General features: G+C 68.0%; 53 protein-coding genes (1 of these 53 only partly in view). 28 read left to right on the top strand and 25 right to left on the bottom strand.

The features are described from left to right. The coding region (locus K309_RS43035) for a hypothetical protein (protein WP_232232448.1) at positions 1-381 on the top strand (381 nt) is incomplete at its 5' end. Positions 382-473: 92 nt separating this feature from the next. On the opposite strand, the gene K309_RS0121340 is transcribed toward K309_RS43035, so the two are convergent. From K309_RS0121340 to K309_RS0121355, 4 genes are all read right to left on the bottom strand, one after another. After that, positions 474-1,250: an enoyl-CoA hydratase gene (locus K309_RS0121340; protein WP_029048311.1), complete on the bottom strand. Its 777-nt coding sequence runs from the start codon at positions 1,248-1,250 to the stop codon at positions 474-476. Between the two features lie 107 nt (positions 1,251-1,357). Further along, positions 1,358-2,110 carry an amino acid ABC transporter ATP-binding protein gene (locus tag K309_RS0121345; RefSeq protein ID WP_029048312.1) on the bottom strand — a complete coding sequence of 251 codons (753 nt, stop codon included), beginning with the start codon at positions 2,108-2,110 and terminating at the stop codon, positions 1,358-1,360. A 37-nt stretch (positions 2,111-2,147) separates the two neighbouring features. After that, positions 2,148-2,801, bottom strand: coding sequence for an amino acid ABC transporter permease (locus K309_RS0121350; protein WP_029048313.1), 654 nt, complete (start codon positions 2,799-2,801; stop codon positions 2,148-2,150). A 119-nt stretch (positions 2,802-2,920) separates the two neighbouring features. Next, complete coding sequence (locus tag K309_RS0121355) at positions 2,921-3,715, bottom strand: amino acid ABC transporter substrate-binding protein (RefSeq protein WP_029048314.1); 795 nt, start codon at positions 3,713-3,715, stop codon at positions 2,921-2,923. Positions 3,716-4,039: 324 nt separating this feature from the next. On the opposite strand from K309_RS0121355, the gene paaG reads away from it, so the two are divergent. The 3 genes from paaG to paaK are packed head-to-tail and all read left to right on the top strand — an operon-like array spanning position 4,040 to position 6,704. Then, entirely contained in the window at positions 4,040-4,864 is an 825-nt protein-coding gene (gene paaG / locus K309_RS0121360) for a 2-(1,2-epoxy-1,2-dihydrophenyl)acetyl-CoA isomerase PaaG (protein WP_035878066.1), read from the top strand. Positions 4,865-4,912: 48 nt separating this feature from the next. Next, positions 4,913-5,356: a hydroxyphenylacetyl-CoA thioesterase PaaI gene (paaI, locus tag K309_RS0121365; RefSeq protein ID WP_029048316.1), complete on the top strand. Its 444-nt coding sequence runs from the start codon at positions 4,913-4,915 to the stop codon at positions 5,354-5,356. Positions 5,357-5,399: 43 nt separating this feature from the next. Beyond that, complete coding sequence (gene paaK, locus K309_RS0121370) at positions 5,400-6,704, top strand: phenylacetate--CoA ligase PaaK (protein ID WP_029048317.1); 1,305 nt, start codon at positions 5,400-5,402, stop codon at positions 6,702-6,704. Between the two features lie 75 nt (positions 6,705-6,779). On the opposite strand, the gene mltA is transcribed toward paaK, so the two are convergent. Then, positions 6,780-7,916 carry a murein transglycosylase A gene (gene mltA, locus K309_RS0121375; protein ID WP_029048318.1) on the bottom strand — a complete coding sequence of 379 codons (1,137 nt, stop codon included), beginning with the start codon at positions 7,914-7,916 and terminating at the stop codon, positions 6,780-6,782. Positions 7,917-8,025: 109 nt separating this feature from the next. Here mltA and K309_RS0121380 point away from each other — a divergent pair, with 109 nt between their 5' ends. After that, the gene (locus K309_RS0121380; protein ID WP_029048319.1) at positions 8,026-8,247 is read left to right on the top strand and encodes a hypothetical protein; all 222 of its coding nucleotides are present in this window, start codon (positions 8,026-8,028) and stop codon (positions 8,245-8,247) included. 47 nt (positions 8,248-8,294) lie between these two features. On the opposite strand, the gene apaG is transcribed toward K309_RS0121380, so the two are convergent. Then, on the bottom strand, positions 8,295-8,669 hold the full coding sequence (apaG, locus tag K309_RS0121385; protein WP_012353991.1) for a Co2+/Mg2+ efflux facilitator ApaG/CorD: 375 nt from the start codon (positions 8,667-8,669) through the stop codon (positions 8,295-8,297). Positions 8,670-8,914: 245 nt separating this feature from the next. Here apaG and rpe point away from each other — a divergent pair, with 245 nt between their 5' ends. From rpe to K309_RS0121425, 8 genes are all read left to right on the top strand, one after another. After that, positions 8,915-9,616, top strand: a complete 702-nt coding sequence (gene rpe / locus K309_RS0121390) for a ribulose-phosphate 3-epimerase (RefSeq protein ID WP_029048320.1) — start codon at positions 8,915-8,917, stop codon at positions 9,614-9,616. Next, complete coding sequence (gene gph, locus K309_RS0121395; protein ID WP_029048321.1) at positions 9,613-10,356, top strand: phosphoglycolate phosphatase; 744 nt, start codon at positions 9,613-9,615, stop codon at positions 10,354-10,356. The genes rpe and gph overlap by 4 nt, the downstream gene beginning before the upstream one ends. Positions 10,357-10,803: 447 nt before the next feature. Continuing rightward, complete coding sequence (gene trpE / locus K309_RS0121400; protein ID WP_029048322.1) at positions 10,804-12,333, top strand: anthranilate synthase component I; 1,530 nt, start codon at positions 10,804-10,806, stop codon at positions 12,331-12,333. A gap of 20 nt (positions 12,334-12,353) precedes the next feature. Next, entirely contained in the window at positions 12,354-12,923 is a 570-nt protein-coding gene (locus tag K309_RS0121405) for an aminodeoxychorismate/anthranilate synthase component II (protein ID WP_029048323.1), read from the top strand. Between the two features lie 62 nt (positions 12,924-12,985). Further along, entirely contained in the window at positions 12,986-14,011 is a 1,026-nt protein-coding gene (gene trpD, locus K309_RS0121410) for an anthranilate phosphoribosyltransferase (protein ID WP_156914413.1), read from the top strand. A gap of 11 nt (positions 14,012-14,022) precedes the next feature. Further along, positions 14,023-14,826, top strand: a complete 804-nt coding sequence (gene trpC / locus K309_RS0121415) for an indole-3-glycerol phosphate synthase TrpC (RefSeq protein ID WP_029048325.1) — start codon at positions 14,023-14,025, stop codon at positions 14,824-14,826. Between the two features lie 120 nt (positions 14,827-14,946). Continuing rightward, entirely contained in the window at positions 14,947-15,576 is a 630-nt protein-coding gene (locus K309_RS0121420; RefSeq protein WP_029048326.1) for a CYTH domain-containing protein, read from the top strand. A 33-nt stretch (positions 15,577-15,609) separates the two neighbouring features. Beyond that, entirely contained in the window at positions 15,610-16,383 is a 774-nt protein-coding gene (locus K309_RS0121425) for a uracil-DNA glycosylase (protein ID WP_029048327.1), read from the top strand. A gap of 4 nt (positions 16,384-16,387) precedes the next feature. Here K309_RS0121425 and K309_RS0121430 read toward each other — a convergent pair whose 3' ends face one another. Beyond that, complete coding sequence (locus K309_RS0121430; RefSeq protein WP_029048328.1) at positions 16,388-16,666, bottom strand: acylphosphatase; 279 nt, start codon at positions 16,664-16,666, stop codon at positions 16,388-16,390. A 259-nt stretch (positions 16,667-16,925) separates the two neighbouring features. Between K309_RS0121430 and K309_RS0121435 the strand changes: the two genes are divergently transcribed. Both K309_RS0121435 and K309_RS0121440 read left to right on the top strand, forming a co-directional pair. Then, positions 16,926-18,680, top strand: a complete 1,755-nt coding sequence (locus K309_RS0121435) for an ABC transporter permease (protein ID WP_029048329.1) — start codon at positions 16,926-16,928, stop codon at positions 18,678-18,680. Positions 18,681-18,687: 7 nt separating this feature from the next. After that, positions 18,688-20,025 carry an ABC transporter ATP-binding protein gene (locus K309_RS0121440; RefSeq protein WP_029048330.1) on the top strand — a complete coding sequence of 446 codons (1,338 nt, stop codon included), beginning with the start codon at positions 18,688-18,690 and terminating at the stop codon, positions 20,023-20,025. A gap of 170 nt (positions 20,026-20,195) precedes the next feature. Here K309_RS0121440 and K309_RS0121445 read toward each other — a convergent pair whose 3' ends face one another. The 5 genes from K309_RS0121445 to K309_RS0121465 form a co-directional block, all read right to left on the bottom strand. After that, a complete protein-coding gene (locus K309_RS0121445; protein WP_029048331.1) occupies positions 20,196-22,553 on the bottom strand; it encodes an FUSC family protein in 2,358 nt (785 codons plus the stop codon). A 45-nt stretch (positions 22,554-22,598) separates the two neighbouring features. Continuing rightward, a complete protein-coding gene (locus K309_RS0121450; protein WP_029048332.1) occupies positions 22,599-24,422 on the bottom strand; it encodes a M61 family metallopeptidase in 1,824 nt (607 codons plus the stop codon). A 64-nt stretch (positions 24,423-24,486) separates the two neighbouring features. Then, positions 24,487-25,491 carry an acrylyl-CoA reductase (NADPH) gene (acuI, locus tag K309_RS0121455; protein WP_029048333.1) on the bottom strand — a complete coding sequence of 335 codons (1,005 nt, stop codon included), beginning with the start codon at positions 25,489-25,491 and terminating at the stop codon, positions 24,487-24,489. 111 nt (positions 25,492-25,602) lie between these two features. After that, positions 25,603-26,361, bottom strand: coding sequence for a DsbC family protein (locus tag K309_RS0121460; protein ID WP_029048334.1), 759 nt, complete (start codon positions 26,359-26,361; stop codon positions 25,603-25,605). 44 nt (positions 26,362-26,405) lie between these two features. Next, positions 26,406-27,701 carry a UbiH/UbiF family hydroxylase gene (locus K309_RS0121465; RefSeq protein WP_029048335.1) on the bottom strand — a complete coding sequence of 432 codons (1,296 nt, stop codon included), beginning with the start codon at positions 27,699-27,701 and terminating at the stop codon, positions 26,406-26,408. 739 nt (positions 27,702-28,440) lie between these two features. Here K309_RS0121465 and ychF point away from each other — a divergent pair. Further along, on the top strand, positions 28,441-29,532 hold the full coding sequence (ychF, locus tag K309_RS0121475; RefSeq protein ID WP_029048337.1) for a redox-regulated ATPase YchF: 1,092 nt from the start codon (positions 28,441-28,443) through the stop codon (positions 29,530-29,532). 74 nt (positions 29,533-29,606) lie between these two features. Here the strand turns inward: ychF and K309_RS0121480 are convergent, their stop codons facing one another. From K309_RS0121480 to K309_RS0121490, 3 genes are read right to left on the bottom strand one after another with little or no spacing between them, the layout of a single operon-like run. Next, positions 29,607-30,104 carry a GDYXXLXY domain-containing protein gene (locus K309_RS0121480; RefSeq protein WP_029048338.1) on the bottom strand — a complete coding sequence of 166 codons (498 nt, stop codon included), beginning with the start codon at positions 30,102-30,104 and terminating at the stop codon, positions 29,607-29,609. Beyond that, the gene (locus K309_RS0121485; RefSeq protein ID WP_029048339.1) at positions 30,101-31,228 is read right to left on the bottom strand and encodes a DUF4401 domain-containing protein; all 1,128 of its coding nucleotides are present in this window, start codon (positions 31,226-31,228) and stop codon (positions 30,101-30,103) included. The genes K309_RS0121480 and K309_RS0121485 overlap by 4 nt, the downstream gene beginning before the upstream one ends. Further along, a complete protein-coding gene (locus K309_RS0121490; protein WP_029048340.1) occupies positions 31,225-32,274 on the bottom strand; it encodes a DUF2157 domain-containing protein in 1,050 nt (349 codons plus the stop codon). Before K309_RS0121490 ends, K309_RS0121485 begins: the two co-directional genes overlap by 4 nt. A 142-nt stretch (positions 32,275-32,416) precedes the next feature. On the opposite strand from K309_RS0121490, the gene K309_RS0121495 reads away from it, so the two are divergent. Beyond that, positions 32,417-33,205, top strand: coding sequence for a 5'-methylthioadenosine/adenosylhomocysteine nucleosidase (locus K309_RS0121495; protein ID WP_029048341.1), 789 nt, complete (start codon positions 32,417-32,419; stop codon positions 33,203-33,205). A 49-nt stretch (positions 33,206-33,254) separates the two neighbouring features. Here K309_RS0121495 and K309_RS0121500 read toward each other — a convergent pair whose 3' ends face one another. Next, positions 33,255-33,500 (bottom strand): hypothetical protein, encoded by a 246-nt coding sequence (locus K309_RS0121500; RefSeq protein WP_029048342.1) that lies wholly within the window; start codon positions 33,498-33,500, stop codon positions 33,255-33,257. A 168-nt stretch (positions 33,501-33,668) separates the two neighbouring features. On the opposite strand from K309_RS0121500, the gene hemA reads away from it, so the two are divergent. From hemA to K309_RS0121530, 6 genes are all read left to right on the top strand, one after another. Next, positions 33,669-34,973, top strand: coding sequence for a glutamyl-tRNA reductase (gene hemA / locus K309_RS0121505; protein ID WP_029048343.1), 1,305 nt, complete (start codon positions 33,669-33,671; stop codon positions 34,971-34,973). Positions 34,974-35,073: 100 nt separating this feature from the next. Next, positions 35,074-36,159, top strand: coding sequence for a peptide chain release factor 1 (prfA, locus tag K309_RS0121510; protein WP_029048344.1), 1,086 nt, complete (start codon positions 35,074-35,076; stop codon positions 36,157-36,159). A gap of 198 nt (positions 36,160-36,357) precedes the next feature. Beyond that, the gene (locus tag K309_RS0121515; protein ID WP_029048345.1) at positions 36,358-36,684 is read left to right on the top strand and encodes a hypothetical protein; all 327 of its coding nucleotides are present in this window, start codon (positions 36,358-36,360) and stop codon (positions 36,682-36,684) included. Positions 36,685-36,824: 140 nt separating this feature from the next. Continuing rightward, entirely contained in the window at positions 36,825-37,697 is an 873-nt protein-coding gene (prmC, locus tag K309_RS0121520) for a peptide chain release factor N(5)-glutamine methyltransferase (protein ID WP_029048346.1), read from the top strand. 126 nt (positions 37,698-37,823) lie between these two features. Then, complete coding sequence (gene grxD, locus K309_RS0121525; protein ID WP_029048347.1) at positions 37,824-38,135, top strand: Grx4 family monothiol glutaredoxin; 312 nt, start codon at positions 37,824-37,826, stop codon at positions 38,133-38,135. Between the two features lie 7 nt (positions 38,136-38,142). Continuing rightward, on the top strand, positions 38,143-38,793 hold the full coding sequence (locus tag K309_RS0121530; RefSeq protein ID WP_051320546.1) for a UbiX family flavin prenyltransferase: 651 nt from the start codon (positions 38,143-38,145) through the stop codon (positions 38,791-38,793). Positions 38,794-38,875: 82 nt separating this feature from the next. Here the strand turns inward: K309_RS0121530 and K309_RS0121535 are convergent, their stop codons facing one another. The 3 genes from K309_RS0121535 to K309_RS0121545 all read right to left on the bottom strand — a co-directional run bounded on the left by K309_RS0121535 (position 38,876) and on the right by K309_RS0121545 (position 41,911). Continuing rightward, positions 38,876-39,070 carry a hypothetical protein gene (locus tag K309_RS0121535; RefSeq protein ID WP_029048349.1) on the bottom strand — a complete coding sequence of 65 codons (195 nt, stop codon included), beginning with the start codon at positions 39,068-39,070 and terminating at the stop codon, positions 38,876-38,878. A 145-nt stretch (positions 39,071-39,215) separates the two neighbouring features. Next, positions 39,216-40,733, bottom strand: coding sequence for an L-piperidine-6-carboxylate dehydrogenase (amaB, locus tag K309_RS0121540; protein WP_029048350.1), 1,518 nt, complete (start codon positions 40,731-40,733; stop codon positions 39,216-39,218). Continuing rightward, positions 40,730-41,911, bottom strand: a complete 1,182-nt coding sequence (locus K309_RS0121545; RefSeq protein ID WP_029048351.1) for a saccharopine dehydrogenase family protein — start codon at positions 41,909-41,911, stop codon at positions 40,730-40,732. The genes amaB and K309_RS0121545 overlap by 4 nt, the downstream gene beginning before the upstream one ends. A gap of 126 nt (positions 41,912-42,037) precedes the next feature. Here K309_RS0121545 and K309_RS0121550 point away from each other — a divergent pair, with 126 nt between their 5' ends. Both K309_RS0121550 and dapB read left to right on the top strand, forming a co-directional pair. Then, positions 42,038-42,487 (top strand): Lrp/AsnC family transcriptional regulator, encoded by a 450-nt coding sequence (locus K309_RS0121550; protein WP_029048352.1) that lies wholly within the window; start codon positions 42,038-42,040, stop codon positions 42,485-42,487. A gap of 44 nt (positions 42,488-42,531) precedes the next feature. Then, on the top strand, positions 42,532-43,341 hold the full coding sequence (gene dapB, locus K309_RS0121555; RefSeq protein WP_029048353.1) for a 4-hydroxy-tetrahydrodipicolinate reductase: 810 nt from the start codon (positions 42,532-42,534) through the stop codon (positions 43,339-43,341). A gap of 30 nt (positions 43,342-43,371) precedes the next feature. Here dapB and K309_RS0121560 read toward each other — a convergent pair whose 3' ends face one another. The 4 genes from K309_RS0121560 to K309_RS0121575 all read right to left on the bottom strand — a co-directional run bounded on the left by K309_RS0121560 (position 43,372) and on the right by K309_RS0121575 (position 48,569). After that, positions 43,372-44,112, bottom strand: coding sequence for a hypothetical protein (locus K309_RS0121560; RefSeq protein ID WP_029048354.1), 741 nt, complete (start codon positions 44,110-44,112; stop codon positions 43,372-43,374). 210 nt (positions 44,113-44,322) lie between these two features. Further along, on the bottom strand, positions 44,323-45,816 hold the full coding sequence (locus tag K309_RS0121565) for a chloride channel protein (protein WP_029048355.1): 1,494 nt from the start codon (positions 45,814-45,816) through the stop codon (positions 44,323-44,325). 211 nt (positions 45,817-46,027) lie between these two features. Further along, positions 46,028-47,026, bottom strand: a complete 999-nt coding sequence (locus tag K309_RS0121570; protein ID WP_029048356.1) for a Bug family tripartite tricarboxylate transporter substrate binding protein — start codon at positions 47,024-47,026, stop codon at positions 46,028-46,030. A 49-nt stretch (positions 47,027-47,075) separates the two neighbouring features. After that, the gene (locus tag K309_RS0121575) at positions 47,076-48,569 is read right to left on the bottom strand and encodes an acyl-CoA synthetase (RefSeq protein WP_029048357.1); all 1,494 of its coding nucleotides are present in this window, start codon (positions 48,567-48,569) and stop codon (positions 47,076-47,078) included. A 129-nt stretch (positions 48,570-48,698) separates the two neighbouring features. Here K309_RS0121575 and K309_RS0121580 point away from each other — a divergent pair, with 129 nt between their 5' ends. The 3 genes from K309_RS0121580 to K309_RS0121590 all read left to right on the top strand — a co-directional run bounded on the left by K309_RS0121580 (position 48,699) and on the right by K309_RS0121590 (position 51,607). Beyond that, positions 48,699-49,607: a LysR family transcriptional regulator gene (locus K309_RS0121580; protein ID WP_029048358.1), complete on the top strand. Its 909-nt coding sequence runs from the start codon at positions 48,699-48,701 to the stop codon at positions 49,605-49,607. A 133-nt stretch (positions 49,608-49,740) separates the two neighbouring features. Next, entirely contained in the window at positions 49,741-50,256 is a 516-nt protein-coding gene (locus K309_RS0121585) for a winged helix-turn-helix transcriptional regulator (RefSeq protein ID WP_029048359.1), read from the top strand. Beyond that, positions 50,249-51,607: an MATE family efflux transporter gene (locus tag K309_RS0121590; protein WP_029048360.1), complete on the top strand. Its 1,359-nt coding sequence runs from the start codon at positions 50,249-50,251 to the stop codon at positions 51,605-51,607. Before K309_RS0121585 ends, K309_RS0121590 begins: the two co-directional genes overlap by 8 nt. A gap of 56 nt (positions 51,608-51,663) precedes the next feature. Here K309_RS0121590 and K309_RS0121595 read toward each other — a convergent pair whose 3' ends face one another. Both K309_RS0121595 and K309_RS0121600 read right to left on the bottom strand, forming a co-directional pair. Then, positions 51,664-53,106 carry an efflux transporter outer membrane subunit gene (locus tag K309_RS0121595; RefSeq protein ID WP_029048361.1) on the bottom strand — a complete coding sequence of 481 codons (1,443 nt, stop codon included), beginning with the start codon at positions 53,104-53,106 and terminating at the stop codon, positions 51,664-51,666. Beyond that, positions 53,103-55,863, bottom strand: partial view of an efflux RND transporter permease subunit gene (locus K309_RS0121600; RefSeq protein WP_029048362.1) — the 3' portion only. The gene runs 425 nt beyond the window's last position; only the last 2,761 of its 3,186 coding nucleotides appear in the window; the start codon falls outside the window, past its right edge — the gene reads right to left on this strand; the stop codon is at positions 53,103-53,105. The genes K309_RS0121595 and K309_RS0121600 overlap by 4 nt, the downstream gene beginning before the upstream one ends.

Here is a 55,863-nt window from a genome sequence, read left to right on the forward strand (position 1 = left end):
GAGCACTGTATAACTTGTGAAGCAACACTGTCCGAAGACAGCGGCGTCCGCTACCCAGCGCCCACACTTATCGGTTGTTTGTTTGTTAAAGAACTTCGCTCACCGGCTTTGCCGTTCAGCGCGCTGCGTTGTCTGCAGCAGAGAAACGAGATTATGCAGAGCTTTCTTCGTTTCGTCAACCGTTTCAGCAATCTTTTTTTGCTGCAGCCAGCGCGCCAACTTCGCCGCGCCAACCCTCCCGGTCGACCCCGCAACCCTTGCTGCGTCTGCCTTTGCAGCGCCGCGTTGTGTTGCGAGGGGGCGAATATTAGGCCGGTTTCGCCGACCTTGCAACACCTTTGTCACAGCGCGCAGCTAGGGGATTGCGTGATTATGTCGTAACCCCTTGAGTGATAAAGGAAAACCTTCTAATAGCCAACGCGGGGATCCTTTAATATCCCCGCGCTGTCGTCGGGTATTCCCCTATCAAGTTCTCAGCGATGCTGGAAATTGGGCGGGCGCTTCTCTACGAAAGCGGCCATACCTTCCTTTTGGTCTTCACTGGCAAAGGTGGAATGGAACAGCCTGCGCTCGAAGTGCACGCCTTCGGCCAGCGTGGTCTCGTAGGCGGCGTTGACCGACTCCTTGATCATCATGACCACCGGCAACGAGAACCCGGCGATGGTTTCGGCGGCGGCCAGGACTTCATCCAGCAGCTTGTCCGCCGGCACCACGCGCGACACCAGGCCGGAGCGCTCGGCTTCGGCGGCATCCATCATGCGCGAGGTCAGGCACAGGTCCATCGCCTTGGCCTTTGACACCGCGCGCGGCAGGCGCTGGGTGCCGCCGGCACCGGGCATGGTGCCGAGCTTGACTTCCGGCTGGCCGAACCTGGCCGAGTCCGCCGCGATGATGATGTCGCACATCATCGCCAGCTCGCAGCCTCCGCCTAGCGCATAGCCCGCCACGCCAGCGATCACCGGCTTGCGGATCTTGCGGATGGTTTCCCAGTTGCGGGTGATGTAGTCGCCCTTGTAGACATCCATGAAGGAATACTTGGCCATCATGCCGATATCGGCGCCGGCGGCAAAAGCGCGGTCGCTGCCGGTAATGACGATGGCGCCGATGCCCTCATCCTGGTCGAACGCCGTCAGTGCGGCACCCAGTTCATCCATCAGCGCGTCGTTGAGCGCGTTCAGCGCCTTGGGGCGGTTCAGCGTAACCAGACCAACGCGGCCGCGCGTCTCGACCAGGATGTTTTCGTACGGCATGTCTTCTCCTATGTATTGGCAAACAGATGGCAGTGTCGCCACCGGCTGCGGGCTATTCTGCCATCTGTCGTGGCATGGCGGCGTTAGTCCCGGCGTTAGTCCCGGCGTTAGAGCATGTGCGCAAGGAATTCGCGGGTGCGAGCATGGGCAGGCGCGCCAAACACGTCGGCGGGCGTGCCTTCCTCGAGGATCCTGCCTTCGTCCATAAAGACGAGGTGGTTGGCCACTTCGCGCGCAAACCCCATCTCGTGCGTGACGACGAGCATGGTCATATGCTCGTCCGCCAGTTGCCGCATGGTGCGCAACACTTCCCCCGTCAGCTCCGGATCGAGCGCCGAGGTCGGTTCGTCGAACAGCATGATGTCGGGCTCCATCGCCAGCGCGCGCGCAATCGCCACGCGCTGCTTCTGGCCACCTGACAAGCGCGCCGGATAGTTGTCCCGCTTGGCCAGCAGGCCGACCTTGCGCAACAGTTCCTCGGCCTTGGGCACGGCCGCGTCGCGCGACAGCCCCTTGACGGTCATGGGCGCCTCGATGATGTTCTGCAGCACCGTCATGTGCGGGAACAGGTTGAACGACTGGAACACCATGCCCATCTTGCGGCAGATGCGGCGAACCTCCGCGTCCGGCACATATTTGGAGGCACCGCCGGCACCAGCGGCCGCCAGCGACTCCCCTTCGATCTCGATGGTGCCGCGGTCGATCACCTCGAGATGGTTCAGGCAGCGCAGCAAGGTACTCTTGCCGGAGCCCGAGGGCCCAATCACCGCGGTGACATCGCCCTTGCGCAGCGTCAGCGAGACGCCGCGCAGGACATGCAGCGATCCGAACGACTTGAAGATGTCCCGCGCCGAGATCATGGTGCCGGGCGTGCGATCAGAGGTGGCGCCGTTCGGGCTAATCATCATGTTTGGCATAGCGTTTTTCGAGATTCTGGAAGAACCAGGTCAGAATCAGGGTCATCACCAGATAGAAGAGCGCGGCAACCAGGAAAGGCGTAGTTGTGAAATCGCGCTGCACGATGCCGCGCGCGGTACGGAGGATATCGTTGAGGGCCAGCACGTAGATCAGCGACGTGTCCTTGATCAGCGTAATGGTTTCGTTGCTGACCGGCGGCAGCACGCGGCTGACCATCTGCGGCAGCACCACGCGCCGCATGGTCTGGAAGTACGTCATGCCCAGCGCCTTGCTGGCTTCATACTGCCCACGGTCGACGGACTTGATCCCGGCGCGGAAGATTTCCGCGAAGTACGCGGCGTAGTTGAGCGCAAATGCCACCACAGCCGCGGGAAAATCGGGCAGCCTTACGCCGATGACTGGCACGAACGGCAGCGCGAAATAGATAAACAGCATCTGCAGCATCAGCGGCGTGCCGCGCATCAGCCAGATGTAGCCATTGACGGCACCGCTCAGCAGCGGCCATGACGAGATGCGCGCCAGCGCCAGCGCAAGCCCCAGCGGCACTGACAGGGCGAGCGTGATGACGAACAGGGTGAGCGTGACTTTCGCACCCTGCGCCAATGGCCCCAGTAGAGATAAGACGTAATCCATGTCGCGCGAACGGAAGGAGAAAGGATTGCAGGCAGCGGGCCGTCGCGCGGCCAGCGCCCGAGTCCGGAAGGAAGCCGGCGCCCTGCCTGAACCGCGCAGGGCGCCGTGTAGCGCCTGGATTACTTGGTGATATCGGTGCCGAACCACTGGGTGGCGATGCGGGCAGCCGTGCCGTCCTGCTTCATCGATGCCAGGGTCTTGTCCAGCTTGCCGAGCAGTTCGGCGTCATCCTTGCGGACGCCAACGCCGTAATCCTCGGTGCCGAAGTTCTCTTCCAGCACGCGGTATTCTCCGGCTCGCTTGCTGATCAGGTAGCGGCCCACCACTTCATCGACCACGATTGCGTCGAGGCGCCCGGCGGACAGGTCCATCAGCGCCGTCACGTTATCGCCGAAGGTCTTGAGCTCCTTCAGGCTGGCGGCGATCTGGCTTTCCTTCTTGATGGCATCCACCGCGCTGCTGCCGTCCTGCGCGCCGACGATGCGGCCGGCCAGGTCCGCCTTGGCCTTCACCGGCGAATTGGTGCCGACGATGACGATCTGGTGGTTGGTCATGTAGGGCGCGGTAAAGCTGATGTTCTTCTTGCGCTCGTCCGTGATGGTCAGGCCGTTCCACAGCACGTCCACGCGCTTGCCATTCAGCTCGGCTTCCTTGGCACTCCAGTCGATCGGCTTGAATTCGACCGCCATGCCCAGGCGGCGGCTGGCCTCTTTCGCCATATCGATATCGAAGCCGACGATCTCGTTATTGGTATCGCGGAAACCCATGGGCGGGAAATTGTCATCCAGGCCGACGATGATCCTGTTGGTGGCGGCGCTGTCCGTGCTGCCGGCGGCCGGCGCCGGTTCGTTCTTGCCGCACGCGGCGAACAACGCCACGGACGAAACCAAAAGGAATGCTGCGAACTTCTTCATAGGGAGATCCAGTGCGGAAAAGGCAAAAAGGAAGGAATCAGTGAAACAGTCTTGCGCGCCGGCGCACGCACGGGCACCAGCGATGCTGCAATTGTTGTTGGCAGCGCGATTATAGAGCGACACCGGTTGCAGGCATTGCGTCCGTCATCGCATTTGCGGAGCGGGAGCGCGGGTTAGTACTGATAAAGCACCCCGGCCGGACGCCCTTACGCTGACCGGATGGATCACGCATCCAGCATTTAGTGCTACTATTTTCCGACCGACTGGTCGGTTTATTTTAGTGGCGCCCCGCGTCCATCCCGAAGAACCAGGCAGGAGACCAACATGCCCCCAATGCCCACGCCCGCTGGCCAGCCGGTCAGTATCGATACCGGCCCAATCCTGCTCCAATGGCAGGGGCCCGTCGCGGTGATCACGCTGAACCGCCCCGACAAGCTCAACAGCTTTACCCGCGAAATGCACAAGGCGCTGCAGCAGGCACTCGACCACGTCGAGGCCGGCGGCGCGCGGGCGCTGCTGCTGACCGGCGCCGGCCGCGGCTTCTGCGCCGGGCAGGACCTGGCCGACCTGGATTTCACGCCCGGCCAGATGACCGACCTGGGCGAACTGATCGACACCTGGTTCAACCCGCTGATCCGCCGGCTGCAGGCGCTGCCGCTGCCGGTGGTGGCGGCGGTCAACGGCACTGCCGCCGGTGCCGGCGCCAACCTGGCGCTGGCCTGCGACATGGTACTGGCCGCCCGCTCGGCCAACTTTATCCAGGCCTTCGTCAAGATCGGGCTGGTGCCGGATTCCGGCGGCACCTGGCTGCTGCCCAAGCGCCTCGGCATGGCGCGCGCGCTGGGGCTGGCGATGACCGGCGAGCGCCTGTCCGCCGAGGAGGCCGAGAAGTGGGGCCTGATCTGGGAAGCCATGGACGACCCGCTGCTGCCCGAGCAGGCGCTGGCGCTGGCCACGCACCTCGCCGCGCAGCCGACCCGGGCGCTGGCCGCGATCAAGCGCGCCATGTACGCCAGCGGCACTGCCAGCCTCGATGCCCAGCTCGACCTGGAACGCGACCTGCAGCGCGACCTCGGCCAGTCCGCGGACTATGCAGAGGGCGTCAACGCCTTCCTGGAAAAGCGCGCCGCCCGCTTCACCGGCAAGTAAGCGCCCCTGCGCGCCTGCACGGCGCCGCCCTTCCTCAAGGAGAGAATATTGCACAAGGACCCACAGGCCCTCGCCGAAGCGGCCGCTGCCGCCATGTATGAAGCCGACACCTGCAGCCGCTGGCTCGGGATCACCGTCGAAGCGGTCCGCCCCGGGTACGCCCGGCTGACCATGCCGGTACGCAACGAATTTCTGAACGGGCATGGCATCTGCCATGGCGGCCTGATGTTCACGCTGGCCGATTCGACCTTCGCGTTCGCCTGCAACAGCCATAACATCAATACCGTGGCAGCCGGCTGCAGCATCGAGTTCCTCAAACCCGTGCATGGCGGCGACGTGCTGACCGCCGAAGGGATCGAGCAGACCCTGTCGGGCCGCCACGGTATCTACGACATCCGCGTGACCAATGCCGCCGGCGAGGTGGTGGCGATGTTCCGCGGCAAGTCAGCGCATATCAAGGGCCATGTCGTGCCGCCGGATGCCATCGCCTGAACGCCGCAGTCACCAAGATAACCGCCCCCGTGCAGGAGACGACATGAGCACGCGCCTGACCGATCTGCCCCTGGACCCGATCGAAACCGCCAGCCGCGCCGAGCTGCAGGCCTTGCAGCTGGAGCGGCTGAAATGGTCGCTCCACCACGCCTACGCCAATTCGCCGGTGTATCGTCGCAAGTTCGACGAGGCCGGCGTCCATCCTGACCAGCTGCAATCGCTGGCCGACCTGGCGCGCTTTCCGTTCACCAGCAAGCAGGACCTGCGCGATCACTACCCCTTCGGCATGTTCGCCGTGCCGCAAGACCGGGTGGCGCGCGTGCATGCCTCGTCCGGCACCACTGGCAAGCCGACGGTGGTCGGCTACACGCTGCAGGACATCGACAACTGGGCGACGGTGATGGCGCGCTCGATCCGCGCTTCGGGCGCAAGGCGCGGCGACAAGGTACATATCAGCTACGGCTACGGCCTCTTCACCGGCGGCCTGGGCGCGCACTACGGTGTCGAGAAAGCCGGCCTGACGGCGATCCCGTTCGGCGGCGGCCAGACCGAGCGCCAGGTCCAGCTGATCCTGGACTTCAAGCCCGAAATCATCATGGTCACGCCCAGCTACATGCTGGCGATCGCCGATGAGTTCGAGCGCCAGGGCATCGATCCGGCCAGCAGCTCGCTGCGCGTGGGCATCTTCGGCGCCGAGCCGTGGACGCCGGAAATGCGGCTGGCGATCGAGAAGCGCATGGGCATTTCCGCGGTCGATATCTATGGGCTGTCCGAGGTGATGGGCCCGGGCGTGGCCAACGAATGCGCGGAGACCAAGGACGGACCGACCATCTGGGAGGACCACTTCTACCCCGAGATCATCGACCCGGATACCGGCGAGGTGCTGCCCGACGGCGAATTCGGCGAGCTGGTCTTTACCTCGCTGACCAAGGAAGCGATGCCGGTGGTGCGCTACCGGACCCGCGACCTGACCCGCTTGCTACCTGGCACGGCGCGGCCGGCCTTCCGCCGCATGGAGAAGGTTACCGGCCGGACCGACGACATGATGATCGTGCGCGGTGTCAACGTGTTCCCGTCGCAGATCGAGGAACTGATCCTGAAACAGGCGGAACTGGCGCCGCACTACCAGTGCGTGCTGGGCAAGGACGGCCATATGGATACGCTGACGGTACGCGTGGAATGCGCCCATGGCAGCGAGCCGGCGCGCGCGCAGGCCGCGCGCGAGCGGCTGGCGCACGAGATCAAGTCTTATATCGGGGTGACCGCCGCGATCGAGGTGCTGCCGGAGGGCGGCATCGAGCGCTCGGTGGGGAAGGCGAAGCGGATCGTGGACCAGCGGCCGCGCTGAAATCCACCGGTTTGCTCCCCTCGCCCGCTTGCGGGAGAGGGGAGACAACATTCGCAGTCTTAGCTCTGTCGACGGTCAGCTGCGCGGCATCAGCACCCACATCCTGCCGCCCTGCTTCATCCGCCCTGCAGTTTCACCGGCGGCATCGCCAGCGCCCCAGAAGAAGTCCGCGCGTACCCCGCCCTTGATGGCGCTGCCCGTATCCTGCGCGAACATCAGCCGCTGGATTGGCTCGGTCGACAGCGGGCGCGTGGTCGACAGGAACACCGGCACGCCCAGCGGGATGGTGGCGGGATCGACCGCGATCGAGCGCTCGGCGGTCAGCGGCACGCCCAGCGCGCCCACCGGGCCGTCATTGTTCGGCGGCAGCTCGCGGAAGAACACGAAGCGCGGGTTGACGTTGAGCATTTCTTCGACGCGCCCCGGGTTGGCGCGGGCCCACGCCTTGATACCCTGCATGGTCGCCTGCGCCGGCGTGATCTCGCCGCGGTCCAGCAGCCATTTGCCGAACGAGCGGAACGGCTGGTCGTTGGTGCCGCCGAAGCCGACCCGCATCACGGTGCCGTCCGCCATGCGGACCCGGCCCGAGCCCTGGATCTGCAGGAAGGCGGCCTCGACCGCGTCATCCACCCACACCAGCTCGTTGCCGCGCATGGCCGGGTTCTGCAGCAGCTCGGCGCGCCCCGGCAGCGGGCGGTTGCCGAACTGCGCGGGCTTGCGGTACAGCGGCACCTGGTAGCGCCCCTGGCGCGTGCGCGAGCCGTGCAGGATGGGCTCGTAGTAGCCGGTGATCAGGCCACTGTCGGTGCCGTCGCCGTTGACCACCCGGAACGGCTGGAAGTTGGTCTCGAAGTAGGCACGCATGGCGCTGAGGTCGCCGGCGTCGACCATCATGCCGGCAGCGCAGGCGCGGCTCCATTCGGCGCGCTTCTTCAGCGCCTGGCAGCTGGCCTGCAGCGCGGGCCAGGCGGCGCGCACGTCATCCTGGCCCCAGCCGCCGATCTCGTTCCAGCTGGCGGCCTGCAACTGGCCCTTCTGGGTCGATGAAACGGGCGGCGTGGTGCCGGACGGGCCGGTCTCGATGCGCGGCGGCGGACCGCTCATGCAGCCGGCCAGCAGCACGCCGGCGCCGGCCAGCGCCAGCCAGGCCCGGACGCCCGGGCGCGAAGTGAAGCGAGGAAGAGAAATCGAAAGGGGGTCCGCGTATGCCATCTTGCTTGTTGTTCAGTGTCCCGCGACCGGTGCCGGCCCGGCAGGGATCGCGCGGCGCAGTTGCCCTACAATCCCACCGTCATCTGTCTTTGCCACCGCCGCATCCGCCATGAGCAAGTTCTTCGAAGCCCATCCAATGCTGCTGTTCGCCCTCGAGGCCGGCGTGGCATTGTTCCTGCTGGTCTTTATCGTGGTCTGGACCATGGGCACGGCCAAGAAGAACCCGCGCCCGAGCCGCGCGCCCGACGACCACCCCTCGCGCCAGCCGCAGCAGTCAACGCAAGGCCAGCAAACGCCGGCGCAGGAACAGGACAGCGCGAAGCGCCCGTAGGTTCCCGGCTGTCCGGCTGTCCGGTTTGCCGGCCGGACGCGCCGCGCTCAGTGCAGCATGCGCGGCAGCACCAGCGCGAATTCGGGGATGGGCACCTCGAAGCGGTGGCCGTCCTCGGCCACGCAGAAATACTCGCCCTTCATCGAGCCGACCGGCGTCGAGATGGTGGCCCAGCTGGTGTACTCGAAATGCTCGCCCGGCTTCAGCAGCGGCTGGTGGCCCACCACGCCCAGGCCGGCGACTTCCTGCGTGCCGTTGTCGCTGTCGGTGATGATCCAGTGGCGCGAGATCAGCTGCGCCGCGACCTCGCCCGTGTTGTGGATGGTGATGGTGTAGGCGAAGGCATGGCGCCCGCGCTCGGGATCGGACTGGTCCGGCAGGTACTGGGTGCGCACCGACACGGAGAAGGCGTACTCGCTCATCTTGGGCAGGGCCGGCGGCGGGACGGCCGGCAGGGAAATGGTAGCCGCATTGTGCGGGATGGGCGCGGGACGGGCAAGAGCGCGGGCCGGGCGCCGCCCGGATGCGATCTCGCCGGGCGGGCGTAGAATATCGGTCTTTCGACGCCGCGCCGCCCGCCGTGCGCCCCGGCCGCCCCTGCGGCGCCCCCGGCTCCGGCCTCCCGTAGCGGCGATAACGGCATTCCCTGCATTCACCGCGCGCCACCATGACCCAGCCCACATTCCGCATCGCCCCGTCCATCCTGTCCGCCGACTTCGCCCGCCTGGGCGAAGAAGTCCGCCGCGTGACCGAGGCCGGCGCCGACTGGATCCACTTCGACGTGATGGACAACCATTACGTGCCCAACCTGACCGTGGGCCCGCTGGTGTGCGAGGCGATCCGCCCCCACGTAACCGCGCCGATCGATGTGCACCTGATGGTGCGCCCGGTGGACCGGATCATCCCGGACTTTGCCAAGGCCGGCGCCAATATCATCACCTTCCACCCGGAAGCCAGCGAACACGTCGACCGCTCGCTCGCGCTGATCCGCGATAGCGGCTGCCAGGCCGGCCTGGTGTTCAACCCGGCCACCCCGCTGCACCACCTGGACCACGTGATGGACCGCCTGGACGTAATCCTGCTGATGTCGGTCAACCCGGGCTTCGGCGGCCAGTCGTTCATCCCCGAGACGCTGAACAAGCTGCGCGCCGTGCGCCAGCGCATCGATGACTACACTGCCCGCACCGGCCGCACCATCCTGCTGGAAGTGGACGGCGGCGTGAAGGTCGACAACATTGCCGAGATCGCCGCGGCCGGCGCCGACACCTTTGTGGCCGGCTCGGCCGTATTCGGCAAGCCGGACGCCGACGGCGGCTACCGCGGCATCATCTCGGCGCTGCGCGGCGAACTGGCCAAGGTCGGCCAATGACCGCGGGCGTGGCACTGCGCCGCACCGACTGGAGCGGCATCGAAGGGGTGATCGTTGACCTGGACGGCACCATGGTCGATACGGCGGGCGACTTCCACGCGTCGATCAACGCCATGCTGCTGGCGCTGGGCCGCCAGCACCCCAACCTCGGGCCGGTGGCACCGATGTCCGAGCACGAGATCGTCAGCTACGTCGGCAAGGGCTCGGAAAACCTGATCCGGCGCGTGCTCGACGCGCGCTTCTCGCCGCTGCACGCCAACAGCCTCTTTGCCGATGCCTACGCGCTGTATGACCGCGAGTACATCCGCATCAATGGCCAGTTCTCGCAGGTCTACCCGGGCGTGCGCGAAGGCCTGGCGGCAATGAAGGCGGCCGGGTTGCGGCTGGCCTGCGTGACCAACAAGCCCTACAGCTTTACCGAGCCGCTGCTGGCCAAGACCGGGCTGGCGCCCTATTTCGAGCTGGTCTACGGCGGCGACGCGTTCCAGCTGCGCAAGCCGGACCCGTTCCCGCTGCTCAAGGTGGCGGAGGCGTTCAGGCTGGATCCGTCGGCGATGGCCGCCCTTGGCGACTCGGAAAACGACGCCCAGGCAGCCCGCGCGGCCGGCATGGGCGTGCTGCTGGTGCCCTACGGCTACAACCATGGCAATCCTGTACAAGCCGTCGAAGCCGATGGTATAGTCGACACCATTGCCCACGCCGCAGCGCTGTTCGCGGCACACCGGGCAGGTCATCGCTAGGATCGGTCTCAGGATCGATCGCGACTGAAATCCCTGAACATTCAATGTTTCTCAACCGCAAACGCATCTCTTCTGGCAGTGATCGGCAGGCTTGGCCCTGGCGTCGCTGGCGCGCCTCCCAACAGGCGTAAAGTGCGTTCGCGAGTCTGCTGACGCGCCCTCTACCCGAGGGCGTCGTTACAACCGGCTGAGGGGTCAACCCCGTGCCGGGCATCCCACCCAAACCCGCCAAAAGCCAGCGTAGCTGCGATTCTCTGCTACGTTTAGCTCAAGAACGCGCCGCACGCCCTTCCCCGGCCGTGTGCAGCCTTGTCCGCAACTTGCCTGCACCACGGCCCGCCAGACGGGGCGGGTATCGATTCGCTCCAGCCTGATTGCCGAAATGCGGCGCCGCGCCCAAACTCATCGCGCAGCGACGCCGTACAAAAGGACCGCAAGAGGACCGACATGACCGAACTGGAATTCAAATCGCTGGCCGACCAGGGCTACAACCGCATCCCGCTGATCGCCGAGGCCTTTGCCGACCTGGAAACGCCGCTGTCGCTGTACCTGAAGCTGGCGCAGTCGCAGACGCGCGGAGTCAACACCTTCCTGCTGGAATCGGTGGTCGGCGGCGAGCGCTTCGGGCGCTATTCCTTCATCGGCCTGCATGCCCGCACGCTGCTGCGCGCCTTCGGCAACCGCACCGAGGTGGTGACCGACGGCAAGGTGGTGGAAACCCACGAAGGCAATCCGCTGGACTTCATCGCCGAGTTCGAGAGCCGCTTCAAGGTGGCGCTGCGCCCGGGCCTGCCCCGCTTCTGCGGCGGCCTGGCGGGCTACTTCGGCTACGACGCGGTGCGCTATATCGAGAAGAAGCTCGCCAGCACGCAGAAGCCCGACGACCTGAACCTGCCCGATATCCAGCTGCTGCTGTGTGAAGAGCTGGCCGTGATCGACAACCTGTCGGGCAAGCTCTACCTGATCGTCTACGCCGACCCGACCACGCCGGAAGCCTATCCCCGCGCCCGCCAGCGCCTGCGCGAACTGCGCATGAAGCTGCGCCAGCCGGTGGACGTGCCGGTGACCAGCCCGTCGGTGCAGACCGAGGTCTACCGCGAGTTCGCCAAGGCGGACTACCTGAACGCGGTGCACAAGGCCAAGGAATACATCATGGCCGGCGACATGATGCAGGTGCAGATCGGCCAGCGCCTGATGAAGCCCTACCGCGACTCGCCGCTGTCGCTGTACCGCGCGCTGCGCTCGCTGAATCCGTCGCCGTACATGTATTTCTATAACTTCGGCGATTTCCAGGTGGTGGGCGCGTCGCCGGAAATCCTGGTGCGCCAGGAGGAACGCAAGGTCGGCACAAATGGAGAAAACGGCGGCGACACGCGCAGCGAGCACATCGTCACCATCCGCCCGCTGGCCGGCACCCGCCCGCGCGGCAATACGCCGGACAAGGATGCCCAGCTTGCCACCGAGCTGCTGAACGATCCCAAGGAGATCGCCGAGCACGTGATGCTGATCGACCTGGCGCGCAACGATATCGGCCGCATCGCCGAGACCGGCTCGGTCAAGGTCACCGACAAGATGGTGATCGAGAAGTACTCGCACGTGCAGCATATCGTCAGCTCGGTCGAAGGCACGCTGCGTGAAGGCATGAGCAACCTCGACGTGCTGCGCGCAACCTTCCCGGCCGGCACGCTGTCGGGCGCGCCCAAGGTGCATGCGATGGAAATCATCGACGAGCTGGAGCCGCGCAAGCGCGGCATCTATGGCGGCGCGGTGGGCTACCTGTCGTTCGGCGGCGAGATGGACCTGGCCATTGCCATCCGCACCGGCATCATCAAGGACGGCAATTTGTATGTGCAGGCCGCCGCCGGCATCGTTGCCGATTCGGACCCCGAAGCCGAATGGAGGGAAACTGAAGCCAAGGCGCGCGCCGTGATCCGCGCCGCCGAGCAGGTCCAGGATGGCCTGGACTCCGACATCTGAGAGAACAGGAGACAGACGCCATGCTGCTGATGATCGACAACTACGATTCGTTCACCTACAACCTGGTCCAATATTTTGGCGAACTGGGCGTGGAGGTGCGCACCTACCGCAACGACGAGATCACCATCGAAGAGATCGAGGCGATGAAGCCCGACCATATCTGCGTCTCGCCCGGCCCGTGCAGCCCCAGGGAAGCCGGCATCTCGGTGGCGACGCTGCAGCACTTTGCCGGCAAGGTGCCGATGCTGGGCGTGTGCCTGGGCCACCAGGCCATCGGCGAGGCGTTCGGGGGCAAGGTGATCCGCGCCAAGCAGGTGATGCACGGCAAGGTCAGCACCATCGAGACCACGCAGCAAGGCGTGTTCAGCGGCCTGCCCAGGCATTTCGATGTGACGCGCTATCATTCCCTGGCGATCGAGCGCGAGACCCTGCCCGATTGCCTGGAGATCACCGCCTGGACCCCGGACGGCGAGATCATGGGCGTGCGCCACAAGACGCTCGCCATCGAAGGCGTGCAGTTCCATCCCGAGTCGATCCTGTCCGAGCATGGCCATGCGATGCTGGCCAACTTCGTCAAGGCGCCGCGATGAGACTGCTCGACTCCGCGCCTGCCAGCACCCATCACGCCATCCAGACTGTCAACGAGAACGCCATGATCACGCCGCAAGAAGCCCTGACGCGCTGCATCGAGCACCGCGAAATCTTCCATGACGAGATGCTGCACCTGATGCGGCAGATCATGCAGGGGCAGATCTCGCCGGTGATGGCCGCCGCGATCCTGACCGGCCTGCGCGTCAAGAAGGAAACCATCGGCGAGATCTCCGCCGCCGCGCAGGTGATGCGCGAGTTCGCCAACAAGGTCGCGGTGAAGGATCGCGAGAACTTTGTCGATATCGTCGGCACCGGCGGCGATGGTTCGCATACGTTCAATATCTCGACCGCTTCGATGTTCGTCGCGGCCGCTGCCGGCGCGAAGATTGCCAAGCACGGCAACCGTGGCGTCAGTTCCAAGTCGGGCAGCGCCGACGTGCTGGAGGCGCTGGGCGTCAATATCATGCTGACGCCCGAGCAGGTCGGCCAGTGCATCGAGCAGACGGGTATCGGCTTCATGTTCGCGCCGACGCACCACCCGGCGATGAAGAACGTCGCGCCGATCCGCAAGGAAATGGGCGTGCGCACCATCTTCAATATCCTGGGCCCGCTGACCAACCCGGCCGATGCGCCCAATATCCTGATGGGCGTGTTCCATCCTGATCTGGTCGGCATCCAGGTGCGCGTGATGCAGCGCCTGGGGGCCAAGCACGCCATTGTCGTCTACGGCAAGGACGGCATGGACGAAGTCTCGCTGGGCGCGGCGACGCTGGTCGGCGAGTTGAAGGACGGCGAAGTGCGCGAGTACGAGATCCACCCCGAGGACTTCGGCCTGTCGATGGTCTCCAACCGCGGCCTGAAGGTGGCCGATGCCGCCGAATCGAAGGAGATGCTGCTGGAAGCGCTGTCCAACGTGCCGGGCACGCCGCGCGAGATCGTGTCGCTGAACGCCGGCACCGCGCTGTATGCCGCCAACGTGGCCGACTCGGTCGAGGACGGCATCCGCCGCGCGCGCGAAGCCATCGCCAGCGGCGCGGCGCGCGAGAAGCTCGACCAGTTCGTGCGCGCCACGCAGCAGTTCAAATAAGAGGCGCTGATATGTCCGATATCCTGGAAAAAATCCTGGCCGTGAAGGCCGACGAAGTGGCCGCCGCGCGCAAGAAGCGCGACCTGCCCAGCCTGCGTGCCGAGGCCGAGAGCCTGCGCACCGAGCCCGGCCTGGCGCCGCGCGGTTTCGAGCGCGCGCTGCGCGACAAGATCGCCGCGGGCCATGCCGGCGTAATCGCGGAGGTGAAGAAGGCCTCGCCGTCCAAGGGCGTGCTGCGCGAAAACTTCGTGCCCGAGGCCATCGCCGAGAGCTACGCCACGCACGGCGCGGCCTGCCTGTCGGTGCTGACCGACGTGAACTTCTTCCAGGGCCATGCCGATTTCCTCAAGCGCGCGCGCGGCGCCTGCCCGCTGCCGGCGCTGCGCAAGGACTTCATGGTCGACCTGTACCAGGTCTACGAGGCTCGCACCTGGGGCGCCGACTGCATCCTGCTGATCGTCGCCGCGCTGGACCACGGCCTGATGGCCGAGCTCGAAGCCTGCGCGCTGGAACTCGGCATGGACGTGCTGGTGGAAGTCCATGGCGACGATGAGCTGGATGCCGCGCTGCGGCTGAAGACGCCGCTGCTGGGCGTGAACAACCGCAACCTGCGTACGTTCGAGGTGTCGCTGGACAACACGCTGGACCTGCTGCCGCATATTTCGGCTGACAAGCTGGTGGTGACGGAATCGGGCATCCTCGGGCCGGCGGACGTGAAGCGCATGCGAGATGGCAACGTGCATGCGTTCCTGGTGGGCGAGGCGTTCATGCGGGCGAAGGATCCGGGCCTGGAGCTGGCGCGGTTGTTTGCCTGAGGGTAAAAGCGGATTAAGGCCTACCGCTTGTTTGCTCCCCTCTCCCGCGCGCGGGAGAGGGGACCGGCTTGTGGTGATGGAACCGTGTCGCCATTGCTGACTGCTTAAGCCCATATCGAAATGCCTCAGGAAATCGAACTCAAACTCGCCGTCCCCGACGCCGCCCTCGCCCCGCTGGCCGCCTGGCTCGACGCCAACGGCCAGCCGCGAGGCGAAGCCACGCTGCTCAACGTCTACCTCGACACGCCCGAACACGACCTGGCCCAGGCCCGCGCCGCGCTGCGCCTGCGCCGCAAGGGCGCGCAATGGCTGCAGACCCTGAAGACCGCCGGCAGCAGCCAGGGCGGGCTGGCCACGCGCCATGAATGGGAAACCGGCATCGCTGGCGAGGCCATCGAGCTGCAGACCTTCCCCGCTGAGGCGCAAGCCGTGCTCGCGCCACTGGTCGGCAAGCTGGCACCGGTGTTCCGTACCGACTTTATCCGCCGCACCTGGATCGTCACGCAGGACGGCGCGCGTATTGAAGCCGCCCTCGATACCGGCACCATTACCGCACCGGCCAGCGCCGCGCAGGAACGTATCCAGGAACTCGAACTGGAATGGCTCGACGGCGACGCCGCGCACGCGGCCGATGCCCTGCGCGCCTTTGCCGCACGGCTTGCTGCCGTGGCCACGCTGGCGCCGTCCGACCTCAGTAAAGCCGCGCGCGGCTACCGCCTGGCGGGAATCGCCGAAGGCAAGGCGTCATAATCGCGGTTTTTCCCGCCCAGGCATTCCTCACGCATGCAAGCCGATCTCTTCGCCGCCGAAGCGCCCCGCGCGCCCGGCGAGCCTTCCCCCACCGCCAGCCTGCAGGCCCAGGCCGATGCCCTCCCCGCCGCCTGGCGCGCGCTGCTGGCGCCCTGCATCACCGTGCCGGCATGGCAGGAGCTGGCCGCCTTTGTCGATGGCGAACGCGCCGCCGGCAAGCCAGTGTTTCCGCACCACGTCTTCCACGCGCTGCACCTGACGCCGCCGGATGCGGTCAAGGTCGTGATCCTGGGCCAGGATCCATATCACGGCACCGGCACGGTCGGCGGCGTGGAACTGCCGCAGGCGCACGGCCTGGCCTTTTCGGTACCGGAAGGCATCAAGGTGCCGCCCAGCCTGCGCAACATCTTCAAGGAGATCGCCGCCGAGTTCGGCACGGATGGCACCTTGCCGCGCATCTCGGGCAACCTGGAAGGCTGGGCACGCCAGGGCGTGCTGCTGCTGAACACCGTGCTGACGGTCGAGCAGGGCCAGGCCGCCAGCCACGCGCGGCGCGGCTGGGAGGCGGTCACCGACTGCCTGATCCACGCACTGGCAGCGAGCCGCCCGAACCTGGTGTTCATGCTGTGGGGCAGCCACGCCCAGGCCAAGAAGCCGCTGCTGGGCGATGGCCATCGCGTGCTCGAAGCGCCGCATCCATCGCCGCTGTCGGCGCATCGCGGCTTCCTCGGCTGCGGCCACTTCCGCGAAGCCAACCGCTGGCTGGAAACGCACGGCCGCGCGCCGGTCGACTGGACTGCCGCCTGATCGACTAGATAGTAGGCCGGAACTCGAACCCCGCGAACTCCCCTTCCCCGCGCCCGACCTCGACAAACGTCACTTGCGCCGCAGGCGGGCCCGTTTCCATCCACGCCTGCAGCGCTTCGAGCTGCTTGACCGTGCCGTGCGCCATCACCTCGACGGTGCCGTCGACCCGGTTGCGCACCCAGCCGCCCAGCCCGAGTTCGTCCGCCGCGTCGGCGCAGGCGGCGCGATAGCCCACGCCCTGCACACGCCCATGCGCGACCAGGCGCCAGGTTGCCTTCTTCATGGCCGTTTCCCCGTAAGCGCACGCCAGGCGTGCGCGTTCTGTCGTCGACACCAAGTAAACTAGACCGCCATGCCGGGCGTTACAAAGGGATGCGCGCCGCCCGGCGTGATCAGCGTGGAGCCGGCGGCATGCGGGCTTTGCCGTTGTCCGCCGGGGCCGCGAACCAGGAGCAGGCCACAAGCCTTCGCCCTTCCAGGTCGACACAGCTCGACACAGCTCGACACAGCTCGACACAGCTCGACACAGCTCGAGAAGCGCCATGATGCCACCCGCCAACCGCCGCGCGGAACAACCCGCTCCTGGCTTCGACAGCCAGCTGCTGCGCGCGCCGCCCAACCGCTTCGACCTGGCGCTGCTGCCGATCATCCTGGCCGTGATCGTGATGATCGCGTTCGCCGCGCAGCAGATGAATGCCCCGTTCCACCCCGACCAGCAGCTGGCGGTGCACCTGGACGTGGCCTACCTGCCCTACTACCTGATGCGCACCAGCATCCGCATGCTGGCGGCGCTGGCGGCGTCACTGCTGTTCTCGCTGGCGTTCGCGGCGCTGGCGTCCAAGAGCCGCACCGCCGAGAAGGTGCTGGTGCCGGCCCTGGATATCTTGCAGTCGATCCCGGTGCTGGGCTTCCTGTCGATCACGGTGACGGGCTTTATCGCGCTCTTCCCCGGCAATATCGCCGGCGTGGAATGCGCGGCGATCTTCGCCATCTTCACCTCGCAGGCGTGGAACATGGCGTTCAGCCTGTACCAGTCGTTCCGCACCATCCCGGGCGACCTGCTGGAGGCCGCGGCCATGTTCCGGCTCTCGCCATGGCAGCGCTTCTGGCGGCTGGAAGTGCCGTTCGCGATGCCGGGACTGCTGTGGAACATGATGATGTCGATGTCGGGCGGCTGGTTCTTCGTGGTCGCGTCCGAGGCGATCTCGGTGTCGGGACACGATATCCGCCTGCCGGGCATCGGCTCCTACATCGCGCTGGCGATCCAGCAGCAGGACCTGGCCGCGATTGGCTGGGCAATCCTGGCCATGCTGGTCGGCATCCTGCTGTACGACCAGCTGCTGTTCCGCCCGCTGGTGGCATGGGCCGACCGCTTCCGCTTCGAGACGCTGGCGCAGGACAAGCTGCCGCAGTCGTGGCTGCTGGACCTGCTGCGGCGCTCGGCGTGGGTCGGCGCGCTGCTGGCGCATGCGGCGGCGCTGGCCTCGCGCACGCTGGCCTGGGGCGCGCAGCGGCGCTCGCCAGTCGCTGCGCGGCCTGCCGACCCGCGCCGCGCGCAGTGGCTCGGCCGCGCGCGTGACGCGGTGATCGTGCTGGTGGCGCTGGCGGCGCTGGTGCGCATCGGCTACTTCGTGCATAGCGAAGTGGGCTGGGCCGAGGTCGGTCACGTGCTGTGGCTCGGCACCATCACCATGGTGCGCGTGGTGCTGCTGATCGCGCTGGCGGCGCTGGTATGGGTGCCGATCGGCATCCGCATCGGCCTGAACCCCGACCTGGCACGTGTCGCGCAGCCGGTGGCGCAGTTCCTGGCGGCGTTCCCGGCCAACCTGATGTTCCCGCTGGCGGTGATGCTGATCGCTCGTTTCGGCCTGAACCCGGAGATCTGGCTGAGCCCGCTGCTGGTGTTCGGCACGCAGTGGTACATCCTCTTCAACGTGGTGGCGGGCGCTTCGGGCATCCCCACCGAGCTGAAGCTGGCGGCGCGCAACTTCGGCTTGCGCGGCTGGCTGCTGTGGAAGCGCTTCCTGGTCCCGGCGGTGTTCCCCAGCCTGCTGACCGGGCTGGTGACGGCCGCCGGCGGTTCTTGGAATGCCAGCATCGTGTCCGAGTACGTGACCTGGGGCGACCGCACCATCGTCGCCACCGGGCTCGGCAGCTATATCGCCGAGACCACCGCGCGCGGCGACTTCCCGCGCATCGCGCTGGGCATCGGCGTGATGGCGTTGTTCGTGGTCGGCTTCAACCGGCTGCTGTGGAACCGACTGTACCAACTCGCGCAAGAGCGCACCCGCCTGTAAGGCAACGATGGCAGAAAACACCCAACCCACCACCGCGGCCGCCGTGATCGAGTTGCGCGGCGTCGGCAAAATCTTCCGCACTGCCAGCCAGAGCGACCGCGCCGTGCTAGAAGGCGTCGACCTGACGCTGCGCGAGGGCGAGATCGTCGCCATGCTGGGCAAGTCCGGCTCGGGCAAGTCGACGCTGCTGCGCATCATGGCCGGGCTGGCCGGCGCCGACCGGGGCGAGGTGCGCTTCCGCGGCGAGCGCCTCGCGGGCACCGCCAAAGGCATCGCCATGGTGTTCCAGTCATTCGCGCTGTTCCCGTGGCTGACGGTGCAGCAGAACGTCGAACTGGGCCTCGAAGCGCAAGGCGTGCCCAGGGCCGAGCGCGAGCGCCGCGCCGAGGCCGCGATCGACATGATCGGGCTGGCCGGCTTCAACAGCGCGCTGCCGCGCGAGCTGTCCGGCGGCATGCGCCAGCGCGTGGGCATTGCGCGCGCGCTGGTGACCGAGCCCGACCTGCTGCTGATGGACGAAGCCTTCTCGGCGCTGGATGTGCTGACCGGCGAGACGCTGCGCGACGAGATGCTGGCGCTGTGGGAAAGTGGCCGCGCCAATATCCGCAGCATCCTGATCGTGTCGCACAATATCGAAGAGGCGGTGATGATGGCCGACCGCATCGTGATCCTGTCGAGCGATCCCGGCCGCATTCGCGCCGAGGTTCCGGTCACGCTGCCGCGCCCGCGCAACCGCGACAGCGCGCAGGTGCGCTCGCTGGTCGACGAGATCTACGCCCTGATGACCGCGCCGGCTGCCGAGACGCGGCTGCCCGCGCAGGCCCCCGCGCGCCAGATCGGCTACCGCTTGCCGGACGCCGATATCAGCCAGATGGAAGCCATCCTCGACCTGCTGTGCGAGGCGCCCTTCAACTGCCGCGCCGACCTGCCCCATCTGGCCGACGAAGCCGGCCTGACCGACGATGAGCTGCTGCCCGCGTGCGAGGCGCTGCAGCTGGTACGGCTGGTGTCGATCGAGGCCGGAGACATCACGGCCACCGAAGCGGGCCGCACTTACTATGCCTCGGGGCCGCAGCAGCGCAAGGCGATCTTCGGCCGGCAACTGCTCGCCAACGTCGCGCTGGCCGCGCATATCCGGCGCGAGCTGGTGGCGAGCGAGGCGGGCGAGATCGGCGAGGAACAGGTGCTGAACGCACTGGAGCAGTTCCTGAAGCCGGCCGAAGCCGAGCGCGTGCTGAGCGTGGCGATTGGCTGGGGGCGGTACGGGGAGATCTTCGGGTACAGCTATAACAGCGGGATGCTGACGTTGCCGGAGGATGAGATGCCGGTGGGGCACGGGGCTTGAGCATGCCGCCGGTTTGCACACCACGCCAGTGGGAGAGGGGCCGGGGGTGAGGGCGGGCGGTACCACGAAGTGAACGCCAGCCTGCTGCAAGCGCCTGCCCTCACCCCCTGCCCCTCTCCCGCAAGCGGGAGAGGGGAGCAAACCCGCGGAAGCTACCTGCGCTAAGTGCTCTACGACCGCGCCCGCATCGCGCGGCCAATCGCCCCCGTACGCAGTGCGATCTTCGCCGCGTCCTCGCGCAGCGCGCGCAGCCGGCGCTCCAGCACCGCATTGGCGGGACGACCCGTGGAGCTGGACGTCGGCCCGGCCTGTTCGCTCGACTCGCCCGCCGCGGCGGCCTGCACCAGCGTATCGGTGCGGCGCTTGTCCGCCGAGTCCGCCAGCCGCGCGCGGCGCTCGGCCGCCGCATCCTCCGCGGCTTCGACAGCGGCGGCGGCGTCGCCCATCGCCGGCCCCGCGGCTACCGCCAGCGGTACCTGTACTTCGGCCACGACCGGCGCGCGTTCGCGGCGGATAAAGCCCGCCCCGCGCCCGCCGCCACGCTCGTCGGCATGCAACCGCTCGCTGGCCAGCTGCAGGCTGCTGCGCGCCGCTTCGGTAGCCTGCTCGATCGCCGCCTCGGCAGCGGGAATATCCAACTCAGCATAGTGCTGCCGCACCTGGATCCGCGCCGCCGCCACGTGCGCCGCCACCAGGTAGTTCTGCACGATAAAGCGGTTCAGGTTGTCGACCGCGCGATGCCGGCTCTTGGGCTCGTCCAGCATGCGCTGGAACGAAGAGATCAGCGCCGACAGGTTGTCCATGAACTGCTTGCGCTGCACGCGGTAGGCAAAGTCGTCCTTGGCCCGGCGCAGCAGCAGGTCGCGCGTGGCGGCGATATAGCGGCGGTTGGCCTGCAGCACGTTCTCCACCAGCTTGGGGATGGCGCGGTATTCCCAGCTCGGCAGCACGAAGCTGAACAGCGAGGCGATGATGCCGCCGATCACCGTATCGACCAGTCGCTCTCCCGCCACCGTCGGGCTGCCCGGCATCAGCAGGTTGATCTGGATGAGCACCTGGATGCAGGCCGCGATGGCGGTATAGCGGTACTTGATGGTCACGAACGCTGCGCTGGCCACCAGCGACAGGAACAGCACGCCCAGCAGTATCAGCGGCTCGTCCACCACCTTCAGGATCCCCACTGCCACCACGCAGCCGATCAGCGTGCCGATCACGCGGTCGTTGTAGCGCTGCTTGGTCATGCTGAAGTTGGGCTTCAGGATGACGATGATGGTCAGCAGGATCCAGTAGCTGTGCGACACGTAGGGCAGGTGGTTGGTGATCCACAGCCCCAGCGCCACCGCCATCGACATGCGCAGGGCAAAGCGGAACGCCGGCGAGCGCCAGTGCAGGTTGTCGCGCAGCACGCCCAGTTCGTACTTCTGGCGCGTCAGGAACGGCGTCATGTCGCTGCCCGGCAGCACCTTGGCCGGTTCCACCGGCGTGCGCGAGGCCTCGTGCAGCTGGCCGATCAGCGTGACCGCGCCGCGGATCATGTCCAGCGTCTCGGCCAGCGCGGTCATCGCCGCCGGGTTGATATGGTGGTGGCGCAGCTGCGCGATCTCGGCCTCGACCGCGCGCAGGCCCTCGCGGTATTCCACGATGCCGTACGAGCCGCGGCCGCGCGTGACCTCGTAGGCGATCTCTTCCACGTCCTTGCACATCAGCACCACCAGCCCGCGCAGGTGGTCCAGCACCGGCGTGCCGCCGAAGGTCTGGCGCAGCAGCGGATAGTCGGTGTTGGTCGACAGCACGTACTCGTACAGGTCGAGCATGCGCAGGTGCACCTGCACCAGCAGCCCGTCGTGCGGCGTGCGGTTGCCGCGCAGCACCAGGTCGCGCGCGGCCTGCTGGCGCTCGGCCACCACGATCTGCTGGCGCACCAGCTGGTTGAACCGGGCCTCGTAGTTGTTGCCGGCATCGTAGAAGCCGGCCTTGATCTCGAGGTAGCCGGCCAGCTCGTACAACGACTCGGCCAGCACCTGCTGCCTGGTGCGGCGCTCGGTCAGCCAGCTCACCAGCATCGCGTAGCCGAGGTAGGCCACCGCGCCGGCGCTGAAGTGCGCCGCATGCACCAGCGCGCGCTCGACCACGAAATCCTCGTTGATCGTGAGCGTCATCACGAACAGCGCCGCGAATTGCAGCGGCAAGGTCTTGTTGCCGTACACCGTCATCATGGCGGCGAGGAACGTCACCAGCACCAGCACGAACGGCATCACGCGCGGGAACGGCGTGGTCAGCGCCACCACCAGTGTCACGGCGCTGCACAGCAGCACGCTCGCCAGCATCTCGTTGAACTTGTGGCTCAGCGGGCTGGGCAGGTCCATCAGGCTGGTGCACAGCGCGCCCATCGACACCACCATCGCGGTGGGCAAGTCGGAGAACTGCAGCGCGATCAGCGTGGCGCCGATCACCCCGGTGGCCGAGCGCAGCCCCCGGTACACGTAGTGCGAATACAGGAAGGTGCGGGGGTCGTGCGCGTATTGCATGCGGCGAAGCGGCGGGGGCCAGGTTGTGGGGATTGCAGCGCTACGTCACTGGCCCAGCCAGCGCGAGCGCGCCGCATGCCGGCCGTCCGCCAGCTTGACCTTGAACTGCGCCGCGGGCTCGCGCGCCAGCGTCACGGGCAGCACCTGCAGCTCGTCGCGGCGGAAGGCGTGCAGGTCGACGCGGTCGCCGGTGCGGTAGCGTCCCAGCAGCTTGTCGATCTGGCCCGGCGCCACGCGCAGGCCGTCGATGGCCACCAGCAGGTCGCCGGCCGACAGGCCCGCGGCCTGCGCCGCGCCGCCGTCCAGCACCTGCGTGACGCGTACCCAGCCGTCGTCGGTCTTGACCTTGATGCCCAGCGCCGCGGTGCGCGACGGCTTCTGTGCCTCGGCCTTGACGCCGATGTCCTTGAACAGCGCCGCCAGCGGCAGCTCGCCCGTGCCTTCGGTCAGCGAGCGCAGCAGCCCGCCCAGCTTCAGGCCGGTCACTTCGTCGAACAGCGCATAGACTTCCGGCTCGGTCACGCCACGCTGCATCGCGCCGGGCGCATAGAAGCCGCGCCCGTAGCGGCGCCACAGCGCGCGCATGACATCATCGAGCGAGCGCCGTCCGCGCGACCTGGCGCGGATGGTCAGGTCCAGCGCCAGCGCCACCAGCGATCCCTTGGTGTAGTAGCTGACGATGGCGTTGGGCGCGTTCTCGTCCTGGCGGTAGTACTTGGTCCAGGCGTCGAACGAGCTTTCGGCCACGCTCTGCTTGGTGCGGCCGTTGCCGCGCAGCACGCCGTTCCAGGTCTTGCCCAGCATCTCGACGTACTGGGCCTCGGTCACGCAGCCCGAGCGCACCAGCAGCAGATCGTCGTAGTAGCTGGTGAAGCCCTCGAACAGCCACAGCAGCGGCGTGTAGGTTTCCTCGGCCAGCCGGTACGGCACGAACGCGGCGGGCTTGATGCGCTTGACGTTCCAGGTGTGGAAATACTCGTGGCTGCACAGGCCCAGGAAAGTGCGATAGCCCTCGCTAGTGTCGCTGTTGTCGCTCATGCCGCGCACCGGCAGGTCATTGCGCGCGCACATCAGCGCGGTGCTGGCGCGGTGCTCGAGGCCGCCGTAGCCGTCGGTGGTGACCATCGTCATGAAGACGTAGCGGCGGTTGCTGTCCAGGAACGGTGCCTCGGCGCTGCGGGGTTCGAACAGGCGGATCTGGGTTTCGCAGATGCGCTTGAGGTCGCGGCACACGCGCTCGAGGTCGAGGTTGGGCACGCGGCCGGTGAAGACCACGTCGTGCTGCGCGCCGCAGGCGCGGAAGCTGGCGAGCTGGAAATTGCCCATCTCCACCGGGTGGTCAACCAGTTCGTCGTAGTCCGCGACCTGGTAGCGGCCGAAGCCGTAGCGCTTCGCGCCGTCGCGGCCCAGTGCTTCCGGCATTGCGGTGGCGACGCGCCAGCCGCGGTAAGCCTCGCCTTCGGGAGCGTGGATATCGACGGTGCATGGCCGCTCGGCCTGGCCTTCGACGCACAGGAACACCGAGCTGCCATTGAAGAAGCCATGGGTGGCGTCCAGGTGCGCGGCGCGCACCGACAGGTCCCAGGCATAGATTTCGTAGCTCAGCGTCAGCGGGCCGTCCGACAGGCCCACCGGCGCGGCCTGCCAGCTCTGCTTGTCGAGCTTGGTCAGCGAGACTTCGCGGCCGCCGGCATCGGCGCGGATGCGCACGATATGGCGGGCGAAGTCGCGGATCATGTAACTGCCCGGGATCCACGCGGGCAGCGTGAAGCGCTGGCCGGCGGGATCGGGCTCGCTCACCGTGACGGTGACGGCAAAGAGGTGCGCCTCAGGCGCAAGCGGGGCGATGGCGTAGCGGATCGGCGTCATGGCAGGATTGTAACGTCGGCGCACTGCTGGCCTCGCCGACGCTCATGAAGCAGCCGGTCGCTCCTCAGGAGCGATTGACGTCGACGACCACGCGGCCGCGCATGCCGCCCTCCACGATCCTGCGGCCGGCGTCGATCGCCTCGGCCAGCCCGATCTCGCGCGTGATCGCGTTCAGGCGATCCGGCTCCAGGTCGCTCGCCAGCCGCTGCCACGCGCGCTCGCGCAGCGGCATGGCAGCCATCACGCTGTCGATGCCGTGCAGCGTCACGCCGCGCAGGATGAACGGCGCCACCGATGCCGGGAAGTCCATGCCCTGCGCCAGCCCGCATGCCGTCACCACGCCGCCGTAGCGCACCTGCGCGCAGGCATTGACCAGCGTGTGCGAGCCGACCGAATCCACCACCGCGGCCCAGCGTTCCTTTTGCAGCGGCTTGCCGGGCACGCCAAGCTCGGTGCGGTCGATGACATCGGCGGCGCCCAGGGCCTTCAGGAAGTCCGCTTCATTGGTCTTGCCTGTCGACGCCACCACCTTGTAGCCCAGCTTGCTCAGCACCGCGATCGCGACCGAGCCCACGCCGCCCGAGGCGCCGGTCACCAGCACCTCGCCATCGCCGGGCCGCACCGGGCCATTGACGCCGCCGCGCTCCAGCGCCAGCACCGACAGCATCGCGGTGTAGCCGGCGGTGCCGATCGCCATGGCCTGGCGCGTGGTGAAGGCATCGGGCAGGCGCACCAGCCAGTCGCCCTTCAGCCGCGCGCGCTGCGCCAGGCAGCCCCAGTGGGTCTCGCCCACTCCGTAGCCGTTCAGCACCACCTTGTCGCCGGCCTGCCAGCGCGGGCTGGACGATTGCAGCACCGTGCCGGCCCCGTCGATGCCCGCCACCATCGGCCACTTGCGCACCACCGGCGAGCGGCCCGTGATCGCCAGGCCGTCCTTGAAGTTGATGGTGGAGTAGTCCACGGCAACCAGCACGTCGCCTTCAGGTGGCAACTGCGCCTCGTCCAGCGTAGCGAGATTGGCCTGGGTGGCGCCGTCGGCCTGGGTCAGCAGCAATGCCTGGAACGTCATGGTGTCTCCTTGCCGCCTGGCGGCGGTCGCCTGGGAATGAGGGGAAAGCGGAAAGCAGAACGGCCGGACAAGTCCGGCCGCTGATCGAGCCGGGTCAGGTCCGGCGCGCGCTTATTTCTTGATGCTGGCGAGCTTCTTCTCCAGCGTGGCCACGTCGGCCGCGCCCGGGATGCGGGTGCCGTCCATGAAGAACACCGCCGGCGTGCCGGTGACATTCATGCTCTGGCCCAGCGCCAGGTTCTCCTGCAGCGGCGTCTGGCAACTGCCATTGCCGGTCAGCGCCACATGCTTGAGCATCCAGTCGCGCCAGGCCTTGGTGCGGTCGGCTGCGCACCAGACCTGCTTGGCCTTGGTCTCGGAGTCCGGCGACAGCACCGGGTACAGGAAGGTGTACACGGTGATGTTGTCCATCTGCTGGAAGGTCTGCTCGATGCGCTTGCAGTAGCCGCAGTTGGGGTCGGAGAACACCGCGATCTGCCGGCTGCCATCGCCCTTGGTCCACTTGATCGCGCGCGCCAGCGGCAGGTCCGACCACTTGATGCGGTTGATCTCGGCCATCCGCTCCTCGGTCAGATTGGTGCCGGTGCGGGTGTCGATCATCTCGCCGTTGAGGATGTAGCGGCCGGTGCTGTCGGTATAGACCACCTGCCCGCCGATATTGGCTTCGAACAGCCCGGGCACCGGGGTCTTGCTGACGCTTTTCACCTCGGCACGGCCGCCCAGCACCTTCTGCAGCGACTCCCTGATGCGGTCGGTGCCGGGTTCGCCCGCTGCCATGGCATGCATGGCAAAGCCCGCCGCGGCCAGGCCGCCCACGACGGCGGTGACGGCAGCGCTGCGGACAGGGTGGTGGCGCAGGAATTGAAACATGTGGACTCCAGGGGTATTCGGTGATCGTTCGGGGAGCGGTGGCATCAGCCGAGCGCGTGCCCGATCAGGAAACGCTTGAGCAGCGACTGGCCGCCCACCGCACGCATGCCGGTGTTGCGCACCACCCTCGCCACGCCGCCGGGCAGTGAAAACAGCCGGTGCAGCCCGTCGGTGGCCGCGGTCAGCGACAGCAGGTCGGTGGCGCGCGCGCGCTCGTAGCGGCGCAGCAGGCGCAGGTCGCCCTCGCTGCGGAAAGGTTCTTTGTCGGCCATCACGCGGCCAAGTTCCGCGACATCGCGCAGGCCCAGGTTCATGCCCTGCCCCGCCAGCGGGTGCACCACGTGGGCGGCGTCGCCGACCAGCGCCACGTGCGGCTGCACGAACTGGTCGGCGCGCTGCAGCACCAGCGGGAAGCCCTGCGCCGAGGTCACGCAGCGCAGCGTGCCGAACTGGCTGCCGACCGCCCCGGCGGCGCCCTGCATCACGGTGGCGGCAAGCGCCTCGGGCGACAGTGCGAGCAGGTCGCGCGCGTGCGCTTCGTCTGCCGACCAGACCATCGAGACGTGGTTGCCGGGCAGCGGCAGCATCGCCAGCACCTCGCCGTTGGCGGGCTCTTCGTCTGCCATCAGCTTTTCCGGCGCGCCCAGGAACCACTGCCAGGCAGTCTCGTGATGCGGACGCTCGCAGGCAAAGTTGGCGACCACGCCAAGCTGGCGGTACTTGCGCGTGCTGACGCCGATATGGCACTGCTGGCGCAGCCACGAGCGCGCCCCGTCGGCGCCGATTGCCAGCGCCGTGCGCAGCCTCGTGCCGTTGTCCAGCGTCAGGGTAATACCCTCCGGATCGCGCTCGCACACGCTGGCGGTGCCATCGTGCCAGTTGACCTGGTGCTGGAAGCCGAGCGCGGTGTCGAGCGCGCGCTCGACGTGGCTGGATTCGATGATCCACGCCAGTTGCGGCACCGCGGCGGCGTAGGCGGAGAAATGCAGGTCGCCGTCCAGGCTGGGCGAGGTTTCGGCGGCGCTGACGTCGCCAAAGACACGCATGTCACGCACCGGCTGGATGCGCGTCGGATCCAGCGCCTCCCACACACGCATCCGCTCCAGGAGCGCCTGCGAGCTAGAGGAGAACGCATAAATACGGCTGTCCCAGTCCTCCGGCCCTGCCGGCGCGCGGCTGGCGCCGCGGGGCGGCTTCGGCGCCACCAGCGCCACGTCCATGCCCTGCTGGGCCAGCAACAAGGCACAGGACTTGCCGACGATGCCGCCGCCGACGACGGCCACCTGGAAAGTGGAGGAGTTGCGCGCAGCGGTGCGCGCGGACGCGTGGGATCGGGTCATGGCTGGATTATAGCCACGTCACTCCGGAGCCCTTTGGCCGGGATGGGCCGGCGTTCCTTATTTCTTCAGGTCATAAGGCTTATGACAAAACAGTTGGTGCATGGCTCCGAGTTCGGAAACGCTCAGCCTATATTGAAACGAAATGTTTCTGACCGGGGACGAACCACCTGAAGGGAGGTGGAGCAATGTTTAAGAAGGCGCTTTGGCTTGCCGCGGCTAGCATCGCGGTTGCAGGGGGATCGGCATTTGGAGGCACGACTGGCCCGCGGGACGTTTATACCGACGGCGCCAAGGTTTCCAAGTTCGATGTGTATTCGGATGGAGCACGGTCAATCGACCGGCGGGATGTATTCCTGGATGGTGCAAGGGCAATCGACAGGCGCGACATGTTTACGGACGGCGCCAGGACCACGGATATGCGGGACCAGTTCACGGACGGCGCATGAACGTCGTGGATCTCGATTGAGCGGAAGCGGCGCTCACGCAACGGCCAGGATGACTTCCTGGCCGTCTTGTTTTTGTATGCGGTGCAAATCGCCCCCGGCTCGCAACCCGCAGTCCCGATAGGGTTACAATTGCCGTTTTTCGTGGCAGACCCCGTACAGCCGTCGAGCGGCGCTCGATGTGATGTGTTTGCCTCGTCCGATGCAGTCCCGCCACTGGCCCCGCCAGACGCCTGTCGCCAGGCCCGCCCGTCGCCGGACCGCATCCCGCAACCCTTGATTTCTAAGACAAGACCATGAGCCTCAAATGCGGCATCGTCGGCCTGCCCAACGTCGGCAAGTCCACGCTGTTCAATGCCCTGACCAAGGCCGGCATCGCCGCCGAAAACTATCCGTTCTGCACGATCGAGCCCAACGTGGGCGTGGTCGAAGTGCCGGACCCGAGGCTCGGCAACCTGGCCGAGATCGTCAAGCCTGAGCGCATCCTGCCCGCCACGGTCGAGTTCGTCGACATCGCCGGACTGGTCGCGGGCGCATCGAAGGGCGAAGGCCTGGGCAACCAGTTCCTGGCCAATATCCGCGAAACCGACGCCATCACCCACGTGGTGCGCTGCTTCGAGGACGATAACGTGATCCACGTGGCCGGCAAGGTCGACCCGCTGTCCGACATCGAGGTCATCAACACCGAGCTGGCGCTGGCCGACCTGGCCACCGTGGAAAAGGCCCTGGCCCGCTACGTCAAGCCGGCCCGCGCCGGCGACAAGGAAGCCCAGCGCCTGGTCGCCGTGCTGGAAAAGGCGCAAGCCGTGCTCGACCAGGCCAAGGCCGTGCGCACCCTCGACCTGGCCCCGGAAGAATGGGACGCCATCCGCCCGTTCTGCCTGATCACCGCCAAGCCGACCATGTACGTCGCCAACGTGCGTGAAGACGGCTTCGAGAATAACCCGCACCTGGACGCCGTGCGCGAGTACGCCAAGCAGACCGATTCCCCGGTGGTCGCCGTCTGCGCCGCCATCGAAGCCGAGATCGCAGACCTGGACGACGCCGACAAGGCCGAATTCCTGGCCGACCTGGGCATGGAAGAACCGGGCCTGGACCGCGTGATCCGCGCCGGCTTCAAGCTGCTGGGCCTGCAGACCTACTTCACCGCCGGCGTGAAGGAAGTGCGCGCCTGGACCATCCATGTCGGCGACACCGCGCCCAAGGCGGCCGGTGTGATTCATACCGATTTCGAACGCGGCTTTATCCGTGCGCAGACCATTTCCTACGACGACTACATCGCGTTCAAGGGCGAGAACGGCGCCAAGGAAGCCGGCAAGATGCGCGCGGAAGGCAAGGAATACGTAGTGAAGGATGGGGATGTGATGAACTTCCTGTTCAACGTCTGAGCCTGCCCCGCCGACAAAAAACCCGCGATCTCGCGGGTTTTTTTCTTTCTGCAGCAGGGGAACCGCTTGCCCCTTCACAACCTTTCCAATTCCTTCCCCCGCAGCCCCACCAGCAGCGCCTGGCCGTCCGCCCCCACGCGGAATTCCCCATACATGGCCTGGGCGAAGCGCTCACCCTGCCCCTCCTGGAAGAAATACGCATCGGTTGACACCTGCACCTGCGCGCCGCCCCAGCGCGACCGCGCCGCTTGGAAGCGCAGCAGCTGCTCGCCCGCGCCCAGCGGCCCGCCATCATGCAGCCGCACGAAGCTGGCAACGCCCCGCGTGTCGCGCCGGATCACGGCCACGCCGTCGCGCGGCGGGCGCTCCGCCGGCCCCTGCGCCGTGCGGATCTGGTTGCCGATGTCGAAGTTCAGTGCCATGTAGTCGCCCTGCATCAGCGAGCGCGGATCGACCGGCGCGAGCCGCAGCAAGACGGTGTCGCCGCGCGCCAGCAGCGTTTCCTTGCCGGCGATGCCGGCGGCGGCCAGCACCAGCGTCAGTGCCCAGGCGATCACGATCCAGCGCTTCATGCGAACTCCTTGCCGGTGCGGCCGCGCAGCAGCCAGTAACGGCCGGCCAGCAACAGCGCGCCCGCCGCGGCCAGCGTGACGGACTTGGCCAGCAGGGTCCAGTGCAGCGCGCTGTAGTACCAGACAAAGCCGATGGCAATGGCGGCGATGCCCAGCCCCATCCAGGCCATGGAAGCCCGGCGCAGGGCCAGCGCCAGCGCCAGCGCGCCGGCCACCACGGCAGGCGCCGCGGCCATCAGCGCGCCAAAGGCGAGCGTGCCGGCGAGCACTGCCGCCTGCATGGCGGAGCCGACGGCCAGCCGGCGGCATTCGGCCAGGGCGAAGCCAGCCAGCACCAGCGTCAGCAGGGCGCCACCGATCCAGTGCGCGAACGACAGGCGGCCCGCCTCCGGTTCGAACAGCCATGCCATCGGATGGCTCATCCCGGTCACCACCAGCGCCATGGCGAGCGCGGCCAGCAGTGTGGCATCGGCGAGCGGCTCCAGCAGTGCATGCCGCCCCGCCGCGCACGCGCGCGCTTCGGCCAGCGTGAAGCCGGCCACCAGAGCGCAGCCCAGCGGCGCCAGCCAGCCGAGCGACCACGTCAGCGCCAGCCAGTCATCGGTTGCCCCGCGAGGCAGGCCGAAATGCACTGCGCCCGCCAACCCGATCCAGACGCCAAGGCCGGACAACAGCCGGTGCAACCGGTTGGGCACCAGCACCACAAGCGCGCCTTCGAACAGCGCAATGCCGGCCCAGAATCCGGCGGTCTCGGCCACGCGCTTAAAGCCGAGCGAGCCGAGCGCCTCGACCAGCCCATACACCGCCATCCCCTGCCCGCACAGGCTGACCGCCAGCGCGAACTGGCTCGCCGCGATGCCGCCGCCACGCCAGTACAACAACGCGGCCAGCGCAATCATGGCCAGTCCGGTCACGGCCATGGCGACGCCGTTCTCGCGCGCGGCCACGAACACCGTCCCGACCAGGAACATCTGGAAGAACAAGGCCCCAAGCCAGCCGGCCGCGCCCATCAGGCAGCGCACCGCCCACGGTGCGTGGCTGTGCTCCGGGCATTCGCCCTGCACCGCGCCGCGCGCGGCCAGCTCGCGCCAGAGCCGTTGTTCGGTCTGCAAGGTGGTGCTCATGCCTGCTCCAGCTGGGCGCGCAGTTGAGCACGCAGTTGAGCGCGATAAGCGCGCATCAGCCACGCCGCCGCGCCGGCGGCCAGGCCGATGGTGACCAGCCCGAGCAGCAGGAACGCGCCGAAGTCGCCCTTGCCCTCGAACAGCAGCTTGCCGAGGCCGGCCACCACCAGCACGATGCCCGTCAGGCAGGTCAGGCTCAGCACGACGATATCGAAGGCGCGTTGCCGGTACCACCATGTCAGCCCGGCCAGCACGCCCACCGCAATCGCGAACGACGCCGCATCGAAGCGGCTGTCGAACAGGCTGGCCAGTCCCAGCGAACCCGCCTGCACGCACGCCAGCGCCGCCAGCAAGCGGCTGCCGGTCTGTCCCCGGAAGCCCAGCCCGGGCGCGCGGGCGGCCAGCAGGTGCCACAGCGCCAGCTGCAGCAGCACCGCTCCCAGCAGAGCCAGGGTGGCGGTGCGCAGGTAGCGGCTGTCGAACAGCAGTGCGAACAGGCCATCCATGCCGAAACGGATGCTGAAGTAGCGCAGCAGCGCCACGTTGCCGACCACCAGCACCAGCCACCAGTGCGGCGCCGCGCGTGCCGCCAGTGCCCACGGCACCGCCAGCAGCGCCCACAGCGCGAACAGCTGCCAGGCATCGGCGCCGGTCTGGTAGGTCTGCCCGATCACGGCGAGCAGCACCCCGGCCAGCACCTGCGCGCCGCCCAGCGCGGCGCGGCCGGCGGCGTCGGCGGCAGGGCGCAGCCAGGCGAACGCGGCCACCACCGTGATGGCGGCGGCGAGCAAGCCGAATTTGGAGAACTTGTGCAGGTCTTGCCAGTTGAAGGCAAAGAAGACGATCACGCCGGCGCACAGCAGCGCGGTGCCCAGTGCCATCAGCGCCTGGTCGAGCCAGCGGCGCCAGTCGGCGGCGGCAGGCTCGGTGCTTGCCCAAGGGGCGGCGACCGCTTCGGCAGCCAGGCATCCGCGTGCGCGCCAGTCGGCCAGTGCCCGGCGGATGGCGCGCCGTTCGCCGTTTGCCACGGTGGAGGTGACTTGCATGCTCGCCCTTGCGTGCCCGGATGCGTGGCACTTTAGCAAAGCGGCGCCCGGGCCGCACCCGTCTTGCGGCGCGCCGGCGCTATGCCTGCCGCATGGGCGCCGGTATGCTCTGGCTTTTCGGCTTTCACTCTCTGCCTGCCCCATGACCCTGGGAATCCTTGCCGCTATCCACGATGAAGTCGACGGCCTGGTGGCCGCGATGCGCCATGACGACAGCCGCGCCACAGTGCACACCGTCGGCATGCGCGACTACTATGTCGGCAACCTTTACGGCCAGCCATGCGTGCTGGTGCTGGCGCGCATGGGCAAGGTGGCCGCCTCGGCGACCACGGTCACGCTGATCCGCGAGTTCGGCGCCACCCAGGTGGTCTTTACCGGGCTGGCGGGCGGCGTCGGCGCCGACACCAACGTCGGCGACATCGTCATCGCGGATCGGACGATTCAGCACGACCTCGACGCGCGCCCGTTCTTCGCCCGCCATGAAGTGCCGCTGCTGGATCGCGCCGAGTTCCCGGCCGACCCGGCGCTGACCGAGGAACTGGAAGGCGCGGCCGCCGATTTCCTGCGGCTCGACCTGGCCGTCGATGTGCCGCCCGAGGTGCTGGCCCGCTTCGGCGTGGCCACGCCGGCGCTGCACAAGGGCATGATCGCCAGCGGCGACCAGTTTATCGGCGCCCCGGCCTCGGTGGCGGAACTGCGCGACCGGCTGCCCGGGCTGCTGGCGGTGGAGATGGAAGGCGCCGCGGTGGCGCAGGTGTGCCATGAATACGGCGTCCCGTACGCGGTCATGCGCACGGTTTCGGACCGCGCCGACGATACCGCCCATGTGGACTTCGCGGCATTCCTGAAGGAAGTGGCCAGCCACTATTCCAACGGGGTACTGCGCCGGCTGCTGGCCGCCCGGGCCGAAGCGGATCCCGTGCGGACCTGACCAGGATCAAGCGGCCCGCAGATTTCCGGGCGCCACGTCAGCCCTGCCTTTACCGTCCGCGCGGCCGGACCGCGCCCCAGGCACCCACCAGGATGGCGGCGCCGGCGATCACCGCCAGCCAGCTGCTGAGTTGACCGTCGACGAACAGGTGCAGCGCGCGGCCGCCGTAGAATGCAGCCGCCGCTCCCGCCGCACCCAGCACCAGCGCGGCCGGCCGGGTCACGACGCGTCCTGCCGGATGCAGCCGGCGCGCCGCCAGTCCAACCAGCAAACCCACGATCAAGGTGCCCAGCATCCGCTTCTCCTGTGTAGCCTGAATCACAACCTCGACTGGCTGCGCCGTAACAATACTGCAAACCGGCGCGCCTGCGACGCATACTGGGTATGCGCCTGCAATCTGTGGTGCTGGCGGTATAATGGCAACCGATCCGGCCACGCTCCGGATCGCACCTGTCCCCAAGAAATGCAACTGCTCGCGATCGGCATCAACCACACGACGGCACCAGTCTCGCTGCGCGAGCGGGTGGCGTTTCCGCTCGAGCAGATCAAACCGGCACTGGGCGCGCTGCGCGAGCACCTGTCCGGCCGCAGCGGCACCGAAGCCGCCATCCTTTCCACCTGCAACCGCACCGAGATCTACTGCGCCACCGACGTCCTGAAGCCGGGGCAAGAGGGTTTCGAGCACACCCTGCGGTGGCTGTCGCAGCACCACAACGTGCCGGCCGGCGAACTGGCCCCGCACCTGTACGCGCTGCCGCAGTCCGAGGCCGTGCGCCATGCCTTCCGCGTGGCCAGTGGGCTGGATTCGATGGTGCTGGGCGAAACCCAGATCCTGGGCCAGCTCAAGGATGCCGTGCGCACCGCCGGCGAGGCCGGCTCGCTGGGGACATACCTGAACCAGCTGTTCCAGCGCACCTTCGCGGTAGCCAAGGAAGTGCGCGGCCAGACCGAGATCGGCGCGCATTCCGTGTCGATGGCCGCGGCCGCGGTGCGGCTGGCGCAACGGATTTTTGAAAGCGTCTCGACCCAGCGCGTGCTCTTTATCGGCGCGGGCGAGATGATCGAGCTGTGCGCGACGCACTTTGCCGCGCAGCAGCCGCGCCAGATCGTGGTGGCCAACCGCACCGTCGAGCGCGGCGAGAAACTGGCCGAGCAGCTGTCCGGCCAGGGCCTGACCGCGCAGGCGATCCGCCTGACCGACCTGGGCGAGCGGCTGCATGAATTCGACATCGTGGTGTCGTGCACCGCCAGCTCGCTGCCGATCATCGGCCTGGGCGCGGTGGAGCGCGCGGTCAAGCGCCGCAAGCACCGCCCGATCATGATGGTCGACCTCGCTGTGCCGCGCGACGTGGAACCGGAAGTCGCGCGCCTGGACGACGTCTTCCTGTACACCGTCGACGACCTTGGCGCGATCGTGCGCGAAGGCAACGCGCTGCGCCAGGCCGCGGTCGCGCAGGCCGAAGCCATTATCGAAAGCCGCGTGCAGAACTTCATGCACTGGCTGGAAACGCGCAGCGTGGTGCCGGTCATCCGCGAGCTGCAGACCAGCGGCGAGGCCATCCGCCAGGCCGAGCTGGAGCGCGCGCGCCGCATGCTGGCCCGCGGCGACGATCCCGAGGCGGTGCTTGAAGCACTGTCCGGCGCACTGACCCGCAAGTTCCTGCACGGCCCGACCCACGCGCTGAACCACACCCAGGGCGAAGACCGCGAGGCGCTGCTGCGCCTGGTGCCGGGCCTGTTCCGCCACAGCAGCCACTCCGAGCGCTAGCCGCGCTCCCGTCTTGCCGCGCGCCGACCGCGCCGGCACGCCGCCGCCGCAATCCCGGCAGCCCCGGCCCACCGGCCTCCCCCAATTCCCCCGCATCCCGATGAAAGCCAGCATGCTTGCCAAGCTCGACCAACTGGCCGAGCGACTCGATGAAGTCAACGCCCTGCTCGCGCGCGAAGACGCGACTGCCAACATCGACCAGTACCGCAAGCTCAGCCGCGAGCATGCCGAACTGTCGCCGGTGGCCGAGCAGTACGGGCAATACCGCCAGGCGCAGGACGACCTGGGCACCGCGCAGGCGCTGCTGGACGACCCCGAGATGAAGGACTTCGCCGCCGACGAGATCGCCAGCGCGCGCGAGCGGCTGGAGGCGCTGGAACATAGCCTGCAGCGCCTGCTGCTGCCCAAGGATCCCAATGACGACCGCAACCTGCTGCTGGAAATCCGCGCCGGCACCGGCGGCGAGGAAAGCGCGCTGTTCGCCGCCGATCTGCTGCGGATGTACACACGCTACGCCGAGCGCCAGCGCTGGCAGGTCGAGATCATGAGCGAATCCGAATCCGACCTGGGTGGTTTCAAGGAAGTCATCGTGCGGATCGCCGGCGATGCCGCATTTTCGAAGCTGAAGTTCGAATCCGGCGGCCATCGCGTGCAGCGCGTGCCCGCCACCGAGGCGCAGGGGCGCATCCACACTTCCGCCTGCACGGTGGCGGTGATGCCCGAAGCCGACGAGGTCGGCGAGGTCGAGATCAACCCGGCCGACCTGCGCATCGACACATTCCGCGCGTCGGGCGCCGGCGGCCAGCACGTGAACAAGACGGATTCGGCCGTGCGCCTGACCCACCTGCCGACTGGCATCGTGGTCGAGTGCCAGGACGACCGGTCGCAGCACCGCAACAAGGACAAGGCGATGAAGGTGCTGGCCGCGCGCATCAAGGACATGCACGCCCGCGCCGCCCAGGCGAAGGAAGCCAGCACGCGGCGCAACCTGATCGGCTCGGGCGACCGCAGCGACCGCATCCGCACCTACAACTTCCCGCAGGGCCGCGTGACCGACCACCGCATCAACCTGACGCTCTACAAGATCGACATGATCATGGACGGCGACATGGACGAGCTGCTGTCGTCGCTGGCTGCGGAGCACCAGGCGGACCAACTGGCGGCACTCGGCGAAGGCGCAGCTTAAGCGGCTCAAGCGGCTTAAGCTGCGCTCAAGCCCGCTTTTTGCGCGAACTGCGCGTAACGTCCCACAAGACTTTGTATTTCTTGTAAATGCTTGAAACAGCACTGGTAGGGGTAAACGCGCTGTCTATAATCGATTTCGACCGGCAAACGGAGAATGGTGCCGGGTGAGTCTCTCCCAAAAACTTCCCAGGACGAAATCATGAAAAAACTGCTCGCGCTGTTGATGATCACCGCGGCCATGGCCGCTTGCAGCAAGAAGGAAGAAGCTCCCGCAGCTTCCAGCGCTGACAGCGCCATGCAGAGGGCCGCCGAATCCGCCAAGGCTGCCGCCAGCGACGCCGCGGCAGCAGCCAACAGCGCTGCCGACGCCGCCAAGGCTGCCGCCAGCGATGCCGCTTCGAGCGCGTCGGTCGCCGCCGAGAAGGCCAAGGAAGAAGCCGGCAACGCCATGGAAAATGCCAAGCAGGCAGCCAAGGACGCCGTCAATGCCGGCGCCGACAAGGCCAAGGACACCGTCAATAAGTAATCGTCCCGGCGGGGGCTTTCTGCCGCCCGCCTCCGATGGGCGGTACACTTGCCGAAACGCCGGAAGTCCCGCCTCAAAGCCCCGCTAGGCCCTGCGCCGGTGGGGTTTTTTGTGGCCGGCAACAGAACCGTCCCTACCAGATGTCTTCCCCCAACACTGCCGCGCTGCCGGCCACGCCGACGCTGCGTGAAGCCCAGACCCTCGCTGCCATGGTGGGCCTGCCCACGCTGGAAGCGCGCATGCTCCTGACGCACGTGACCGGACTCACCCGCACGCAACTGATCACGCGCGATACCGACACGCTCACACTGCCCCAGCGCGATGCCTTTGCCACGCTGCTGGCGCGGCGGCTCGCTGGCGAGCCGATGGCATACCTGCTGGGCGAGCGCGAATTTTTTGGCCGCAAGTTCCGCGTCACGCCCGATGTGCTGATCCCGCGCCCCGACACCGAGATCGCCGCCGAAGCCTCGCTGGCCCGGCTGGCCGACGTGCCCCGCCCGCTGGTGCTGGACCTGGGCACCGGCTCGGGCATCCTGGCCGTGACGCTGGCGCGCGAACGCACCGATGCGCAGGTCTGGGCCACCGATATCTCGCCCGGCGCGCTGATGGTGGCGCAAGACAACGCCAGCGCCCTTGGCGCCGACCGTATCCACTTCCTGGTATCGGACTGGTACGCCGCGCTGCCGCCCGGACTGCGCTTCCACCTGGTCGTCAGCAACCCGCCTTATATCGCCGCGGGCGACCCGCACCTGGCAGAAGGAGACCTGCGCTTCGAGCCCATCGATGCGCTGACCGACCACCAGGATGGCCTGTCCGACCTGCGCACGATCGTCGACGGCGCGCCGCCGCGGCTGCTACCGGGCGGCTGGCTGCTGATGGAACACGGTTTCGACCAGGCGCAGGCAACGCGCGCGCTGCTGCAGGGGGCCGGCTTCACCGACGTCTTCACCGTGCGCGACCTGGCCGGCCAGGAGCGCTGCACCGGCGGACGCTGGTCCGGGGCGCAACCCTGAAGCAAGCCGGCGATTCCGGTAAAATCGCCAGCAGATTCCCGCCACGTGGCTTGCCGCGCGGCATCCCTTGTCCCTTTCCCCCAGGCGGCGCCCCGACGGCGGCGCCATCCAACTGAAAAGCAGACCATGAGCGACGTGCAGCAAAAGATCGACCAGATCGTCAAGGGCAACCCGGTAGTCCTGTTCATGAAGGGCACCGCGCAGTTCCCGATGTGCGGCTTCTCGGGCCGCGCCATCCAGATCCTGAAGGCCTGCGGCGTCGACGCGCCGACCACGGTCAACGTGCTGGACGACGACAGCATCCGCCAGGGCATCAAGGAATACGCCAGCTGGCCGACCATCCCGCAGCTCTACGTGAACGGCGAGTTCATCGGCGGCTCGGACATCATGATGGAGATGTACCAGAACGGCGAACTGCAAACCCTGCTGAAGGGCTGAGTCCGCCATGCCCGCGGGTGCTGCCCCGCCCCCTTCGGCGGGGACCGTACCACCGCGGCGGCTGATCGTCGCGATCACGGGCGCCACCGGCGCCATCTACGGCGTGCGCCTGCTGCAGGTGCTGCGCGCGGCCCCCGCGGTGGAAACCCACGTGCTGATTTCTCCGGCCGGCGTGATGAACCTGCAGCATGAGCTGGACATCGGCCGTGCCGAGGTGGAAGCGCTGGCCAGTGTCGTGCACAACGTGCGCGACATCGGCGCCACTATTGCCAGCGGCTCGTTCCGCGCCCATGCGATGGTGGTGGCGCCCTGCTCCATGCGCACGCTGGCCGCGATCGCGCATGGCCTGTCCGATAACCTGATCACGCGCGCCGCCGACGTCACGCTGAAGGAGCGGCGCAAGCTGGTCCTGATGGTGCGGGAAACGCCGCTGAACCTTGCGCACCTGCGCAACATGACGGCGGTGACGGAAATGGGCGGGATCGTGTTCCCGCCTGTGCCGGGCTTCTACCAGAAGCCGCAAAGCATTGCGGAGCTGGTCGACCATACGGTCGGCCGGGTGCTGGACCTGGTCGACCTGCCCGAGATCGGCCAGACGCTCACGCCCAGCTGGGGCGGGCTCAACGCCCGGCCCGGTGACGCGGCTGGCGGCAACTGAACGCTGTTGCCGGGCTCCCCGCCGTTGCTTCAATCCTGCCTACCTTGCCGCAACCTCCGGCAATCGCGGCCTTTCCGTTGAATTACCAGCGACGATAGCCACGCCCGTAGTAGCCGTAGCCGCCGTAGTAGTACGGCCGCGGCGCGACCACGACCGGCGCGGGGGCTACATAGACCGGCGCGGGACCCACGGCGGGGCCGGCGGGGGTGGGATAGACGGCGCAGCCGCCCAGCAGGGTGACCGAGGCCGCGGCGGCAGCCAGTCCAATCGTCAGCAGTTTCATGGTGTTTTCCTAGGGGACCTCAGGGCCGGGAACGGGCATGTGCCTGCCCTGCTGACGTTATACGGGCAGCTGGCGAAATATGGCGTCAAAAGCGTGTAAGGCTTGTTACCGTTCCCTACGGCGCTCGTGACGCCCCCTTTCAGATCTCGAACCTGATCCCCTGCGCCAGCGGCAATGAATCGCCGTAGTTGATGGTGTTGGTCGCCCGGCGCATATATCCCTTCCACGCATCCGATCCCGACTCGCGTCCGCCGCCGGTCGCCTTCTCGCCGCCGAAGGCGCCGCCGATCTCCGCGCCGCTGGTGCCGATATTGACGTTGGCGATGCCGCAGTCGCTGCCCGCCGACGACAGGAAGCGCTCGGCTTCGCGCATCGACTCGGTGAAGATGCACGACGACAGCCCGTGCGCGGCGGCATTGTTCAGTGCGATCGCCTCGTCGAAGCTGGTGTACGGCATCAGGTACAGGATCGGCGCAAAGGTCTCGGTCAGCATGGTGTCGTGCTGCTCGTCGGTCATCACCAGCGCCGGCCGCACGTAGCAGGCGTGCGGGAAACGCCCGGCCAGCAGCCGTTCGCCGCCGGTGACGATATTGCCCTGCGCGCGGCACGCGGCGAGCGCGTTGGCCATGGCGTCGCCCGCGGCGTTGTCGATCAGCGGCCCGATCAGCGTGCCGTCGTCAAGCGGATCGCCAACCGGAAGCCGGTCGAATACAGTGACCAGCCGGCTGGCCATGGTATCCATCAGGTCGGCATGGACGAAGCAGCGGCGCAGCGTGGTGCAACGCTGGCCCGCCGTGCCCGCCGCGGCAAAGGTGATGGCCCGCACCGCCAGCTCGATGTCGGCCGATGGCGCGACGATGGCGGCGTTGTTGCCGCCCAGCTCCAGGATGCTGCGCTTGAACTGCCCGGCGCAGGCGATGCCGACCTCGCGGCCCATGCGGGTCGAGCCGGTCGCGCTGACCAGCCGTACCGCGGCATGTTGCACCAGATGGCTGCCAAGCATGCGTCCGCCCGGCAGCACCGCGGTGATGCCTGCATGCTGCGGCATTGCCGCGGCCAGCACGCGCTCGAGCAGCCCGTGCGCCGCCAGCGCGCACAACGACGCCTTCTCCGACGGCTTCCACAGTACGCCGTTGCCGCACACCAGCGCCAGCGCCGCGTTCCACGCCCACACCGCCACCGGGAAGTTGAAGGCCGAGATCACGCCGCACAGGCCGTACGGGTGCCAGGTTTCGCGCATGGCATGCTGCGGGCGCTCCGAGGCAATGGTCAGCCCGTGCAGCTGGCGCGACAGGCCCACCGCGAAGTCGCAGATGTCGATCATCTCCTGCACCTCGCCCAGCCCTTCCTGCAGGATCTTGCCGGTTTCCAGCGACACCAGCCGGCCCAGCGCGGGCTTGTGCTCGCGCAGCACCTCGCCGTAGCGCCGCACGATCTCGCCGCGCGCCGGCGCCGGCAGCAGCGCCCAGGTGCTCTGCGCCGCGTGCGCGCGTGCGACCAGCGCATCGGCCTGCGCCGGGGTGCAGGCCGGCACATGGCCGATGGCCTCGCCGTCGACCGGCGAGCGCACCGTCACCGCCCCGGCCGGCGTGCCATCCTGCCAGGGCCGCGGCAGTCCCAGCGAATCCCAGCAGGCTGCGAACTCTTGCGCTTTCATACGAGGGTCTCCTGCAGCGGATGCTGCGTGTAATTGCGGCCGAAGCGGTTCTTGAGGAAGGCGTCGAGCGGCATCGCCTCCTGGCGCACGAAGCCGGCCTGCGGCAGCGCGCCGGTGGCCACCATGTCCAGCGCGGTGCAGATGCCCGCCGCGGTGGTCAGCTGGATCGCGTTGACGTGCCCGTCCTTGTTGTCGACCCCGCCGATGCGCGCCGAGAACGAAGCCTGCGTCAGCGGTCCGCGCCCGCGTTCGCCGCCGGCCGGGTAGCCGGTGGCGGTGGCGAACACGATCACCACGTCCTGCTCGGTCACCGGGATGGCGCGGTCGAAGATCTCGCGCAGCCAGTCGCGGCGCTCGCGCAGGCGCAGGTCGTTGAGCAGCAGCTTCATCAGCGCGCAGTGGCCGGGGTAGCGGATGGACTTGTAGTCGACGTGGCGCGCGCGCCCGGCCAGCGTCTCGGGCAGCGTGCCAAGCCCGCCAGATGTATTAAAGGCTTCGTACTCGATACCGTCCAGCGCGAAGCTTTCCAGCCCTTCCAGCGCCGGCAGTTCGACGCGGCGGCCGTCGACGATGGCTTCGCACGGGTTGCAATACTCGTTGATCAGTCCCTCGGTGCTCCAGGTCAGGTTGTACTTGAGCGCGTTGCTGGGATAGCGCGGCAGCGCGCCGACCCGCATCTGCAGGTCCAGCAGCTCGCCGCCGCCGCGCAGGAAGCGCCGCGCCAGGTCGTGCCCGACCACGCCGATAAAGCCGGGCGCCAGCCCGCACTGCGGCATCAGCACCGAGCGCGCGTTCTGCGCCAGCTGGCGGATCGCATGGGTGGCGGCCACATCCTCGGTCAGGTCGAAGTAATGCACGCCCAGGCGCGCCGCGACCGAAGCCACGGCGATGGCGGCGTGGAATGGCAGCGCGTTGAGCACCGCGTCGGCGCCGGCCAGCAGCGCGGCGCAGGTGCCGGGTTCGGTGGGATCGCCGGCGCGCGCCAGCACGCCACGCGGCAGGCCGTCGAGGCGGCGCGCGTCATGGTCGACCACGCTGACGCGGTAGTCGCCGCTGTCATGGAGCATGGCGGCAATGGTGCGCCCGATCTTGCCCGCGCCCAGCACCGTCACGTGCAGCGGACGGTTCGCCTTGGGCAGGTCCGGTGGGCCCTGCCGGCCCAGGTTAGAGGGTTGCATGGTGTCTCCGTCCACAAGAAAGGTTGTCCCGTGACTGGAGTATGGATAGCAGCTGCGACGGAATGAAGGCGCAAGAATGACGAAAACCCGCCATAATCGAACGAAACGACGCACCTGACCGACGTTATGACTGAACTCGACGTAACCGACCGCCACCTGCTCTCGTTGCTGCAGGCCAATGCCCGCGAAAGCGCCGCCAACCTCGCACGGCAGCTGGGAATCGCCCGCACTACCGTGGTCGCCCGCATCGCCCGGCTGGAGCGCAGCGGCGTGATCGCCGGCTATGGAGTGCGCCTGGGGCAAAAAATGGAAGACAACGTGATCCTGGCCTATTGCGGGCTGTCGGTGCAGCCCAAGGCCGCGCCGGCGATCCTGCGCGCGCTGCAGCGGTTGCCCGAGATCGAAGAGGTCAACTCGGTCAGCGGGCCGGTCGATTACCTGGTGGCGATCCGCTGCGACACGCACGACCGGCTGGATCGGCTGCTGGACGAGATCGGCATGCTCGATGGCGTCAACCACACCACCACCTCGATCGTGCTGGCGCGCAAGCTCGACCGCCGGCGCGCTGCCGGCTGAAGCGGTATGCTCGCAGACCGAACAAGCCAAAGCGGAGATATCCAATGAGCAATCCGATCCGTGTCGCCGTGGGCGGCGTGACCGGCTGGGCCGGCGGTGAACTGGCGCGCGGCGTGGCGCACGCCGCCGACATGACGCTGGTGGCGGGGCTGTCGCGCGGCGCCGCGGGGCAGCCGCTGGCGCAGCTGACCGGCCATGCCGACACGCCGGGCGTGGCTGCCTCCAGCATCGAGGCGCTCGGGCAGACGCCCTATGACGTCTATGTCGAGTACACCAAGCCGGTCGTCGCCAAGCACAACATCCTGCAGGCGCTGGCGCACGGCGCGCACGTGGTAGTGGGCACCTCGGGGCTGACCGACGAGGACTATGCCGAGATCGACGCGGCCGCGCGCAAAGCCGAGCGCGGCGTGCTGGCCTGCGGCAATTTCGCCATTACCGTGGTGCTGCTGCAGAAGTTTGCCGAGATGGCGGCGCGCCACCTGGAGCATTGGGAGATCATCGACTACGCCAAGGCCGGCAAGGTCGACGTGCCGTCCGGCACGGTGCGCGAGCTGGCGTACCGGCTCGGCCAGGTCAGGACCGCCGCGCAGGCGGTGCCGGTGGACCAGGTCAACGGCCCGAAGGAAACGCGCGGCGCCACCATGTCGGGCACGCAGGTGCATGCGGTGCGGCTGCCGGGCTACCAGCTCGGCGTCGAGGTGATCTTCGGCGCGGACGGCCAGCGCCTGCACCTCAAGCACGAGGCCGGCGACGGCTCCAAGCCCTATGTCGCCGGCGCGCTGCTGGCGATCCGCAAGGTCCACACCGTGCGCGGCGTGGTGCGGGGGCTGGACAAGGTGATGGAAGGACTGTGACGGCCGCAGGCCGTCACGGCCACACCCTGCTTACCAGCTGCCGGGGTTGACCGGCTTGGCAGGCGGCTTGGCGGCCGCCTTTTCTGTCTTTTCAGGCTTCTCGGCCTTGCCCTTCGCCGCCGGCGCCGACGCGGGGTTCAACTTGCCGTCCACCTCGGCATCCTTTTCCGCCATCAGGGCGCGCGCCTGGGGCAGCAGCATCTCGATGGTGCCGGTGGCCGGGTCTTCCGGCATCGCGTACAGCTCCACGGTCAGCGGCCTCTTCATCCAGCCGGCATGGATCGTCTTGACGGTCTTGCCGGCCTTGTCGCGCATCTCTTCCTGCTCCTGGCGGAACGGCTTGCCATACAGCGCGTTGATGCTGTCGACGGCGGCCTGCTGCGAATTGGCGCCGGCGGTCGGAACCACCAGGCCGACCAGCGCATTGCGGTCGACAAAGGCCACCACGTGCGGGCCATCCATGAAGCCGGGGCGCTTGTCACGCGGCACGCCAACCTGGCGCACCAGGCCGTCGCCCTTCAGTTCCACGCAGAACGCGGTTACATCGCGGCCGTCGGGCGAGCGCTTGTCGGCGCAATCGGGCAGCGCAGGCAGCGGGTTGCCGATCTCGAGCATGCCCAGCAGCGGCGCCAGCGCGCTGTTGTCCGCCTTGGCGGACGGTGCTGGTGCTGGTGCTGGTGCGGGTGCGGCAGGCTTGGCGGCGGGGGCGGCAATGGCGCTGGCGGCGCCCATCAGGCCGGCGAGCGCCAGCCCGGCAACGGGGAATTTCAAAGTCTGACTCCTGGAAAACGGCTCCGGGTTGGAGCGCGCCACCGCCGGGATGTTCCTGGGGACGGGTGCGGCGCCGGTCACGCATGGCAACAGGGCAGCGGCATGAGTGCCGCGCAAGCCACCGGACGCCCGCGGATCGAGGGCGAACGCTAGCTTAACCGATCGCTCCGGCGGCTCCTGCACATGCAGCAGCATCGAATGGCGGCGGCTTCAGGCCGGCGCCTTGCGCACCAGCACCAACGCCAGCGCCTCGCGCCGGAACCCATGGCTCACCTGGTGGTAGAACGGGTGCGGCGAGAACTGCCGCGAGATAAACGACGCCAGCAGCGACGCCGCCAGCAGGAACACGGTCAGGTCCTGCGTGCGCGTCATCTCCATCACGATCACGCTGGCGGTGACGGGCGCCTGCGTGGCCGCGGCGAGGAACGCCGCCATCGATACCAGCGCAAGCACGCGCGGCTCCGCCATGCCGGTGACGAACTGCGCCACGTTCTCGCCGATGCCCGCGCCGATGGCCAGCGCCGGCGTGAAAATCCCGCCCGGGATGCCGGCAAAGTACGACACCACCGTCGCCACCAGCTTGGCGACGCCGAACCACAGCGTCGCATGCGATTCGCCGTTGATCAGCGCCGAGGCCTGCTCGTAGCCGGTGCCGAAGGTGGCACCCGCGGTGGCCACGCCAAGCACCGCCACCACCAGCCCGCAGCCGAACGCTACCCACACCGGATGCTGCATCGGCCAGGCGCGCCAGCGTGCCGGCAGCAGGCCGGGCACGCCGCCCGCCAATGCCTTGGCGAAGAAGCCGCCCAGCACGCCATTGAGCAGCGCGCAAACCAGCACCGGCCCCCAGGCGTTGCTCAGTACCAGCATCGGCACCTTGACGACGAAATACGGGTTGTTGCCCAGCACCGCCAACGACAGGAAGCCGGCGGTCAGTACGCCCGACAGCACCAGCCGGTCCCAACGCACCGCGGTACCGCGCCCCAGCTCCTCGATGGCGAAAACCACGCCTGCCAGCGGCGTGTTGAACGCGGCCGCCAGCCCGCCGGCCGCGCCCGCGGCGATCAGCGCGTTGGGATGGAAGCCGATGCGCAAGCGCAGTTTCTGCTGGCACCAACGGCCCCACGCCAGCATGGCCGCGGCGCCGACCTGCACCGACGGCCCCTCGCGGCCCACCGACGCGCCGGCGAGCAACGCCAGCGTGGTCAGCAACACCTTCCACATCGATTGCCGCAACGACACCAGCGCCGTCTGCGCCGGGCCATTCGGCGGCAGCTTGAACGCCGCGATCACCTGGGGGATGCCGCTGCCGCGCGCCTGCGGCGCGAAGCGGATCGTCAGCCAGCGCAGCGCGGCCAGGCCGAACGGCAGCATCACGAAGGCCAGCCACGGCGTGGCCTGGGTCAGCTGGTGGTTCCAGCGCAGCGCCACCTCGGCGATCCACGCGAACACCAGCGAAAACAGGCCGACGAAGCCGGCGCCGAACATGAATACCGTGTAGCGCAGCGTGGTGCGCGAGATGCGGCCGGCCTGGCGCGATTTGCGCCGGGCTGCGAGGCGGGCGCGGCGGGTGAGTTCGTCGATCAGGCGGGGATCGGGGGGCGGTGCGGCGGGATCCTGAGCGTCCGGATGCTGCGCCAGTTCTGTGGGCGATGGATCGGCGGTATCGGCATTCTTGGGTTCGGTGGACTCGCGCTCGGTCATGACACGGGGCGTTGCTGGGACATTCGGCGCGGTGCGGGGGTGCGCCAGGAATCAGCGAGAACTATACGCCCATCGTTGCGACGTGGGCCCAAGGCTGGCCGGTGATCGTCGGGCATGAGCGCTTGAGCAAACTACCGCCCGGCCGCGAAGGCTCGCCTCTCCCGCACGCGGGAGAGGCGAGCAAGCCGAGCGCTTGCCAGCGCATGCATCCCTAATCCAGCGAAATATTATTCGCCTTGATCACCTTCCCCCAATGCTCCCGGTCCGCCTCGATGTACCGGTCGATCTCCGCCTGCGTGCGCGGCGGCTGCACGATCAGGCCGAGCCCGCTGAAGGTTGCACGGAACTGCGGATCCTTCAGCACGTGCGATGCCGCAGCCTGCAATTTGGCCACCGCCTCGGGGGGCGTCTGTGCGGGCACCGCCAGCCCGAACCACGTCGCGGCCTGGAAATTGGGATAGCCGCTCTCGGCCACGGTCGGCACGTTGGGCAGCACCTCCAGCCGGGTGCGGCCGGTGACCGCCAGCGCCTTGAGCTTGCCGGCCTTGATATGCGGCAGCGAGGTGCTGACCACGTCGACCATCAGCTGCACGTCATTGGCCAGCAGCGCCGCCAGCGCCGGCGCGCTGCCGTTGTAGGGCACGTGGGTAACGTTGATGCCGAGCTCGGTCTTCAGCATCTCGGTGGCCAGCTGCAGCGCATTGCCCAACCCCACCGACGCATAGTTGAGCTTGCCGCCGGACGATTTGGCGTAGGCCGCGAACTCCTTGATGCTGGTGGCCGGCACCTGGGTATTGGTCACCACCACCAGCGGCGCCTCGGCGCCGATCGTGAAGATCTTGAAGTCCTTGGGCGGATCGTAGGTGATCTTCTTGTACAGCATCGGATTGAGCACCATGCTGCCGTTGGTTGCCAGCACCATGGTGTAGCCGTCGGCGGGCGCACGTGCCACGCTGTTGGTGCCGATCATGGTGGCGGCACCGGGGCGGTTCTCGACCACCACGGTCTGGCCGAGCTGGCGCGACATGCCGTCGGCCAGCGCGCGTCCGAACTGGTCGGTCGAGCCGCCCGGCGTGTACGGCACCACCAGCTTGAGCGGCCGGTCCGGATAGGCGGCCAGCGCGGCGCCGCCCCACAGTGCCAGCGCGCATCCGGCGCCGGCTGCCATCGCGGCGAGCCAGGTGCGCCGTCCGCTGTTGTCCTTGTGCATCGCGTCTCCTCCTGTGGTTATCTTTGTGTTGCCGCGCCGCCCGGTACGCTTAAACGCGCCGCTGACGGCCTTCCCAGTATCGGTCACGCAGCCGGCGCTTGGCGAGCTTGCCGGTCTCGTCGCGCGGCAGCTGCGGCTCGATCACGATGCTGCGCGGCACCTTGAAGCCCGACAGCCGCTGGCGCAGCCATTCGATCACGTCGGCCTCGCGGATTTCCGCGCCCGGCATCGGCTGCACCAGGCCCAGCAGGCGCTCGCCGTACTCGTCATCGGGGACGCCGAACACCACGCAGTCGGCCACGCCGGGATAGCGCACCAGCTCGTGCTCGATCTCGGCCGGGTAGATGTTGACGCCGCCGGAGATCACCATGTCCGAGGCGCGGTCGCAGATGAACAGGTAGCCGTCGGCATCGACGTAGCCCATGTCGCCCAGCGTCACCAGCCCGCCACGGTCGATGGCGCTGCGCGCGGCGTCGTTGTTGCGGTAACTGAAGTCGGGATAGGCTGGCTGGCGCACGTAGACCAGGCCGACTTCGCCCGGCGCGCACTCGCGGCCGTCTTCGTCCAGGATGCGCAGCTGCGCGTCGTCGACAGGCTTGCCGGCGGTGCCCGGGCGCGCGGCGGCGTCGGCCGGCGTGGCCACGGTGATCATGCCGGCCTCGCTGGAGGCATAGGTCTCGTAGATGATGGGGCCGAACCAGTCGAGCATGGCGCGCTTGACCTCCGGCGCGCACGGCGAGCCGGTCGAGGCGACGAAGCGCAGCGACGACACGTCGTACTTCGCGCGCACCTCGGGCGGCAGCTTGAGCAGGCGCACGTACATGATAGGCACCAGGTAGATCACGTCGATGCGGTGTTTCTCGATCAGCGCCAGCACCTGCTCGGCATCGAAGCGCGGCGTGATCACCAGCCGCTCCGCCATCTGCAGCGCGTTCTGGATAAACGAGCTTGGCGCGCTGTGATACAGCGGCGCCGACATCAGCGCGCGGCAGCCCGGCTCGAGACCGTAGGTCTGCCGCACCAGCGAACGGGCGCGCGCCTGCTGCGCTTCCAGCTGGTCCAGCGGGACCGGAGCGCGCACCACGCCCTTGGGCCGGCCGGTGGTGCCGGAGGTGTAGGCCATGTGGCCGCGCGGCGCCACGCGCGGGCCGTCATACGCCGGCTGCTGTGCCAGCCAGCCCTCATACTCGATCGCGCCCTCGGCGCCACCGCCGACCGACAGCACCGTCATGCCGGCGGGCACGGCCTCATGCACCGCGGGCAGCAGGTCGGACTGGACCAGCAACGCCTTGGCGCCGCTGTCGGCCAGCAGGAAGCGCACCTCCTCGGCGGTGAAGTGCCAGTTGATCGGGCAGTAGTAGCAGCCGGCGGTGCGGCAGGCATTAACCACGTCGGCGTAGGCGGGATCGTTGCGCAGCAGCACCGCCACCACGTCGCCCTGCTGCACGCCCAGCCGGCGCAGGCCGCCGGCGAGTTGCGCGCCGCGCGCCACCAGTTCGTCGGCGCTGCGGTGCATGTCTTCAAACCAGAGGTCCGTGGCCATCCGTTGTCTCCTTTTTTCGCTGAGCTGACTGACAGCTTGCCACTGTATCGGCGCGGTCCTGCATCGACAATCACGCGCAGCGGAATCACAATGTTGCGCCAGACTCGACAATCCCACAGGCAATCCCGGATGGACCTCAACCTGATCCAGGCCTTCGTCGACATCGTCGATGCCGGCAACCTTGCCGAAGCGGGCCGGCGGCGCGGCGTCACGCGCTCGCAGGTCAGCCGCCAGCTGCGCGAGCTCGAGCACCAGGCCGGCGCCCAACTGCTGCGCCGGACCACGCGGCGGCTGGAACTGACCGAGCCCGGCCATGCGCTGTACCAGCATGGCGTGCGCATCCTGCAGGAGGTGAGTTCGGCACAAGCGGAAATCGACAGCCTGGGCAAGACCCTGCGCGGCCATGTGCGCGTGAGCGTGCCGACCGGGCTGGGCGATGCCTATATCGCGCCATTGCTGCTGCGCTTTGCCAAGCTGCATCCCGGGATCACGCTGCGGGTGTTCTTTGCCAACCGCGTCAACGACCTGATCGCGGCGGAGATCGATGTGGCGCTGAAGGTCACCTCTGCGCCGCCGCTGGACCATGTGGCGCGGGAAATCTGCGATATCCGCTGGCAACTGTATGCATCGCCGGAATACCTTGCGACCATGCCGCCGGTGCGGGTGCCACCCGATCTGGCCGGGTGCAGCTTCCTTTGCCCGCCCTATACGCCGCGCCAGTTCGCGCTGTCGCTGTACCGCGAGGGTCAGCGCGTCGACGTGGCGCTGACGCCGACGCTGCAATCCGAGCACTTCCTGTTCCTGGCACGCGCGGTGACGGAGGGGCACGGCATCGGCCTGCTGCCGGTCTATATCGGCTGGGAGGAAGTGCGCGCTGGCAAACTTGTGCCGGTGCTGCCGGACTGGCGGCCCGAGGGCCTGGGCAACCGGCTCTTCATCATCACCACCCCCAATCTGCATCCGTCGATGGCCACGCGCGCGCTGATCGAATTCATGCGCGACGAACTGGGCAAGCTGGAGGTCTTCGCCGCGCCCTGACCGCGCGGCCGGTGATCGAACAGAATCACGCGTTGGCGGCACTGTCCGGGTCCGCAGACTTGCATTCTGCAAGCTATGCTTCAGGGAACTTGCAAAATGCAAGCATGCTGACCACCGCGAGGCGGAGACATCCATGCCCCCAACCGATTTCACTTCGATGCCCTGCCCGGTCGCCCGCTCGATGGCGGTGCTGGGCGAGCGCTGGGCCATCCTGGTGCTGCGCGAGGCCTTCTACGGCAGCACGCGCTTCGATGAGTTCGAACGCAACCTGGGCATCGCCCCCAATATCCTCAGCGCCCGGCTCAAGACGCTGGTAGCGCACGGCCTGCTCGCCCGCGTCACGCCAGAGGGCGGCGGCCGCCATGTCTACCAGCTGACCGGCAAGGGCCGTGACTTCTTCCCGGCCTATGTCGCGCTCAAGGCCTGGGCCGACCGCTGGATGACCGATGAGAAGGGTCCGCTGACGCTGCTGCAGGACCGCCGCACCGGCCAGGAAATCGCCGAACCCGCGCTGGCACGCGCCGACGGCACGCCGATCACGCTGGACGACGTGCGCGTGCTGCCCGGCCCGGGCGCCGGCCGCTTCCTGCGGCGCCGCTTCGGCGAACCCGACACCATCGGCCACGTGGCGGAGCACGAACATGAGTGAAACCCATGCCTTGCCCGCCGGCAGCGTACCGGCCGAGACAGTCCCCGCCAGCGAACTCGCCCGCCGCATCGGCCGCCTGGCCGGTCCGACCGCGCTGATCGCGGTGCTGCAGGCCGTGGGCCAGCTGATCGAAACCTGGCTGGCCGCGCGCCAGGGCACCGCCGCCCTGGCGGGCTGGGCGGTGGTGCTGCCGTTTGCGCTGCTGCTGCAGCAGATGTCGGCCGGCGCCATGGGCGGCGGCGTGGTCGCGGCGATCGCGCGGGCGCTGGGTGCCAACAGGCGCGACGAGGCCTCGGCACTGGTGATGCATGCGCTGCTGATTGCGGTCACGGCCGGGCTGGCCTTTGCCGTGGTGCTGGCCGGCTTCCCGCGGGGCGTGCTCGGCGCCGTCGCCGGCGCCACCGCTGCCGAAGCTGCTGCCACCTATGCGATCTGGCTGTTCGGCGCGGGCGCGATCCCGGCGTGGCTGGCCAATACGCTGGCCTCGGTACTGCGCGGCGGCGGCCGCCATGCGCTGGCGGCGCGCGTGCTGGCGCTGATGTGGGTGGCCTTCCCGGTGCTGGCGTGGCTGCTGTCCGAACCCGCCGGCATGGGGCTGGCCGGCATCGGAGCGGCGCTGGCCGCGGTCTCGTGGGCCGCGGCGCTGGCGATGGCAATCGTGGTCGCGCGCGGTGGCGCGGGCTTCGTGCCGGTGCTGCGGGTGCAGCCGTCGTGGGCGCTGTTCTCGCGGATCCTGTCGGTGGGGCTGGTGGCGTGCGCGCTGGCGTCGGTGGCCAACCTGACCACCATCCTCGTCACCGCGCAGCTGCGCCACCATGGCACCGCGGCGGTGGCGGCCTACGGCATCTCGGCGCGGCTGGAATTCCTGATGATCCCGCTGGCGTTCGGCGTGGGCTCGGCGCTGACGGCGCTGGTCGGGCGCGCGGTCGGTGCCGGCGACTGGCATACGGCGCGCCGCACCGCATGGGTTGGCGCCTTCCTCGCGCTGGCGATCGCGGGCACGTCCGGCGCAGCGGTGGGACTGGCGCCGATGCGCTTTGCCAGCCTGTTCAGCAGCGATGCCGAGGTGATCGCCATCGCCGCGCGCGCACTGTCGTGGGTGGGACCGGCGTTCGGCGGCTTCGGCCTGGGGATGGCGCTTTACTTCGCCTCGATGGGCGCCGGCCGCATGCGCTGGCCGGTGGCGGCCGGGCTGTGCCGGATCGCGCTGGCCGCGGGCGGCGGCTGGGTGCTGGCCAATGTGTTCGGCATGGGCCTGGACGGGCATTTCCTGGGCGTGGCGCTGGGGATCACCGCCTATGGCGTGGTGACGGCGATGGGCGTCAGGCAAGGGGAGTGGTCGGCGCGGTGAGGGCGAAAGCGCCGAGAGGAAGAACTCTTGCGGCGCCAGCCAGCAAGCTTGCGCCGCTACCGCGCCAGCACCTTCGCATCCCCCTGCATCCCCGCCTCGCGCACGGCCTGCGGCACCGACGGCCAGCCGCCGCCCAGCGACTTGTACAGCGCCGCGGTGCTGGTCAGCACGTCGACCTGGCCCTGGATCGCCGCCAGTTGCGCGTCGAACAGCTTCTCGCGCGCATTGGTGACCTCCAGGTAGCTCGAATACCCGCCCTCATACCGGGCAAAGGCCTGGTCCGCATAGATGAACAGGCTCTGTTCCTGCCGGCGCAGGCTGCCCAGCCGCGTGCGGGTCTCGACGCCATTGGCTAGCGCGCTGTTCACATCCGCCAGCGCGGCGAGCACCGTGCCCTGGTACGCAAACATGGCCTGGTCGCGCTGCGCGGACGCAGTCTGCACCTGCCCGCGGATGGCGCCGCCCTGGAAGATCGGCTGGGTCAGCCCCGCGCCGAAGGCCCACACCCGCGACGCGCTGTCCCACAGCGCGCCCGGCGACGCCGCCACGGCGCCGAACAGGCCGCCCAGATTGACCGCCGGCAGGTAGAGTGCCTGCGCCGCGCCCAGCTGCGCATTGGCGGCGATGGCGGCCTGCTCGGCCTGCAGCACATCGGGCCGGCGCGAGAGCAACGCGGCCGGCAGGTCCGCGCCAACCGGCGGCGCCTGCAGCTCGTTGATCGGCTTGCCACGCTCGATCGGGCCCGCCGGCCGGCCCAGCAGCACCGACAGCGCGTTCTCGGTCTGCGCGATGGCGGCACGCAGCGGCGGGATCGAGCCCTCGGCCACGTAGTAGTCGTTCTCGGCCTGCGCCATTTCCAGCTGCGAGATCACGCCGCCTTCGTAGCGCTGGCGGAAGATGTCCAGCCCGCTCGCGCGCGATGCCAGCGTCTGCTGCGCGACGTCGAGCTGCGCATCGAGCCCGCGCAGCGTGGCATACCCCTGCACCACGGAAGCCGCCAGCGCCAGCACCACGCCGCGGCGCGCATACTCGGCATTCCACAGGCTGGCCTCGGCCGCCTCGGCCTGCCGGCGGATGCGGCCCCACAGGTCGATCTCCCAGTTGGCGTTGGCCAGCAGCTGGTAGGTATTGCCGGTGCCGCTGCCGAACTGCGTGCTGTTCAGGCTGCCGATGCTTTGACGCGCGGCCGACGCGGAAAGATTGAGCTGCGGGAAAAAGCCGGCGCGCGCCACCATCAGCTGGCCCCGGAATTCGTCGATGCGCGCGGCGGCGATCCGGACATCGTAGTTGCCGGCCAGCGCCGCATCCACCAGCGCGTTCAGCACCGGGTCGCTGAACTGGTTCCACCAGTCGCTGTCGGCGGCGATCGCCAGCGCGCCGGTGTCGAGGCGGTACTGCGCCACCTCCGGCGTCTCCGGGCGCTGGTAGTTGGGGCCGATCGCACAGCCGCCCAGTGTTGCCGCGACGCTGGCCGCCAGCATCCACGCACGTGGGCTCATAGCGTTTCTCCGGCGGGCGGGGTGGTGGGTGGCGTGGCGGGCGGCTGCGGCGCATCGCCCGCCTTTTCCGCCTTCTTGGGCTTGCCCTCGGACAGGCGCTCCAGCCCCCAGAAGAACATCGGGATAAAGAACAGCGCGATTACCGTCGCCCCGAGCATGCCACCGATCACGCCCGTGCCAAGCGACTGCCGGCTGGCCGCCGAGGCGCCGCTGGCGATGGCCAGCGGCACGCAGCCCAGGATAAACGCCAGCGAGGTCATGATGATCGGCCGCAGGCGCAACTTGGACGCATGGATGGCGGCATCGTACGCGCTCAGCCCTTCCTTCTCGCGCATTTCCACCGCGAACTCGAAGATCAGGATCGCGTTCTTCGCCGCCAGCGCGATCAGCACGGTCAGGCCGATCTGGAAGTAAACGTCGTTCTCCATGCCGCGCATCAGGATGCCGAGCAGCGCGCCGAACAGCGCGAACGGCACGGCCAGCAGCACGCCGAGCGGCAGCGACCACTTCTCGTACTGCGCCGCCAGGATCAGGAACACCATCAGCAAGGCAAAGGCGAAGACGTAGACCGCGGTGGAGCCGGCGGTCTTTTCTTCGTAGGCCTGGCCGCTCCAGGCGTAGGCGTAGCCCGGCCCCAGCACCTCCTGCGCTACCTCCTCCATGGCCTTGATGGCTTCCCCGGAACTGTAGCCGGGCGCGGAATCGCCCATGACCTTGGCGGCCGGGAAGTTGTTGAAGCGCGTGACGATGTCGGCCCCCGGCACATACCTGGTGGTGGTCACCGCCTTGATCGGCACCATTTCGCCGTTGTGGTTGCGCACGTAGACCTTGTCGAGGTCTTCCGGCCGCGAGCGAAACTCGGGCTCGGCCTGCAGGATCACCTGGAACAAGCGGCTGTTCTTCGGGAACTGGCTCACGTAGAGCGAGCCGAACATGGTCTGCAGCGCAGAATAGACATTCTCGACCGGCACGCCCTGGGTTTCGGAGCGCTCCCGGTCGACTTCGACCAGGAACTGGCGCGAGCGCGAATTGATCGTGGAGTTCACGCCGCTCAGCTCCGGCCGATGGCGGGCCTTGGCGATGAACTCATGGACCTTTTGCTCCAACTGCTGGTAAGTCCCGTCTGCCGTGCTCTGCAGCCAGAACTCGAAGCCGCCGGTGGTGCCAAGGCCCGGGATCGACGGCGGATTCAGCGGGATCACGACGCCGTCCTGGTAGCGGGAGAACTCCTGGCGGGCCTTCTGCATCAGTTCGGTCGCCGTCTGGCCGGCACCCCGCTCATGGAAGCCCTTGAGCGTGACGAACAGCGTGCCGGCGTTGGCCTTGTTCTGGGAATCGATCAGGCTGTAGCCATCGACCGACGCCACCGACGAGACGCCGGGCTGCTTGGCGAACCATGTCTCCGCGCGGCCAGATAATGTCTGGGTACGGTCCAGGCTGGCCGCGTCCGGCATCACCACCGCGCCGAACAGGTAACCCTGGTCCTCCACCGGCAGGAACGAGGTCGGGATGCGCATGAACATGACCACGCTGACCGCTACCATCGCCAGGATGATGGCAATCGACATCACCGTGCGCCGGATCACGATCTGCAGCGACTTGTCATAGCCGGCCACGAGCCGGTCGAAGGAATTGTTGAACCAGGTGAAGAAGCGGTTCTTCTTGTGCTCGCCGGGCTTGAGCAGGATCGCCGCCATCGCCGGCGACAACGTCAGCGCCACCACGCCGGACAGCACCACCGACACCGCGATGGTGATGGCGAACTGCTTGTACAGCTGCCCGGTGATGCCCGACAGGAACGCCACCGGGATGAACACCGCCAGCAGCACCAGCACGATCGCGACCACCGGGCCGCTGACCTCGTCCATCGCTTTCTTGGCCGCCTCCTTGGGCGGCAGGTTGAACTCCGTCATGTTGCGCTCGACGTTCTCGATCACCACGATCGCGTCGTCGACCACGATGCCGATGGCCAGCACCATGCCGAACAAGGTCAGCATGTTGACCGAGAAGCCGAACGCGCTCATGCCGACGAAGGCGCCGATGATCGACACGGGCACGGCCAGGATCGGCACCAGCGTGGCACGCAGGCTCTGCAGGAACAGGAACACCACCAGGATCACCAGGATCACCGCGTCGCGCAGCGTGTGCACCACCTCGTCGATCGACTCCTGCACGAACTCCGTGGTGTCGAGCGCGACCTCGTATTCCAGCCCCGGCGGGAAGCTCTTCTTCAGCTCCGCCAGCGTGGAGCGCACCTGCTTGGCAACATCCAGCGCATTGGCCCCCGGCTGCTGGTACACCGCCAGCAGCGTGGCGGTCTTGCCGTTGTAGCGGCTGCGCAGCGAGTAGTCCTTGGAGCCGAGCTCGGCGCGGCCGATGTCCTTCAGGCGCACCAGCGCGGCGTCGCCGGACTGCGCGCGCAGGATCATGTTTTCAAACTCGGCGGGCTCGGTCATGCGGCCCTTGGTGGCGATCGGGAAGGTCTGCTGCACCGGCCCGGTGGTCGGCGACTGGCCGATGCGCCCCGCGGAAAACTGCTGGTTCTGGTTGGCGACCGCGTTCTTGACGTCCTCGGTGGTGATGCCCAGCGAAGCCATGCGGTCCGGCCGCAGCCAGATGCGCATGGCGTAGTCCGGGCTGCCGAAGATCGATGACTGGTTGGCGCCGGGGATGCGCTTGAGCGCATCCAGCACGTAGATGTTGGCGTAGTTGCCGACGAAGGTCTGGTTGTAGCTGTTGTCCGGCGAGTAGATGGCG

This window comes from Cupriavidus phytohabitans (genome assembly GCF_000426345.1).
In the GTDB taxonomy this organism is placed as follows: Bacteria; Pseudomonadota; Gammaproteobacteria; order Burkholderiales; family Burkholderiaceae; genus Cupriavidus.

Excerpts from the sequence above, each read along its gene's own strand:
- K309_RS0121340 (WP_029048311.1), bottom strand. The coding sequence starts at position 1,250 with ATGCCGTACGAAAACATCCTGGTCGAGACGCGCGGCCGCGTTGGTCTG.
- K309_RS0121345 (WP_029048312.1), bottom strand. The coding sequence starts at position 2,110 with ATGATCTCGGCGCGGGACATCTTCAAGTCGTTCGGATCGCTGCATGTC.
- K309_RS0121350 (WP_029048313.1), bottom strand. The coding sequence starts at position 2,801 with ATGGATTACGTCTTATCTCTACTGGGGCCATTGGCGCAGGGTGCGAAA.
- K309_RS0121355 (WP_029048314.1), bottom strand. The coding sequence starts at position 3,715 with ATGAAGAAGTTCGCAGCATTCCTTTTGGTTTCGTCCGTGGCGTTGTTC.
- paaG (WP_035878066.1), top strand. The coding sequence starts at position 4,040 with ATGCCCCCAATGCCCACGCCCGCTGGCCAGCCGGTCAGTATCGATACC.
- paaK (WP_029048317.1), top strand. The coding sequence starts at position 5,400 with ATGAGCACGCGCCTGACCGATCTGCCCCTGGACCCGATCGAAACCGCC.
- mltA (WP_029048318.1), bottom strand. The coding sequence starts at position 7,916 with ATGGCATACGCGGACCCCCTTTCGATTTCTCTTCCTCGCTTCACTTCG.
- K309_RS0121380 (WP_029048319.1), top strand. The coding sequence starts at position 8,026 with ATGAGCAAGTTCTTCGAAGCCCATCCAATGCTGCTGTTCGCCCTCGAG.
- apaG (WP_012353991.1), bottom strand. The coding sequence starts at position 8,669 with ATGAGCGAGTACGCCTTCTCCGTGTCGGTGCGCACCCAGTACCTGCCG.
- rpe (WP_029048320.1), top strand. The coding sequence starts at position 8,915 with ATGACCCAGCCCACATTCCGCATCGCCCCGTCCATCCTGTCCGCCGAC.
- gph (WP_029048321.1), top strand. The coding sequence starts at position 9,613 with ATGACCGCGGGCGTGGCACTGCGCCGCACCGACTGGAGCGGCATCGAA.
- trpE (WP_029048322.1), top strand. The coding sequence starts at position 10,804 with ATGACCGAACTGGAATTCAAATCGCTGGCCGACCAGGGCTACAACCGC.
- K309_RS0121405 (WP_029048323.1), top strand. The coding sequence starts at position 12,354 with ATGCTGCTGATGATCGACAACTACGATTCGTTCACCTACAACCTGGTC.
- trpD (WP_156914413.1), top strand. The coding sequence starts at position 12,986 with ATGATCACGCCGCAAGAAGCCCTGACGCGCTGCATCGAGCACCGCGAA.
- trpC (WP_029048325.1), top strand. The coding sequence starts at position 14,023 with ATGTCCGATATCCTGGAAAAAATCCTGGCCGTGAAGGCCGACGAAGTG.
- K309_RS0121420 (WP_029048326.1), top strand. The coding sequence starts at position 14,947 with ATGCCTCAGGAAATCGAACTCAAACTCGCCGTCCCCGACGCCGCCCTC.
- K309_RS0121425 (WP_029048327.1), top strand. The coding sequence starts at position 15,610 with ATGCAAGCCGATCTCTTCGCCGCCGAAGCGCCCCGCGCGCCCGGCGAG.
- K309_RS0121430 (WP_029048328.1), bottom strand. The coding sequence starts at position 16,666 with ATGAAGAAGGCAACCTGGCGCCTGGTCGCGCATGGGCGTGTGCAGGGC.
- K309_RS0121435 (WP_029048329.1), top strand. The coding sequence starts at position 16,926 with ATGATGCCACCCGCCAACCGCCGCGCGGAACAACCCGCTCCTGGCTTC.
- K309_RS0121440 (WP_029048330.1), top strand. The coding sequence starts at position 18,688 with ATGGCAGAAAACACCCAACCCACCACCGCGGCCGCCGTGATCGAGTTG.
- K309_RS0121445 (WP_029048331.1), bottom strand. The coding sequence starts at position 22,553 with ATGCAATACGCGCACGACCCCCGCACCTTCCTGTATTCGCACTACGTG.
- K309_RS0121450 (WP_029048332.1), bottom strand. The coding sequence starts at position 24,422 with ATGACGCCGATCCGCTACGCCATCGCCCCGCTTGCGCCTGAGGCGCAC.
- acuI (WP_029048333.1), bottom strand. The coding sequence starts at position 25,491 with ATGACGTTCCAGGCATTGCTGCTGACCCAGGCCGACGGCGCCACCCAG.
- K309_RS0121460 (WP_029048334.1), bottom strand. The coding sequence starts at position 26,361 with ATGTTTCAATTCCTGCGCCACCACCCTGTCCGCAGCGCTGCCGTCACC.
- K309_RS0121465 (WP_029048335.1), bottom strand. The coding sequence starts at position 27,701 with ATGACCCGATCCCACGCGTCCGCGCGCACCGCTGCGCGCAACTCCTCC.
- ychF (WP_029048337.1), top strand. The coding sequence starts at position 28,441 with ATGAGCCTCAAATGCGGCATCGTCGGCCTGCCCAACGTCGGCAAGTCC.
- K309_RS0121480 (WP_029048338.1), bottom strand. The coding sequence starts at position 30,104 with ATGAAGCGCTGGATCGTGATCGCCTGGGCACTGACGCTGGTGCTGGCC.
- K309_RS0121485 (WP_029048339.1), bottom strand. The coding sequence starts at position 31,228 with ATGAGCACCACCTTGCAGACCGAACAACGGCTCTGGCGCGAGCTGGCC.
- K309_RS0121490 (WP_029048340.1), bottom strand. The coding sequence starts at position 32,274 with ATGCAAGTCACCTCCACCGTGGCAAACGGCGAACGGCGCGCCATCCGC.
- K309_RS0121495 (WP_029048341.1), top strand. The coding sequence starts at position 32,417 with ATGACCCTGGGAATCCTTGCCGCTATCCACGATGAAGTCGACGGCCTG.
- K309_RS0121500 (WP_029048342.1), bottom strand. The coding sequence starts at position 33,500 with ATGCTGGGCACCTTGATCGTGGGTTTGCTGGTTGGACTGGCGGCGCGC.
- hemA (WP_029048343.1), top strand. The coding sequence starts at position 33,669 with ATGCAACTGCTCGCGATCGGCATCAACCACACGACGGCACCAGTCTCG.
- prfA (WP_029048344.1), top strand. The coding sequence starts at position 35,074 with ATGAAAGCCAGCATGCTTGCCAAGCTCGACCAACTGGCCGAGCGACTC.
- K309_RS0121515 (WP_029048345.1), top strand. The coding sequence starts at position 36,358 with ATGAAAAAACTGCTCGCGCTGTTGATGATCACCGCGGCCATGGCCGCT.
- prmC (WP_029048346.1), top strand. The coding sequence starts at position 36,825 with ATGTCTTCCCCCAACACTGCCGCGCTGCCGGCCACGCCGACGCTGCGT.
- grxD (WP_029048347.1), top strand. The coding sequence starts at position 37,824 with ATGAGCGACGTGCAGCAAAAGATCGACCAGATCGTCAAGGGCAACCCG.
- K309_RS0121530 (WP_051320546.1), top strand. The coding sequence starts at position 38,143 with ATGCCCGCGGGTGCTGCCCCGCCCCCTTCGGCGGGGACCGTACCACCG.
- amaB (WP_029048350.1), bottom strand. The coding sequence starts at position 40,733 with ATGAAAGCGCAAGAGTTCGCAGCCTGCTGGGATTCGCTGGGACTGCCG.
- K309_RS0121545 (WP_029048351.1), bottom strand. The coding sequence starts at position 41,911 with ATGCAACCCTCTAACCTGGGCCGGCAGGGCCCACCGGACCTGCCCAAG.
- K309_RS0121550 (WP_029048352.1), top strand. The coding sequence starts at position 42,038 with ATGACTGAACTCGACGTAACCGACCGCCACCTGCTCTCGTTGCTGCAG.
- dapB (WP_029048353.1), top strand. The coding sequence starts at position 42,532 with ATGAGCAATCCGATCCGTGTCGCCGTGGGCGGCGTGACCGGCTGGGCC.
- K309_RS0121565 (WP_029048355.1), bottom strand. The coding sequence starts at position 45,816 with ATGACCGAGCGCGAGTCCACCGAACCCAAGAATGCCGATACCGCCGAT.
- K309_RS0121570 (WP_029048356.1), bottom strand. The coding sequence starts at position 47,026 with ATGCACAAGGACAACAGCGGACGGCGCACCTGGCTCGCCGCGATGGCA.
- K309_RS0121575 (WP_029048357.1), bottom strand. The coding sequence starts at position 48,569 with ATGGCCACGGACCTCTGGTTTGAAGACATGCACCGCAGCGCCGACGAA.
- K309_RS0121580 (WP_029048358.1), top strand. The coding sequence starts at position 48,699 with ATGGACCTCAACCTGATCCAGGCCTTCGTCGACATCGTCGATGCCGGC.
- K309_RS0121585 (WP_029048359.1), top strand. The coding sequence starts at position 49,741 with ATGCCCCCAACCGATTTCACTTCGATGCCCTGCCCGGTCGCCCGCTCG.
- K309_RS0121590 (WP_029048360.1), top strand. The coding sequence starts at position 50,249 with ATGAGTGAAACCCATGCCTTGCCCGCCGGCAGCGTACCGGCCGAGACA.
- K309_RS0121595 (WP_029048361.1), bottom strand. The coding sequence starts at position 53,106 with ATGAGCCCACGTGCGTGGATGCTGGCGGCCAGCGTCGCGGCAACACTG.